At 33.1% G+C, this 57671-nt stretch carries 61 protein-coding genes (1 of these 61 running past the window's edge); 27 read left to right on the plus strand and 34 right to left on the minus strand.

Annotated elements, in window-relative coordinates; all coding sequences use genetic code 11:
• Positions 1-158: 158 nt before the first annotated feature.
• The 11 genes from RTX21_RS11330 to RTX21_RS11380 form a co-directional block, all read right to left on the minus strand.
• A complete protein-coding gene (locus RTX21_RS11330) occupies positions 159-1358 on the minus strand; it encodes an AAA family ATPase (protein WP_312767740.1) in 1200 nt (399 codons plus the stop codon).
• Positions 1358-2233 carry a hypothetical protein gene (locus tag RTX21_RS11335; RefSeq protein WP_312767742.1) on the minus strand — a complete coding sequence of 292 codons (876 nt, stop codon included), beginning with the start codon at positions 2231-2233 and terminating at the stop codon, positions 1358-1360. The genes RTX21_RS11330 and RTX21_RS11335 overlap by 1 nt, the downstream gene beginning before the upstream one ends.
• A gap of 182 nt (positions 2234-2415) precedes the next feature.
• Positions 2416-3288, minus strand: coding sequence for a hypothetical protein (locus tag RTX21_RS11340; protein ID WP_312767745.1), 873 nt, complete (start codon positions 3286-3288; stop codon positions 2416-2418).
• 76 nt (positions 3289-3364) lie between these two features.
• Positions 3365-3811 carry a lipocalin family protein gene (locus RTX21_RS11345; RefSeq protein ID WP_312767748.1) on the minus strand — a complete coding sequence of 149 codons (447 nt, stop codon included), beginning with the start codon at positions 3809-3811 and terminating at the stop codon, positions 3365-3367.
• 344 nt (positions 3812-4155) lie between these two features.
• Positions 4156-5235, minus strand: a complete 1080-nt coding sequence (locus RTX21_RS11350) for a BT4734/BF3469 family protein (RefSeq protein WP_312767751.1) — start codon at positions 5233-5235, stop codon at positions 4156-4158.
• On the minus strand, positions 5223-5513 hold the full coding sequence (locus tag RTX21_RS11355; protein WP_312767753.1) for a helix-turn-helix domain-containing protein: 291 nt from the start codon (positions 5511-5513) through the stop codon (positions 5223-5225). Before RTX21_RS11355 ends, RTX21_RS11350 begins: the two co-directional genes overlap by 13 nt.
• Before the next feature lie 102 nt (positions 5514-5615).
• Positions 5616-6815 carry a hypothetical protein gene (locus RTX21_RS11360; RefSeq protein ID WP_312767755.1) on the minus strand — a complete coding sequence of 400 codons (1200 nt, stop codon included), beginning with the start codon at positions 6813-6815 and terminating at the stop codon, positions 5616-5618.
• A 14-nt stretch (positions 6816-6829) separates the two neighbouring features.
• Positions 6830-7969, minus strand: coding sequence for a site-specific integrase (locus RTX21_RS11365; RefSeq protein WP_312767758.1), 1140 nt, complete (start codon positions 7967-7969; stop codon positions 6830-6832).
• 923 nt (positions 7970-8892) lie between these two features.
• The gene (locus RTX21_RS11370; protein ID WP_312767760.1) at positions 8893-9258 is read right to left on the minus strand and encodes a helix-turn-helix domain-containing protein; all 366 of its coding nucleotides are present in this window, start codon (positions 9256-9258) and stop codon (positions 8893-8895) included.
• Between the two features lie 260 nt (positions 9259-9518).
• Entirely contained in the window at positions 9519-10904 is a 1386-nt protein-coding gene (gene mnmE / locus RTX21_RS11375; protein WP_312767763.1) for a tRNA uridine-5-carboxymethylaminomethyl(34) synthesis GTPase MnmE, read from the minus strand.
• Between the two features lie 26 nt (positions 10905-10930).
• Entirely contained in the window at positions 10931-11314 is a 384-nt protein-coding gene (locus RTX21_RS11380) for a helix-turn-helix domain-containing protein (protein ID WP_312767765.1), read from the minus strand.
• Between the two features lie 117 nt (positions 11315-11431).
• Here RTX21_RS11380 and RTX21_RS11385 point away from each other — a divergent pair, with 117 nt between their 5' ends.
• Positions 11432-11872, plus strand: a complete 441-nt coding sequence (locus RTX21_RS11385) for an NAD(P)H-dependent oxidoreductase (protein WP_312767767.1) — start codon at positions 11432-11434, stop codon at positions 11870-11872.
• A gap of 158 nt (positions 11873-12030) precedes the next feature.
• On the opposite strand, the gene RTX21_RS11390 is transcribed toward RTX21_RS11385, so the two are convergent.
• The gene (locus tag RTX21_RS11390) at positions 12031-12567 is read right to left on the minus strand and encodes a hypothetical protein (protein ID WP_312767769.1); all 537 of its coding nucleotides are present in this window, start codon (positions 12565-12567) and stop codon (positions 12031-12033) included.
• 1 nt (position 12568) lies between these two features.
• Positions 12569-13738 carry a hypothetical protein gene (locus RTX21_RS11395; RefSeq protein ID WP_312767770.1) on the minus strand — a complete coding sequence of 390 codons (1170 nt, stop codon included), beginning with the start codon at positions 13736-13738 and terminating at the stop codon, positions 12569-12571.
• A gap of 243 nt (positions 13739-13981) precedes the next feature.
• Between RTX21_RS11395 and tyrS the strand changes: the two genes are divergently transcribed.
• Positions 13982-15274, plus strand: a complete 1293-nt coding sequence (gene tyrS / locus RTX21_RS11400) for a tyrosine--tRNA ligase (RefSeq protein WP_312767771.1) — start codon at positions 13982-13984, stop codon at positions 15272-15274.
• A 73-nt stretch (positions 15275-15347) separates the two neighbouring features.
• On the opposite strand, the gene RTX21_RS11405 is transcribed toward tyrS, so the two are convergent.
• On the minus strand, positions 15348-16298 hold the full coding sequence (locus RTX21_RS11405) for a 2-oxoglutarate and iron-dependent oxygenase domain-containing protein (RefSeq protein WP_312767772.1): 951 nt from the start codon (positions 16296-16298) through the stop codon (positions 15348-15350).
• Positions 16299-16401: 103 nt separating this feature from the next.
• Here RTX21_RS11405 and RTX21_RS11410 point away from each other — a divergent pair, with 103 nt between their 5' ends.
• Positions 16402-17040 carry an alpha/beta hydrolase-fold protein gene (locus RTX21_RS11410; RefSeq protein WP_312767773.1) on the plus strand — a complete coding sequence of 213 codons (639 nt, stop codon included), beginning with the start codon at positions 16402-16404 and terminating at the stop codon, positions 17038-17040.
• Between the two features lie 86 nt (positions 17041-17126).
• Here the strand turns inward: RTX21_RS11410 and RTX21_RS11415 are convergent, their stop codons facing one another.
• Complete coding sequence (locus RTX21_RS11415; protein ID WP_312767774.1) at positions 17127-18425, minus strand: Xaa-Pro aminopeptidase; 1299 nt, start codon at positions 18423-18425, stop codon at positions 17127-17129.
• Between the two features lie 179 nt (positions 18426-18604).
• On the opposite strand from RTX21_RS11415, the gene RTX21_RS11420 reads away from it, so the two are divergent.
• The 9 genes from RTX21_RS11420 (at position 18605) to RTX21_RS11460 (ending at position 27212) form a co-directional block, all read left to right on the plus strand.
• The gene (locus tag RTX21_RS11420) at positions 18605-19588 is read left to right on the plus strand and encodes an alpha/beta hydrolase (protein WP_312767776.1); all 984 of its coding nucleotides are present in this window, start codon (positions 18605-18607) and stop codon (positions 19586-19588) included.
• Positions 19589-19640: 52 nt separating this feature from the next.
• Positions 19641-20723: an alpha/beta hydrolase-fold protein gene (locus RTX21_RS11425; protein WP_312767780.1), complete on the plus strand. Its 1083-nt coding sequence runs from the start codon at positions 19641-19643 to the stop codon at positions 20721-20723.
• A gap of 34 nt (positions 20724-20757) precedes the next feature.
• Positions 20758-21117: a 30S ribosome-binding factor RbfA gene (gene rbfA, locus RTX21_RS11430; protein WP_089872644.1), complete on the plus strand. Its 360-nt coding sequence runs from the start codon at positions 20758-20760 to the stop codon at positions 21115-21117.
• 12 nt (positions 21118-21129) lie between these two features.
• Positions 21130-22329: an ABC transporter permease gene (locus tag RTX21_RS11435; RefSeq protein WP_312767786.1), complete on the plus strand. Its 1200-nt coding sequence runs from the start codon at positions 21130-21132 to the stop codon at positions 22327-22329.
• A gap of 221 nt (positions 22330-22550) precedes the next feature.
• Positions 22551-23687: an endonuclease gene (locus tag RTX21_RS11440; protein WP_312767787.1), complete on the plus strand. Its 1137-nt coding sequence runs from the start codon at positions 22551-22553 to the stop codon at positions 23685-23687.
• A 193-nt stretch (positions 23688-23880) separates the two neighbouring features.
• Entirely contained in the window at positions 23881-24957 is a 1077-nt protein-coding gene (locus tag RTX21_RS11445) for an endonuclease (protein WP_312767788.1), read from the plus strand.
• Between the two features lie 188 nt (positions 24958-25145).
• Positions 25146-26207 carry an endonuclease gene (locus RTX21_RS11450; RefSeq protein ID WP_312767789.1) on the plus strand — a complete coding sequence of 354 codons (1062 nt, stop codon included), beginning with the start codon at positions 25146-25148 and terminating at the stop codon, positions 26205-26207.
• Between the two features lie 85 nt (positions 26208-26292).
• On the plus strand, positions 26293-26961 hold the full coding sequence (locus RTX21_RS11455; protein WP_312767792.1) for a GDSL-type esterase/lipase family protein: 669 nt from the start codon (positions 26293-26295) through the stop codon (positions 26959-26961).
• A gap of 98 nt (positions 26962-27059) precedes the next feature.
• Positions 27060-27212, plus strand: a complete 153-nt coding sequence (locus RTX21_RS11460; RefSeq protein ID WP_312767794.1) for a hypothetical protein — start codon at positions 27060-27062, stop codon at positions 27210-27212.
• On the opposite strand, the gene RTX21_RS11465 is transcribed toward RTX21_RS11460, so the two are convergent.
• Complete coding sequence (locus tag RTX21_RS11465; protein WP_312767795.1) at positions 27205-27849, minus strand: DnaJ domain-containing protein; 645 nt, start codon at positions 27847-27849, stop codon at positions 27205-27207. The genes RTX21_RS11460 and RTX21_RS11465 overlap by 8 nt on opposite strands.
• Before the next feature lie 188 nt (positions 27850-28037).
• Positions 28038-28277, minus strand: coding sequence for a hypothetical protein (locus tag RTX21_RS11470; protein ID WP_312767796.1), 240 nt, complete (start codon positions 28275-28277; stop codon positions 28038-28040).
• A 283-nt stretch (positions 28278-28560) separates the two neighbouring features.
• Between RTX21_RS11470 and RTX21_RS11475 the strand changes: the two genes are divergently transcribed.
• Positions 28561-28977 carry a hypothetical protein gene (locus RTX21_RS11475; protein WP_312767797.1) on the plus strand — a complete coding sequence of 139 codons (417 nt, stop codon included), beginning with the start codon at positions 28561-28563 and terminating at the stop codon, positions 28975-28977.
• Positions 28978-29020: 43 nt separating this feature from the next.
• Here the strand turns inward: RTX21_RS11475 and RTX21_RS11480 are convergent, their stop codons facing one another.
• From RTX21_RS11480 to glgB, 9 genes are all read right to left on the minus strand, one after another.
• On the minus strand, positions 29021-29464 hold the full coding sequence (locus RTX21_RS11480) for an SRPBCC domain-containing protein (protein WP_312767799.1): 444 nt from the start codon (positions 29462-29464) through the stop codon (positions 29021-29023).
• Positions 29465-29472: 8 nt separating this feature from the next.
• On the minus strand, positions 29473-29910 hold the full coding sequence (locus tag RTX21_RS11485; protein ID WP_312767802.1) for a VOC family protein: 438 nt from the start codon (positions 29908-29910) through the stop codon (positions 29473-29475).
• Positions 29911-29956: 46 nt separating this feature from the next.
• Complete coding sequence (locus tag RTX21_RS11490) at positions 29957-30400, minus strand: SRPBCC domain-containing protein (RefSeq protein WP_312767803.1); 444 nt, start codon at positions 30398-30400, stop codon at positions 29957-29959.
• Between the two features lie 12 nt (positions 30401-30412).
• Positions 30413-31264 (minus strand): VOC family protein, encoded by an 852-nt coding sequence (locus tag RTX21_RS11495; protein ID WP_312767804.1) that lies wholly within the window; start codon positions 31262-31264, stop codon positions 30413-30415.
• Positions 31265-31396: 132 nt separating this feature from the next.
• On the minus strand, positions 31397-31810 hold the full coding sequence (locus tag RTX21_RS11500) for an SRPBCC family protein (protein WP_312767806.1): 414 nt from the start codon (positions 31808-31810) through the stop codon (positions 31397-31399).
• Positions 31811-31924: 114 nt separating this feature from the next.
• The gene (locus RTX21_RS11505; protein ID WP_312767807.1) at positions 31925-32692 is read right to left on the minus strand and encodes a DUF3108 domain-containing protein; all 768 of its coding nucleotides are present in this window, start codon (positions 32690-32692) and stop codon (positions 31925-31927) included.
• A gap of 96 nt (positions 32693-32788) precedes the next feature.
• On the minus strand, positions 32789-34057 hold the full coding sequence (locus tag RTX21_RS11510; RefSeq protein WP_312767809.1) for a glucose-1-phosphate adenylyltransferase: 1269 nt from the start codon (positions 34055-34057) through the stop codon (positions 32789-32791).
• Between the two features lie 107 nt (positions 34058-34164).
• Positions 34165-35571, minus strand: a complete 1407-nt coding sequence (locus RTX21_RS11515; protein WP_312767812.1) for a glycogen/starch synthase — start codon at positions 35569-35571, stop codon at positions 34165-34167.
• Positions 35572-35583: 12 nt separating this feature from the next.
• Positions 35584-37530, minus strand: a complete 1947-nt coding sequence (glgB, locus tag RTX21_RS11520; RefSeq protein ID WP_312767813.1) for a 1,4-alpha-glucan branching protein GlgB — start codon at positions 37528-37530, stop codon at positions 35584-35586.
• Between the two features lie 569 nt (positions 37531-38099).
• Here glgB and RTX21_RS11525 point away from each other — a divergent pair.
• Both RTX21_RS11525 and RTX21_RS11530 read left to right on the plus strand, forming a co-directional pair.
• Positions 38100-38189, plus strand: a complete 90-nt coding sequence (locus RTX21_RS11525; RefSeq protein WP_312767814.1) for a DUF5367 family protein — start codon at positions 38100-38102, stop codon at positions 38187-38189.
• A 114-nt stretch (positions 38190-38303) separates the two neighbouring features.
• Positions 38304-38924, plus strand: coding sequence for a hypothetical protein (locus RTX21_RS11530; protein WP_312767815.1), 621 nt, complete (start codon positions 38304-38306; stop codon positions 38922-38924).
• A 3-nt stretch (positions 38925-38927) separates the two neighbouring features.
• On the opposite strand, the gene RTX21_RS11535 is transcribed toward RTX21_RS11530, so the two are convergent.
• From RTX21_RS11535 to RTX21_RS11555, 5 genes are all read right to left on the minus strand, one after another.
• Entirely contained in the window at positions 38928-40406 is a 1479-nt protein-coding gene (locus RTX21_RS11535) for a lipopolysaccharide biosynthesis protein (RefSeq protein WP_312767816.1), read from the minus strand.
• 214 nt (positions 40407-40620) lie between these two features.
• Entirely contained in the window at positions 40621-40950 is a 330-nt protein-coding gene (locus RTX21_RS11540) for a hypothetical protein (RefSeq protein WP_312767817.1), read from the minus strand.
• 79 nt (positions 40951-41029) lie between these two features.
• Complete coding sequence (locus RTX21_RS11545; RefSeq protein ID WP_312767819.1) at positions 41030-41902, minus strand: sugar phosphate isomerase/epimerase; 873 nt, start codon at positions 41900-41902, stop codon at positions 41030-41032.
• A 215-nt stretch (positions 41903-42117) separates the two neighbouring features.
• On the minus strand, positions 42118-42849 hold the full coding sequence (locus RTX21_RS11550) for a hypothetical protein (RefSeq protein ID WP_312767821.1): 732 nt from the start codon (positions 42847-42849) through the stop codon (positions 42118-42120).
• Between the two features lie 5 nt (positions 42850-42854).
• Positions 42855-44840, minus strand: coding sequence for a hypothetical protein (locus tag RTX21_RS11555; RefSeq protein ID WP_312767824.1), 1986 nt, complete (start codon positions 44838-44840; stop codon positions 42855-42857).
• A 240-nt stretch (positions 44841-45080) separates the two neighbouring features.
• Between RTX21_RS11555 and RTX21_RS11560 the strand changes: the two genes are divergently transcribed.
• A complete protein-coding gene (locus tag RTX21_RS11560) occupies positions 45081-45875 on the plus strand; it encodes a helix-turn-helix transcriptional regulator (RefSeq protein WP_312767826.1) in 795 nt (264 codons plus the stop codon).
• A 75-nt stretch (positions 45876-45950) separates the two neighbouring features.
• Positions 45951-46484, plus strand: a complete 534-nt coding sequence (locus RTX21_RS11565; protein ID WP_312767829.1) for a glutathione peroxidase — start codon at positions 45951-45953, stop codon at positions 46482-46484.
• Positions 46485-46568: 84 nt separating this feature from the next.
• Here the strand turns inward: RTX21_RS11565 and gcvT are convergent, their stop codons facing one another.
• Positions 46569-47648 carry a glycine cleavage system aminomethyltransferase GcvT gene (gene gcvT, locus RTX21_RS11570; RefSeq protein WP_312767831.1) on the minus strand — a complete coding sequence of 360 codons (1080 nt, stop codon included), beginning with the start codon at positions 47646-47648 and terminating at the stop codon, positions 46569-46571.
• A 225-nt stretch (positions 47649-47873) separates the two neighbouring features.
• Here gcvT and RTX21_RS11575 point away from each other — a divergent pair, with 225 nt between their 5' ends.
• Complete coding sequence (locus RTX21_RS11575) at positions 47874-48206, plus strand: zinc ribbon domain-containing protein YjdM (RefSeq protein ID WP_120214027.1); 333 nt, start codon at positions 47874-47876, stop codon at positions 48204-48206.
• 294 nt (positions 48207-48500) lie between these two features.
• On the opposite strand, the gene RTX21_RS11580 is transcribed toward RTX21_RS11575, so the two are convergent.
• On the minus strand, positions 48501-49433 hold the full coding sequence (locus RTX21_RS11580; RefSeq protein WP_312767835.1) for an ABC transporter ATP-binding protein: 933 nt from the start codon (positions 49431-49433) through the stop codon (positions 48501-48503).
• A gap of 84 nt (positions 49434-49517) precedes the next feature.
• Here RTX21_RS11580 and RTX21_RS11585 point away from each other — a divergent pair, with 84 nt between their 5' ends.
• The 9 genes from RTX21_RS11585 to RTX21_RS11625 all read left to right on the plus strand — a co-directional run bounded on the left by RTX21_RS11585 (position 49518) and on the right by RTX21_RS11625 (position 56753).
• Positions 49518-50177 (plus strand): YceI family protein, encoded by a 660-nt coding sequence (locus tag RTX21_RS11585; RefSeq protein ID WP_312767837.1) that lies wholly within the window; start codon positions 49518-49520, stop codon positions 50175-50177.
• Between the two features lie 130 nt (positions 50178-50307).
• Positions 50308-51318 (plus strand): phenylalanine--tRNA ligase subunit alpha, encoded by a 1011-nt coding sequence (pheS, locus tag RTX21_RS11590; RefSeq protein WP_312767838.1) that lies wholly within the window; start codon positions 50308-50310, stop codon positions 51316-51318.
• 306 nt (positions 51319-51624) lie between these two features.
• Positions 51625-53265, plus strand: coding sequence for a HAMP domain-containing sensor histidine kinase (locus RTX21_RS11595; RefSeq protein WP_312767840.1), 1641 nt, complete (start codon positions 51625-51627; stop codon positions 53263-53265).
• Complete coding sequence (locus tag RTX21_RS11600; protein ID WP_312767842.1) at positions 53262-53900, plus strand: response regulator transcription factor; 639 nt, start codon at positions 53262-53264, stop codon at positions 53898-53900. The genes RTX21_RS11595 and RTX21_RS11600 overlap by 4 nt, the downstream gene beginning before the upstream one ends.
• 698 nt (positions 53901-54598) lie before the next feature.
• The gene (locus tag RTX21_RS11605) at positions 54599-55051 is read left to right on the plus strand and encodes a hypothetical protein (RefSeq protein ID WP_312767845.1); all 453 of its coding nucleotides are present in this window, start codon (positions 54599-54601) and stop codon (positions 55049-55051) included.
• A gap of 277 nt (positions 55052-55328) precedes the next feature.
• Positions 55329-55856 (plus strand): NADPH-dependent FMN reductase, encoded by a 528-nt coding sequence (locus RTX21_RS11610; RefSeq protein WP_312767847.1) that lies wholly within the window; start codon positions 55329-55331, stop codon positions 55854-55856.
• Positions 55856-56068: a (4Fe-4S)-binding protein gene (locus RTX21_RS11615; protein ID WP_312767849.1), complete on the plus strand. Its 213-nt coding sequence runs from the start codon at positions 55856-55858 to the stop codon at positions 56066-56068. Before RTX21_RS11610 ends, RTX21_RS11615 begins: the two co-directional genes overlap by 1 nt.
• A 3-nt stretch (positions 56069-56071) precedes the next feature.
• On the plus strand, positions 56072-56470 hold the full coding sequence (locus RTX21_RS11620) for an OsmC family protein (RefSeq protein WP_312767850.1): 399 nt from the start codon (positions 56072-56074) through the stop codon (positions 56468-56470).
• A gap of 1 nt (position 56471) precedes the next feature.
• Positions 56472-56753: a GNAT family N-acetyltransferase gene (locus RTX21_RS11625; protein WP_312767851.1), complete on the plus strand. Its 282-nt coding sequence runs from the start codon at positions 56472-56474 to the stop codon at positions 56751-56753.
• A 101-nt stretch (positions 56754-56854) separates the two neighbouring features.
• Here RTX21_RS11625 and RTX21_RS11630 read toward each other — a convergent pair whose 3' ends face one another.
• Positions 56855-57671, minus strand: the 3' portion of a protein-coding gene (locus RTX21_RS11630; RefSeq protein WP_312767853.1) for a DUF5916 domain-containing protein. It continues 1598 nt past the right edge of the window; 817 of the gene's 2415 nt are visible here — the last part of the coding sequence; its start codon lies off the right edge, out of view; its stop codon occupies positions 56855-56857.

Consider the following 57671-nt stretch of genomic DNA (forward strand, 5'->3'; position numbering starts at 1 on the left):
ACTCTTAAAGTTAAAGAGTATAAGAATCGTGTCCTAACAAAGTTAGCAACTCCAGTATTTTATTGTATTTTGTTTTGATGTTATTTGATAACTTTACTTCCCGATACAGAAAGTTTCTCTTTACTGTTTGTGGGTGTTTATAATCTTTTAGTATCCTTTTAGTAATTTATCTCCAAAGTTTCATCGGTATCTATAACTGTTTGGGTAATATATTCAACAAACCTATCCTTTATTTCTTTATTTAAATCACGCATATTTTTAAATTTCGAAACTTCTATCTTACTAACTAAATTATCGTGAGTATCATTCGGAAATTCTAAATTAAATTTCGTTTCAAATTTATTCATTATTTCCCCTAATCTATATCTAACAAATTTATCTTTATCATTATTAAACAATAAACTAAAATGTACTTTATAATTGAATCTTGAACGTAATTCTGGAGAAATAACCTTTTTAAAATTCTCTTTAGAGATATTTGAAGTAAAAATAATTGTGTAACCATTCAAATCAATTTCTTCCCCTTGAGAATTTGTCATTTTACCATTCTCAAGAACTTCCAAAAAATAATTGAATACAGCCGTATCTCCTTTTTCAAATTCATCAATTAGAATTAATCCAACATCAGATTCTTTCACTTTCTCAAATAATTCTCCTGTTTCACTTCCTATATATCCTCGAGGACTTCCAATTAAAGAGTTTAAAGCATCTTTACTACTATAATTTCCAAAATTAATCTTAGCAAGTTTGTTTTTACCTTTTAGGCATTTTTGGAGTACTCTTGCTATTTCGGTTTTACCAACTCCAGAATCTCCCAATACAAACAATGATAAAATTTTATGCTCACCTAAAGCATTGAATATATTGAACACATTCACTAATTTAAAAAAATCATCTTTAAATTTTTGATGTCCATATAATCTACCATTGAATTCATTCCAAAAGTTTTTTAAATCATCTCCTTTTAGATCAATAATTCTTTTCTTTACAAAGGATTTACTAACCCCGTTATTTGGTTTATTATCTTTCGGTAGTTCAATTTCTAATTCTTCAAATTCATCGATACAATATCTTAATTCATATGTTAAAACCTCTTCATATTTTAAATCCGCAATAAATATTGTTTCATCTGAAAAAAATGGTAATAGTTGTTCAAGTTGAAACGAAAGATTATCATTTTTAAAAGCAAATGTTAAAGAAGATACATCTATAATCTCACTTTGATAATCAAAATGTTCTAATATATCGTTAGAATTCAAATATTTAGTTATACTATTTATAATATAACCTTTATTAGTCATCATACTTTTATAAGTAGAAAATTCTTCTTTATGAAAAAATATAAGTTTCTTACCCATTATTTCACTTCTTGAGGAATATTAACATTTTGAACTATAGCTAACAAATCAATATAATGATAATCTTTTTCATCATCATTGGAAACAAACGGATAAAAATTCTGATTTACATTTGATTCAGTATATTGACTTTCCTGAATTTCATCATCAGTTGAATTAGTTGTATTCAGATTTTGTAAACTTCCAAGTTCCTGAAAAAATTGGAATGAATTTCTCAAAGTGTTGATTTTGATTTTACCTTTATACAATCCTACTAATGAAACTTTTCCTATAAATAAATCATCTACACTATATGAACTTTCAAATTCACTTTCAAAAGATAACGGTATTTTTACTAAAATCTCCTCAATACTATTTTTAATTTTACCTTTCATTTTATATGCATAATCCTTAAGCATAGAATTAAATAAATTGTTTATATCAAATCCTTCTGCTCCAGGTATAGCCATACCTTTAAAACCTCCATTAGAAAATAATTTTACCGTTCTCAATTCTGCATCATTTTCCAATGATAGATTAACATCATCCACGATTACCAATTCTCCCTCATCAGTGTTTTCAAAATCATTTATACTTTTACTCTTTTCGATTATCTCATTTAATATTATTGATTTTGTCGTTTTAATTTCAAATGTTTCTAAAACTTTTCTTGAATCAGAATTATTTGATTTTATACCTCCTTCAATCTCTCCACTAAATAATGTTAGAAATTTGGCTCCTAACTTAGTTTTAAGTTCTTTTTCATTACCTTTTTCAATTTGATTTTCAATTTCTCCTCCAATTGAGATTATGTTACTCAACATCATTTTTATCTCATAAACCTTTGCGAAATTGATATAATAGATGTTAAAGATTTTATTTAATTGGTTATTCATTATTATTAATTTTATATTCTTACAAATTTAACAAAAAAAAGTCCTCTTAACATAGAGGACTTATCAACAATCATCACAGAATCAATTGATTCTACAATTTTATTTTTCTTAAATGATTACAAACTCATATTTATATTAAAATTTGATTTTTGAAGATGTTCTACATTTAGAACAACTTAATTCTAATCCATCTTTTCAATGTAATTGAAATAAAATATTCCAGCAGTGGCTGTTCCTGTTGTTCCTGCTCCTCCTTCTATATAAGAGAATTTGATCTTTCTTCCTTCTACCAATAATTCTTTTAGTTTTTTGTAGTCCTTAAAACTTAAATCATATCTTCCTTTCCACCCCTCTTTAATTTTACCCCTGCTATTATACAAATTATCTGGTTCTAAACTAACAACAATATCTGTATTTTCAAAAGAATCCATATCACTATATAAATTATCAAATTCTTTAGAAGTTTTTGTTATGTGAATTTTATAATCATTATATCCATCTTCTGTAATTATCTTTTTTACTACACCATATAAAAAATAATATTTCTTAAATACATCTGAAGACATACCACCATCTTCATAGTAATTTTTATCTATCAACTTATTATAAGTATATTTTTGAAATTCAGTTAATTGATTCTGCTTATTAGAAGTTTTTCCATTTTCTGATTTCGATTCGATAGTGTTATTTTCTTCTGCTGTGGTTTCATTCTCTATTATTTTTCTAAATGTACAACCCGCATAATTTAATGTATTATCATCTATTATAGTAATTCCAGCTCCTGCGTTATTATTAAAATTGTTAGTATTGAGATAAATTATTCCATTATCTATTTCATAATCTACTCTTTGTTCAACACCCATTACATTGAAATAACATTTACCATCTCTGAACTCGAATCTTCCAATTATAGAACACCCCATCTCTCTTCCCATTTGAAAAATATTTCCTTTGTTCTCTTTGTTTGGTTCATATTCGTAAATTCCATCTAATGAGTTACTCTGTTTACACGAAAAAATTGTTAGTAGTGTGAAAAATAAAAATATTCTTATCATAGTTTAATACTTAAAATTAACATTCTCATTATTAATAACTACGACTAAAGCTTGTAATAATCTCATTTTCATATCTTTAATTTTTAGTGTATTCCAAATAATGTTCATCTGTTCCATTTCCATCTTCATCCCAACTATAGTTCAATTTTGGGGTAGTGAATTCTACATTATTCAAAATTTCTGTTTGTGGTCCATCTGTATTATCTACAAAATTTAATGTTATTTTGTGGTTAGAAGAATTATAAGTGTATTTACCATTATCCTCACCCTCCAAAATACAATTACCATTACTAAAATTATAATCTTTTCGTTCAAAGGTTCCATTAGTATTAAATTGAATGTATCCCTGTTTATCACAAGATGTTAGTGTTTGATTTACATTGTTAAGTTTCCAAACAGTTAAACTCCATTTGTTAAATAAATTGGGTTGTGTTTCAGTTGTAGTTTCATCATCGTTACTACTACTGCAGGAGAATATTATCAAAAAAGATAATGTGGTGATGATAGATTTTTTCGTTTTCATAGTTCAATTATTTAAGTTTCAATTTTATAATTTATCTCTCAACAATCCTTACGGAAAACCGTATTCTATGGTATAAAAACAAAAAAACAGGCTTGAGACGTTAATCTCTACCTGTCTTTGAGGGAGTCGAAGCCCTTATCCACAAAGTAAAGCAACGCTCAAGCCATAGACTTGAACATTTGCTAAACTTTTTCCTGTGGATATTAAATTTTCGACTTTTTCAAAGACAGAAAACAGTTCGCTAATGTTGAGTATTTTAAATTTTATTTATTCGATATTTTTCTTTTTAAATTATAATGTAAAGATATTATTTCATACGATAAACTCCAACTTTCAATGAGTGATTATTCCGTTTTGTAAATTAATTCTAAAGTTGTTTTCACTCCTAAGTTGAACATTTCTTTTTCTTTTTTGGTATTCAATCGATTCAGGGAAGTATTATAATTTTTAAAAAATGCAGAATCCAATTGTGAAGAATATTTTTCTAAAAAAGATATTTCTAATGAATCTCTAACTTCTTTTTTTTCAATTTTCACTTTAATATCTCTTAACATCTTTGGTCTCCATTTTCCAAACTCACCATTTTTATTGGAATAAGAATTCTCTAATATCAATTGAATTTCATATCCATTAAAATCTTCATCCTCAAAATTAATGATACAATAATCGATAACCATTTGTTTGTTCAACCCAGAACCAAAACAATTTTTTCCTAATAAATAGATATAGTTATTTCTGTTCTCTTTTATAAAATCTGATACTTTATTTGTAAAATCTATTGTGTACTCCATTTCCCTTATAAATTGAGTTTCAAAAATCTCTATTGATTCTTCTTCTGAAAAATTTTCCTCCGAATTTTCAAATTCAAAAATTTCAGAATTTTCATTGTGATAAATATCGGGATCGTAGGAGTAAAAACACAACCGATTAACATCACAAGTTGAATCGAATTTAACATTTAACTCTGATTCAAGATGTTTCATCAATTTTTTGTAGAGTTCTGTGTGTTTTCCTGAATCTTTGTTATCCGTTACCACAATAATTTTCATCCCGTTTCCTGATGGAGATCGAAACACTGTTCTAACTAATGGATTCTGTTTTAACTTATTAAAAATCTTCTGAAATTCCTCTTCACTTTTAATGTTATCAATATCAAAAATCATCCAACCGTGATAACTCAGTAAGTTTTCTTTACCTCTACCAACGTTTGAAAACCTACCTGCAATGATAAACGCAGGTAGTTCCATTTTAAGTTTGTTTGAAACATCTGATTTTCCATTGTTTAGAATTTCCGTTCTAATTTTTTCAATCTTACCTTTGATTCTGAAACCACTTCTGATTTTTTCGATGATTTCTTTTTCAGAAATCTCTACACTACTTTTAGTCAAAGAATTTTTATATTCGTTAAACATTAAATTTTCCATTTCTTAGAAATTTTAAAGTTCAACGTTGAGGCTTTCTCTCTGGATTTCTCCAAACTGCTTCTTGTTTTTGATAACAGATATTCATCCAAATCTGAGATTTCAAAGTATAGTTTGCCCTCATTTGGTCGGTATGATGGAAACACCCCCTTTCCAGCTTTTCTTCTTACAGTTATAACACTTAATCCTAAATAAAAGGCTGCTTCTTTTGTGGTTAGCATTCTTCTTTCAAAAAGGAATTTAACCTCTTCTCTTTGTAAAAAATTAATTTTCTTTGACATAATTATAATGAATTTTATTTATGCCAAAGAAAAATTAGTTTAAGTCGGGGTTAAATCTCTTTAAGTGGTGTGTTTCGGGGTTAAATTATAACTGACAATCAATTATTTATAAAAAACTTTGAAAATTTCATTAATTTTTTCAGTTGATTTTCTGTGATTTTTTTCAAATCTGGTTAGATAATCGGAAAATGAATCTTCAATTTTGTTAGAAAGTGTGTTATCGGGGAAATCGAAATACCATTTTAGTAGTTCTTTTATTTCTACTTTATACGTTACAAAATCGGGCTCTACAACTTCGTTTATCAAACTAAGTAATGATTGCCAATCATATCTTTTGTATGTTGTAGATGAACGATTATTTTCCAACTTCCAAATTATCCTACTCTTTACCTTTGTAGTTGGTTGTTCAGAAAAAATATCTTTGAAATTATCAAATGAAATATTTTCTATAATATTTTTTTCAATCAGTTCACTTCTTAGCTTATCTAAATTTTCTGTTGTAAAAAAATGTGTTTTCCTAAATGTACATCCTTTCAACACAGGATTTCCTTTACCTCCTTTCTCTTCTGATTTCATTTTTACTTCTGAAATAAAATCTTCATTCTTTAATTTTTGGTTTAGGAATTTTTCATATTCTAAGTAACCCAACATAGGTGATAATAAGTAAGCTAATACAATAATCTTATTAGTAGTAAGATAACCATCATACAAATCTGTAAGTAGATTCTGATTCAGACGAAAACCATCCACAAATTTTTGCGTGAAAAATTGTTCGTTGGAAATTAAATCATTGATTCGATTTTTTGTTTGGTTCAATTCTGTGTTGATTAATTTTTTTCTCAACTGACCATTATCCAACAAATTTGTTTTAAGAGTTTCAAAAGTGAAATATTTTATTTTGGAGTTTACTGTATTTTCATTAAACCATTTTAGTAGACAGTTAAAGTATAAATTATCTTCTACATCATTAATTGGTTCAATTGAAAATGGTATCCTGAATTTTTTATTTTTAACTTTTTTTATATAGGATAAATCAGTATTTATTAATCCTAAATCCTCATCAATCCAAAATTGTAGTTTTTCTTCATATGATTTAATATCACAAAATTTTTCTTCTAATGATATTATTTCTTTCCTACTATAATGAGGAAGAACATTCCTAACTTCTTTCAATCTTTCTTTAATTTCTGAGAAATTAATTTTATCGTTGTTCTCATTAAGAATATCTCTCTTTTGGTATTCTTTATAAGATAACTCTTCGAAATAAGAATTTTGGGAATGTTCTCCAATCATATCATTCATAGATAAAGTTTTATCTACAAATATAAATCAGGAATTTTAGATACAGCATCTATCTTCTTTTTATCAATCACTTTCGTATAGATTTCTGTTGTTTTCACATGTCGGTGTCCTAATAATTTACTAACTGTGTAAATATCGGTACCCATAGTTAATTGCAAGGTAGCAAAAGTATGTCGTGAACTGTGGTAAGTGATGTGTTTATCGATTCCTGCTTCCTTTACCCATTTATGTAATTTTTTATTGTGGTAGGCACTATAAGTTAAAGTTTCAAACAATGGAACATCATCATCTTTTTTCTCTCCAAGAAGTTTTACAGCCTGCTCATTTATCGGTAGATTTTCAACTCCCTTTGTTTTCTGTTGTGTATATTTTAAAATCCAACCATTTTCAGAATCATAAAATAAATCTTTCCATTTCAAATTCTCAACATCACAAAACCTTACGCCCGTTAAACAACTGAAAATAAAAGCATCTTTCATTATTGGTACTTCACATTCAGTTTTCACTAATTTTTTTAACTCATCCAAAGTGAGATATTCTCTATTGGTTTCTTTCTCCTTTATTGTTTTTACTCTCACAACAGGATTCTCAGAAATCATTTTATTTCTATGAGCCTCTTTCAATGCGGTTCTTACTTTATTAAAGTATGATAACGCCGTATTTTGTGATAATCTACCTCCCTTATTAGATATTTTTTCTTTCAAAAGATATTCCTTAAAATTCTCCAAGAATGTTTCATCTATTTTGGAAATCTGAACATCTATTCCTTTACAAAAAATAGTTAGATGTTTCAACGTACTATACCAATTTCCGTGAGTTCCCTTTGAATCATATTTCTTTTCAACCAATTCATTAAAATAATTCAGAAATCCAATCTTACCACTTGAACTACTTACAAATCCGTGTTTCCTCGAATTAAATTCTAATACTTTTTCAGCTTTTATAGATTCTGCAAGTTGTAATGTTTCTTTGTTGTGATCTTTCTCTATAATCGTTTTTGGTTTATCATAGATATAAAGTTTCAAAAACTCATAACTTCTTTTTTGAGTTGAACTATCGTGGAACATCAAAAACAAACTATTCATTTTCACACGTCCTTTTTCAATACTTTTTTTACTAAGTTTCCCCTCTCTGACTTTTAAATAAACTTTCATTTTTCTTAGGTTTTGTTACTAATTGTGGTGTAACATTCCCCCTAACTCACTTCGGAGACAACAGTAAACGTGTGGTATTAACCTAATTACATTGTTTCAAAATTTCTCAGTTTACTTTCTCTATGAGAAACTAACCCACTCCTACAGTGGTTGAATCGTATCACTTTGTATTGATTCATTACCTAATATTTCAAAAAAAAATCCAAACATTTCTGTTTGGATTCTCTTTACCTCATTAAAAACTTCGACTCCCTCAATTGTAAAGTGGTGCAAAGTCCTTCCTTTTATTTTGAAAAAACAACTACTGTTTTTAAAAAAGTTCTACATCTTAAATTTTTCATCATAATAAATTCAGCGATTGTGATATTAAAATCATTCTAATATCGATTTCCGTTTGTTCTATAATATCATTTGATACTATCATCAACGTAAAAATTTGAAAATCAACTACAAAATATCAAACCTCACAGCAGAAATCTCCTCTTCGGTTTGAAATTTCCTCCTTAATTTTCGTTCCTCTTTTGATATTTTCTGATTTTTCGTTTGATTTACTTTATTTCTCCTCTTAATTTACTACCGTTTTAACTGATTTTACTCTACTACTAAATATCTTACTACTTTTCTTTACTACTACTACTTAAAATATCCTCTTTATAAATATCCTCTTATATTATATATAATATATATACTTATATAATATATTCATATTCAATGGTATATAAATATAGAATCATCAACAAAATTTAACAAAATGGAAATAAGAAACAACTTCTATTCAGAAAACAACACTCAAAACACCATTATCGTTTTTAAAGAAGTTACAACAATTTTAATTCTTAAATCTGTATTGTTCCATTGAAAATTGTTTAAAACCGATTTTTGGATTTAATACAACGGAAATTTTGAATGTTTGATGATTAATCTCAACGGAAATTATTTAATTCTGATTTCAAAAGAAAATGTTTCTTACCAACACGGATTGTTTTTAAATCTCCGTTTTTAATCAGTTTTCTGATTGTAGATTCAGAGATATTCATCAACAAACAAACTTCTTTTATAGTAAGATATGTTTTCTTCTGAACATCTTCAATAGAAACCACTTTAAGTTGTTTGAGTTTTATCTCCGTTTGAAATTCTTCTTTTGATTTTTGGAGTTTCTCCTCCTTTACTTTTTTCTTATAATCCTTTTGATTACATCTGTGACTACAATACTTTGTAGAGAATGTTTTAGCGATGAATTTCTCTTTGCAGAAGATACAAATCTTCTCAATCCTAATGTTACTGCTCATTTGATACTTTCCGATTTTCTGTATGTTAATAATCTCTCTCAGTATTTAGCGGTATTTGCGTGTATCTACGATTATTTACCGTTTAAATTTCCCTTAGAGTATCCTAAAATTCATTTTTTTAGAGATTAAAAACAACGGAGTATCACAATTAGTGGTATAAAAGATGTCAACAAATGTCAGAAAATGTCACTTACCACTTTCTGTTTTTCCTTTATTAATGCAGGTTGTATAGTTGTATTATAGTGCTTGGAAATCAGCGATTACTTCCCGATACAAAACTTAGAAAAAATATTTCCCAAAACTTCATCATTACTAAATTCACCTGAAATTTCACCAAGATATTCCAAAGCATTCCGAAGTTCATAAGCCAGCAATTCAGTGGTAATTTGTAAGCTTACTGCTTCATCTACTTGTTTAACTGAATTAAGAGACTTTTGTAAAGCTTCGTAATGACGTTGGTTGGTAATCACTACATTCCCCTCTTCGGATTTTAAATGTTCTACATAAGATGATAATTCGTTTTTCAAATCCTGAATATTTTGATTCTCAACAGCCGAAATTTTTATAAAATCAAAATCAGTGGAGATTTCGTTTCTGAATATCTGCTCTAACTTTTCATATTGAGTTGGAATAACCTCATCAATTTTTGTAGCACAAATAATCAGTTTCAAATCTTCTCTTAATAGAGATTTTATCATTTCAATGTCTTCAGAAAAGTCTTCAGTTCCCGCATCTGCCAGGTAAACTAAAATCTCAGCGTTTTGCACTTTTTCCTTAGCTTTTTTTACTCCAATCGCTTCAATTTCATCAGATGTTTCTCGTAAACCAGCTGTGTCTATTAATCGGAAAGCATGACCTTTGATATGAAGGATTTCTTCAATTATATCTCGCGTTGTTCCTGCGATATTGCTCACAATCGCTCTTTCTTCTTTCAAAAGTGCGTTCAAGAGTGTAGATTTTCCAGCATTTGGTTTTCCGATGATAGCCACCGCAGTTCCATTTTTAATGGCATTCCCGTATTGGAAGCTTTCAATTAATGAATTTAGTTTTTCTTCAATTTTATACAGCAAAGACTTAAGTGCAGTTCTATCAGCAAACTCAACATCCTCTTCTGCAAAATCAAGTTCCAACTCAATTAAAGATGTGAAATTCAACAAATCATTTCTTAAGAATGAAATCTCATTAGAAATACCTCCTTTTAATTGATTCAAGGCTACTTTTCTGGAAGCTTCATTTTCAGATGCAATTAGGTCGGCGATGGATTCAGCTTGTGACAGATCGATTCTGCCATTCATAAACGCACGCATCGTAAACTCTCCCGCTTTTGCCATTCTCGCACCATTATTAATCAGAGCTTCAAGAATTTTTTTACCGATGTAAGGTGAACCGTGGAAAGAGATTTCTACGGAATTCTCAGTTGTAAATGTCTTGGGAGCATGGAAAACAGACACCATAACTTCATCAATCGTCTCATTTTCATCTTTGATAAAACCATAATGAACTGTGTGAGATTCAACTTTCTCCAGATTTTTCCCTTCAAAAATTCTATTGACGATCTCGAAAGATCCATTTCCGGAAACTCTGATAATTCCAATTGCTCCGATCCCGTTAGCTGTTGCCAGTGCACAAATAGTATCCTGATTCATTTTGCAAAAATAATGTTTGAGAAGATTTAATTGATTTTATTTGTTGATTTTTTTCTGTTTTCCAGGATTTGGGGCAAATTTGTTTTTGCCCAGTCTGTGATATTGGAGATCAGGGGATAAAAATCTTCGCCCAATTCCGTTAATCTATATTCGACTTTTGGCGGAACAACAGGATAGATCTTTCTTGTAATGAGTCCATCGGCTTCCAAAGATTTAAGAGTTTGGGTCAACATTTTTTGAGAAATATCACCAATGAGTTTGTTGATTTCATTAAATCTTAAAACTTCATTTTCTTTCAATAACAACAGAATCAAAATTGACCATTTTTCTCCTATCCTATCCAAAACTAATCTTATCGGACAGTTTCCGTTATTAAAATATTTACTTTTTTCAATTTTTAATTCACTCATTTTCAGCAATAGTTACTTTTAAGTTCGTTAATTTCTACCAAGTCTGTTCTTGTTTGGAAATTACAAAGATAATACTCTTGCTCTCCAAAAGAGAGTAACTTTCTAATATACACTAAAATGAATAGCATATTAATTATCTTAGCGCACCCAAATTACAGTGCTTCTATTGCAAACAGAGCGTTATTACAAAATATTTCCAATGAAGAAAATATTACGATCCATAACATCTACGAAGCTTATCCGGACGGTAAAATTGACATTGTGAAAGAACAGGATCTAATCTCAAAACATTCCAGAGTGATTTTCCAGTTCCCTACTTATTGGTTCAATATACCTGGATTTTTGAAAACATGGATTGATGAAGTTTTCACTTTTGGCTGGGCATATGGACCAGATGGAAATGCATTGGTAGAAAAAGAATTTGGAATTGCGACCACGACAGGCGGTGTCAAAGAATCGTATTTGCCAAATGGGGAAAAAGGATTTACTGTGGAAGAATACCTCACTCCGATCAGCGGTTCTATAAATATACTGGAGCAAAATATATTGGTCACATAAGCTTAAATGACATACACAATCTTAAAGAAGAAGACATAAAAGCTACTCAGGAACTTTACAAAAATTTGATTTTCAATTAAAGATCAAATAATTATAATAAATAAACCCGTTGGATTTACAAACGGGTTTATTTTATTTTTTAGACATAATTTAAAGGGTCAATAACTCCAAAAGCTCCATTGTATACCATTATACACAGCCAACGTTTTGATTCCCCCATTGTTCACCAATGCCATAGTTCCTGGCGCTGGGTTTATTATGTTTTGATACGAAGGGACTATTGGTAATACCATAGCCTTGTTTGTAGATTCCAGAACCAGTACGCCATCAGTTGATGAAGTATTATCACCAATGATAACCTTTGCAGTAGAATTTTCTTTTGCAGGAGGCTGAATCGTCAAATAAGAAGAAACATCTGCAGATTGCACACTTAGATCCACCCAAGTAGTACCAGTGTAATATTTTACTTTTGCATCCGTAGGTATAGATGCATCCAAAATAATACTTCCAGCAGCCGTTATTGCAGACTTATCCGTAACATATGGAAGAATAAGTCCTCTGTTCCCTGTATTTGGAAATTCCATTAGTACAGAAGTTTTATCAGATGCTGTTCCTGCGCTATTTCCAAAGATCACTTGTGAAGATACCTTACTTATAGCAAGCACAAACAATAATACCACCAAATTCTTTTTCATTTTAAGGACAAGTTTTTCTATTATAACATTTCCAACCGATCGTTGAATTCACATAAATTTTCAGACAATTCTCTGTCGTATCATATACCATCATCCCTTCTACTGGATTTGTAATATTGGCTAGTCCCGCCGTCGATACTCTTGTTGGGACAAAAGGTTTTTTATTAGACTCCAAAGCCAGATAACCTCCCTTTCTTACCATTGGCCAATTATCACTTTCAGAACCTGCTCTTCCCAGCGTTGTTATCCCGGTTTGTGTGCTCAAAGCGGTTCCATTTGTTACGGCACTTTCCAAGCAATAAAGCGACATCGAGTTGGTACTGTAAGCAGAGAATGCAACATCACTATCACCCGACAAGACCTGTATAAATTTTACTGCACTTGTATAATTGGTAGATGTAATTCCGAAGTCGCTCAATTTAAAAGTCAAAACCCTTACATCTCTTGTTGTATTAGAAAATCCATTTGGAGTATAATACATATGAGGACAGGAACCTGCGGAGTAAAAATTCCAAAGTGCTAATCCAGAAGGTGTGACAGAGGAAAAATTGACCTGCTTTTCTACACCGATCGTTTTTCCATTTAGATCCGTGAATTTAAAAATATCATAGGTGGAACTCGGCGCTCCTACCTGTGTAACAATAATATCCGGTATATCGTCATTGATACAGTTAGGATTGATATCAGCCAAAACATTGACATAAAATGCCAATTCTTGTTTTGGAATATTAAAAACAGCTGTACCCAAATTCAGTCCGTGCTCACCATCTCTCAAATAATAACCCAAAGGGACATCACAGCTAAGAGAAGGCGCAACCGCCTGAGTCTGCTCTACTCCATTGATGTACCTCGGTGTCCCAACAAGAAAATTGGCTGCAGTACTGGAAACAGAAAACGAAGTTGGAAATGCTCTGTAATTTTCAAATACAGGGCTTATACCATGAGAAGTAAGTGCTACATCGTTAACACCGGTTGCATAAGTTACATTATTTACAGTTAAGCCGATCAGATTATTATTATCTCTGGAGGTAACATACCCTGTGTTCGCCTGAGAAACCCAATAACCATTGTAATCACCATAAATTGCGGAAGGCCTTACCTGACCAAATAATAAACAACAAGTGAAAAAAGCGAGACAATCATAAACATTTGCATTAAAAATCCTATTCATTTGAGAAATATTTTATAAATCTATTTCATCATTGTGTGTATTGGCCTGCAAATATATAAAAAAAACATCAATCAAACACCGATTAAACACATTCTAATTCACTAAAATATAATTATGTTTTAAATCATTAAAAAAATAATCAATTATTAATGAATTAAATTAAAAAATCATTATAGATGATTTTTGACATTGAAAAGCAATTACGAATAGTAATCATTATATTTGCACGAAATTTTTAAGACAATGAATGCATTTATCGAAGAGCTAAAATGGCGCGGACTTTTTTCTGACATGACGCCGGGAACGGAAGATCAACTGAATAAAGAAATGACAAAAGCTTACATCGGGTTTGACCCAACAGCAGATTCTTTGCATATCGGAAGCCTTATCCAGATCAAGATCCTGGCTCATTTTCAACAGCACGGCCATCAGCCGATAGCACTGGTTGGTGGAGCGACAGGAATGATCGGCGACCCTTCCGGCAAATCTGCTGAACGTAATCTTTTGAGCGAGGAAACTCTACTCTATTACGTCGATTGTCTGAAAAATCAATTATCCAGATTCTTAAAATTTGATGGTAATGGAGACAACAAAGCAATTCTTGTCAACAATTACGACTGGATGAAGAATTTTACTTTCCTTGACTTTGCAAAAAACATCGGAAAGCACATCACTGTTAATTATATGATGGCAAAAGATTCGGTGAAAAAACGTTTCTCAGGAGATTCTGGTGTAGACGGAATGAGCTTTACAGAGTTCACTTACCAACTTTTACAAGGTTACGATTACCTTCATCTTTATCAGAATGAAGGCGTTAAACTTCAAATGGGAGGTTCTGACCAATGGGGAAACATCACGACCGGAACAGAATTGATCAGAAGAAAAGCACAAGGAGAAGCATACGCTTTAACCGTTCCTTTGATAACAAAGGCAGATGGCTCCAAATTCGGAAAATCTGAAAGTGGTGAGAATTATTGGCTGGATGCTAAGAAAACTTCACCTTACAAATTCTACCAATTCTGGTTGAATGCAACCGATTCTGATGCAGAAAGATTTATCAAGTTCTATACGTTCCTTCCAAAAGAAGAAATCGAAGCTTTGATTGATGAGCACAACGGTAATCCGGGAGAAAGAAAACTTCAGAAAAAATTAGCCGAAGAAGTAACAGTTTGGGTACACGGAGAAAAAGAATACGAAAAGGCTTTGACTGCAACTAAGATACTTTTTGGGAGATCTACTGCGGAAGATTTTGCCAATCTGGACGAAGATACTTTCTTGGAAATTTTTGATGGTGTTCCGCAAACTGAAATTTCAAAAACCGAAGTATTAGGACAAAACATTGTTGATCTTCTTTCTAATTCGGGTTTTTTAAATTCGAAAAGCGAGGCCACAAGAGAATTAAAAGGAAATGCGATCTCAGTAAACAAAACTAAAGTTGATGACCAATACTCTGCATCAGAAAATAATTTGATTGATGGAAAGTTTCTCCTTCTTCAAAAAGGAAAGAAAAACTATTTTATTGTAAAAGCTATTTAAACCTACTCTTAAATAAATTATAAAAAAATACCGTTGAGCTCTCAACGGTATTTTTTTTAAAATATAATCTCGATTAGATTTTTATCAAACCTAATTCAATCAGTCTTTCTCGTAAAAATTCTCCAGCTGTTGCATCAGGATATAATTTCGGGTTATTTTCATCGACACAATTTTCAAGTGCATTAAGAGGCATGTTGCTCACCGGATGCATAAAGAATGGAATCGAATATCTCGAAGTTCCCCACAATTCTCTTGGCGGATTGACCACTCTGTGAATCGTCGATTTCAATTTATTGTTCGTGTGTCTTGACAACATATCGCCAACGTTAATCATCAACTCATCCGGTTCTGCAATTGCATCAATCCATTCACCTTTGTGGTTCTGAACCTGAAGTCCTTTTCCTTGTGAACCCATCAAAAGTGTGATTAAGTTGATATCTCCGTGAGCAGCAGCTCTTACCGCATCATTCGGTTCTTCAGTAATTGGCGGATAATAAATTGGTCTTAGGATAGAATTTCCTTCCGCAATTTTATCATCAAAATAAAACTCATCCAGATCAAGATACAAAGCCAAAGCTCTTAAGACATATTTCCCAGTCTTTTCAAGCATCTGATAGGTTTCCTTACCAACTTCATTGAACTTTGGAAGTTCGTCAACGATTACGTTGTCAGGATATTCGTTTTTGTATTTTGAGTCATCCGAAACGTACTGTCCGAAATGCCAAAATTCTTTCAAATCTCCTTTTTTAAAGCCTTTTGCGGTTTCTTTACCAAAACCAACATAACCTCTTTGTCCTCCGATTCCGGGAATCTCGTACTTTAGTTTGGTTTCTGTTGGAAGTTGAAAGAAGTTTTTGACTTCTCCATAAAGATTGTCTACGAGTTGGTCATCCAGGAAATGTCCTTTCAGGGCTACAAAACCAATTTCTTCGTAAGCTTTTCCGATTTCATTTACAAATTTCTGTTTGCGTTCCGGGTTGTCCGAAAGGAAATCACGCAGGTCTACACTAGGTATTTTATCCATTTTAGAAATTTTTCGTGGTGCTAAAATACGCTTTTTATAGCAACACAAAACTTATAGATAAAAACTATTCAAAATTCTGATTTCCGTTAATTATCTTTGCAAAATGGATTTACAATACCTCGTAAGAGAACCTCAAAATATCACATCAGAAACGCCCGTTTTGTTTTTGCTTCACGGTTATGGAAGTAATGAAGAAGACCTTTTCAGTTTTGTTCCAACTTTACCGGAAGATTGGTTGGTTATCAGTTTCCGAGCACCTAATAATTCCAATTATGGAGGCTACGCTTGGTTTGATATTGATTTCAATAATGCTGAAAACTTTGTGGACGAAAATGAAGCTAATGAAGCGGTAAAATTGGTTTTGGAAAACATTATGACCGTTACCAACAGATATGGATTGACGGATAACAAGACGCACCTTTGCGGTTTCAGCCAAGGCGCGATGATTGCTTATTCTTTAGCGCTACAATATCCAGATTTGTTCTCGAAAATAGCTTGTCTAAGTTCTTATCCGGAAGAAAAACTTTTAAAAAATATTGTGAAAGAAAAAAAGAAATTAGAAAATCTACGTTTCTTTATTTCTCACGGGACAGACGACGCTGTGATTCCTTTGGAATGGGGACGAAAAGCAGCTGACCTTTTATATGATTTGAGCGCTTATTTTTCTTTCAGAGAGTATATGTCAGGACACGGCGTGAATCAGAAAAACTATCTTGACTTGATGGAATTTTTCAAGAAATAAAATAAAAATCCCAAACAAAATTAATGTTCGGGATTTCTTATATTGAATTTTAAAGTTGAATTATTCTAAACTCTAATTTCTAATATTTAAGAATTCATCAAGTCTTCAATCTCTTCCGCAGTAATCGGAATATTCGCCATCATATTAAATGGTTTTCCGGACGACTGAATCACATAATCATCTTCAATTCTAATTCCAAAACCTTCTGCCGGAATATAAAAACCAGGTTCGTTGGTGAACACCATATTCTCTACAAAATCATCGGTTAAGATTCCGTAATCGTGCGTATCCAATCCCATATGATGAGACGTTCCGTGCATCATAAATTTCTTGTAAGCCGGCCATTTTGGGTCTTCGTTTTGGACATCAGCTTTATCAATTAATCCTAACTGAAGCAATTCGGAAGTATAAACTTCGCCCATTTCTTTATGGAATCTATACCAGTTATTCCCCGCCACCAATCGGTCTTCAGCCTCAATTTTACATCTCAAAACTGAGTTGTAAATTTCCTTTTGTCTTTCAGAATATTTCCCGCTTACTGGAATTGTTCTGGTCAAATCGCTGGAGTAATTTGCATATTCTGCACCAACATCCAAAAGAATCAAATCGCCTTCTTTACACTGCATATTATTCGCGATGTAATGAAGAACATTTGCATTATTTCCACTTGCAATAATCGGCGTGTAGGCAAAACCTTTGCTTCTGTTTCTTACAAATTCGTGAATTAACTCCGCTTCGATTTCGTATTCCCAAACGTTTGGCTTGATGAAGTTCAACAATCTTCTGATTCCTTTTTCAGTAATATTACAAGCATTCTGAATCAAGGCTAATTCTTCCGGTTCTTTGATGCTTCTCAAACGCTGAAGAATCGGATTGCTCCTTTTATAATTGTGCATCGGAAAATCCGACTGTATTTTTTTGATGAAACGGTCTTCTCTCAGTTCCGTTTCTACAGCATTTCTGTAATGCTCGTTCTTATTCAGATAAACATTTTCTGCTTCGTACATTAGATTTTTGAAGACTTTATCAAAATCACTCAACCAATAAACCGTTTTGATTCCGGAAGTTTCAAAAGCTTGATTTTTATCTAATTTTTCACCTTCCCAAACCGCAATATGGTCGTTGGTTTCTCTTAAAAATAATATCTCACGATTTTCTTCCAAAAAAGCATCAGGAAAAATCACCAAAATACTTTCTTCCTGGTCTACTCCACTCAAATAAAAAATATCGCGATGTTGCTGAAAAGGCATCGTAGAATCTGCACTGATGGGATAAATATCGTTGGAGTTGAAAACGGCTAAAGATTTTGGTAACAATTGTTCTGCAAACTTCTTTCTGTTTTTCACAAAAAGAGAACTTGGAATCTGTTCGTATTTTGTTGTCATTATAAAATGGATTTTTATTACAATTTCTTATCAAAATAAGAAATCAATTAAAGTGACCCAAATTTACAAAACATAGTTTATGCAAAGGAGAAACTAATCTTTAATTTTTTCATAAAATCAAAAATTAACATAAGATAATTCTTAATTATCTCTATATTTGGGATGCAAATGACCTTTGAATGAAGACCAGACATTATATACTACTTGTTTTTTCACTTTTTATCCTTAGTATTCTAAGCTATAAAATCAGCAGACATAAAGACAAAAAAAAAGATGTTCAGCTTCCCAATATTTCTGCTAATTACAATCTCCATCAAGACATTACATATAAAAAAACATCAGAGAACAAAGATCTGAAACTGGATATCTACCAACCTAAGAATATCAACAAAAAATCACCTGTCGTAATATATATTCATGGTGGAGCTTGGGTAAGAAGTGATAAAAATATCATCAGACAGAATTTCAGACAATATGTACTTTCCGATTTGGTTGCGAATAATTACACCGTAATCAGTATCAATTTTACATCTTTAGATAAAAAAACACATCTGGAAAAACCACTACAGGACTGCCAAGACGTTCTTAATTGGATCAAGGAAAATGCGGAAACCTACCAATTAGATTTAAACAATGTTGGGATCTGGGGCGCTTCTTCCGGTGCTCATCTAGGTTTGCTCACATCGTACAGACAAGACCAAAATACGTCTCTAAATCTAAAATATTTTGTTAATTTTTATGGACTAACTAATCTGAACGAATTATTCAAAACCGACGCAAATCCGGCAGCATTGGAAATTTTCAAACTGTACTCTCGCGATAAATACAGACTTCGACATGCAAAAATACAAGAATTAACGGGCTACAATATAGATAAATATAAGAAAAAAGCCATCCAAGCGTGTAGTATTTACTCTCCTTTGAACTATGTGACAAGGCAGACAATACCAACATTGATCTTTCATGGGACCGGAGATGATATTGTAGATATCTCGCAATCGCAATTGTTGGTAAATGCATTGGAGAAAAACAAAGTTTATCACCAATATTTTGTTTTGGATAATGCGAAACATACTTTCAGTAATATCAATTTGAATCAAGCTAAAGATGTTGCAAAAAAAACTTTGGAATTCATAAAGTCACAGACAAAATATGTGGACTAAATGCTTTAATTTTTTTCTCTTCAGAAAATCTATATTTTTATTTTCAGTTTTAATGACTGTAGTTTTGAATGCTCAGATTACTTTTAAAATCGTAGAACTTCCTAAGAAAACAACTCAAAATCCGAAGTTCTATTTGGCTTCTAACCTTAACAATTGGAATCCGAATGATAGTCAATTCGAGTTCAAAAAAGATTCGGAAGATTCATTTATATTAATAATTCCTAATCCTTCTCAGAAAATAGAATACAAAATAACGCAAGGCAATTGGGAAACCGCGGAGGATTCTCCAAACAGAATTTTTGAAATTTCTAATTCATCAAAAACCATCGAGTTAAAGATCCAAAACTGGACACAACCAAAAGAGAAAAAACATACCGCAACTTCTAATGTCAAAATATTAAGTGAGAATTTTAAAATTCCTCAACTTAATACCACAAGAAAAATCTGGATATACCTTCCACCCGATTATGAGAAATCCAATAAAAGATATCCTGTGATTTATATGCACGATGGGCAGAATCTTTTTGATGAATTCACGAGTTTTTCCGGAGAATGGGATGTTGACGAAACCTTGAACCAAATCTTTTCAGAAACAGGACAGTCTGCCATCGTTATCGGAATTGATAATGGCGGAGAAACCCGACTGGCAGAATATTCGCCTTGGAATAATGAAAAATACAAGACCAAAGGCGAAGGCGATTTGTATATAGAATTTCTTACAAAAACTTTGAAACCTTATATCGATAAAACTTACAGGACTCAGAAACAAGCTTCTAAAACTTTGATCATTGGCAGTTCGATGGGCGGTTTGATTTCGCTTTATGCTTCAGTGAAATATCCGGCTGTTTTTGGAAAAGCCGGAATCTTCAGTCCTGCATTTTGGTTTGTTTCTATGGATTTGAAAACTTATCTCAATAAAAATCAGAGCAATCTCAAAAATTCAAAATTCTATTTTGTAGCCGGAAAAAATGAAGATGAAACGATGGTTCCGGAAATAGAAGCTGTAAATGAGTCATTATTAAAGAAATCCGTTCCGGAAAAAAATATCGTTATGAAAATAGATGAGGACGGAACGCATTCTGAAAATTATTGGAAACGGGAATTGAAGCAAGCTTTGATTTGGCTCTTAAATTAGAAAATCCAAACAAAAACACTAAATTTGCAAACTTATGGAAAGCAACAGACAAAGAAAAGTAGCGCAAATTATTCAGGAAGACATGGCAGAGATCTTCCGCAAACAAGCATCAGAAAGCAAACAAAGTTTTTTGGTATCGGTTTCTGATGTGAAAGTAACTGCCGATCTAAGTATCGCAAAAATATATTTGAGTATTTTCCCTGCAGAACTTAGAAAACCGATCATGAAGGAAATCAACACCAACAATGCTTTTTACCGAAATTACATAGGACAAAAAATGGCAAAACAGGTGCGTATCATTCCTCAGTTGGCATTCTACATAGACACAAGCCTGGACGATGTGGAACGTATAGAAAGGGAACTGAAGGGTGAAGGCGACAATCCAATTCTATAATTCTCCACACTATTGAAAATTGCTTTTTACATAGCATCCCGATATCTGATCTCTAAAAAAGGAAGTACAGCAGTAACCTTCATTACTTGGCTGGCGGCTTTTGCAATGGTAGCTGCTGTGGCAGCAATGTTTATCATAGTTTCAGTTTTCTCTGGTCTGGAAGAACTGAATAAGGATATGATTGCCAACTTACATGCTGACCTTACAATAAAAAGCAAGACAGGAAAAATCCTGCCTGACATTAATAAAATTCAAAACTCATTAAAGAAAAATTCAGAAATTGTCCATTTTTCCAAACTTATAGAGGAAAAGGTTTATCTGAGTTACAAAAACAATGGAGAGATTGCCTATCTGAGAGGTGTTGACTCTGCTTACACAAGCGTGAATCCCATCCATGAAAGTATCTATTACGGAAAATACCCCGATTTCAAATACAGCAATGAAGTGATCATGGAAAATAGTCTGGACAACAGACTTTCCCTTCCCGTAAACTCAAGTCAGGATTTTGCAACGATATTAATGCCCAAACCTGGGAAAGGCATCATACAGCAGGAAAACGACATCTTCAACAAAAAAGATATCTTCGTGAGCGGAATTTTTCCAGGAAACGACCAATTGGACAATTACATAATTGCTCCTATAGAACTGTCACAGCAACTTCTAGGACTTCCAAGATCAGCTTGCTACCAGATCGCGATTAAACTGAAAAATCCGAATAATGCTGAGAGTGTTAAAACTAATCTATCAAAAGAATTAGGGGACAAAGTCATCATCAATACAAAATCTGAGGAAAATGCGGCATTTTGGAAAATGATCAACACAGAAAAACTGATGATCTATCTGATTTTCAGTTTGGTTATTTTCATCACAACTTTTAATTTGGCCGGAGCTATAACGATTTTGCAATTAGATAAAAAAGAGCAGGCCAAATCATTGATCGCATTAGGCTTTAATAAACCCAACCTTCGGATGATCTATTTCTTCACAGGACTTTTAATCGTTTTTTTCGGGATCATTGCCGGGCTTGTGATAGGTTCTACTCTTTCTATAATGCAAATTTACACAGGCTTTTTCCGTGCAAGCGAAACCTTGCCTTTCCCTATCAAGATAGAACTGATCAATTACATCATCGTTTCCGGAGTTGCATTATTTTTTGGCTTATCTATATCCTGGATCTTTTCAAAGGTCAACAAAAGATATCTTCAGCATTAATCTATCTTCAATAACACATAAATAAAAGAGAACCAAATATTGATTAGTTCTCTTTTGTATTATTGAATGAATTCATTCAATACGACTTTCAGGTTAAAATAAATTTAAGTGGAAAAATATTTAACATAGATTTATGTCAACTTAAATTTTACTTAAAAAGCACTGATTATTAACGTTTTAAAATAATTATAAATTAATTTTGCGGTCCTAATTGATTTGAAATGAAAAATAAGATCTTTCTACTATTCTTTGCTATTGCAAATATTGCGAATGCTCAGGCACCAACTAATTACTACAGTTCAGCAAATGGGCTGACTGGCTATGCATTAAAATCCAAACTTGCAGAAATCATAACTGCCGGAGCAAAAGATATGGGCTATGGAAGTGGAACTGGTGGATTGTGGTTGGGATACAAGACTACCGATATCGATAAATATTACGAAAATGACGGAACCATCATCGATATGTATTCTGAAAATCCGGCAGCCAATACTCCGGGCGTAAGCAATGATCCTTATGAATTCAAGTGGGGGCAAGTCTCTGTCGGGGGAAATCAATGTGGTAACTACTCAGGAGAAGGCAGCTGCTACAACAGGGAACACTCTTTGCCAAAAACATACTTCGGAGGAATAGATGCAGTGCCAATGTCGCATGACATACATTTCGTTGTTCCGACAGATGGTTATACCAACTCAAAAAGAGGAGATTATCCTTATGGCGAAGTTTCTACAGCAACATGGACATCCAAAAACGGCACAAAAGTAGGTCCAAGCAAAGTTCCCGGTTACAGCGGTTCTGTTTTCGAGCCCATCAACGAGTTCAAAGGTGATTTTGCGAGAATGGCTTTATACTTCGTAACCAGATATGAAGATAAACTAACGTCTTTTAGTCAATACCAAACAGCATCCAGCCCTTTGGACGGTTCTAAAAACAGAGGCTTACAATTGTGGTATCTGAACCTGATGTTGAAATGGAGTGAACAAGACCCTGTTTCCCAAAAAGAAATTGATAGAAACAATGCAGCTTATGCATTCCAAGGAAACAGAAATCCTTTCATCGATCATCCTGAATGGATAACAGAAATTTGGGGTTCTTCTCCTCTTGCTGTGGATGACGCCTCTTTTTCCAAAAATCTTACAATTGTCCCCAATCCTGTTAAAGGTAATATTATTAATATAAATGGAGACAAAGATTTAAAGAAATTCACAAAAGCATTCATCTATAACATGGTTGGACAAAATGTCCAAACCATCAACAATCCTTTTCAGAATGGGAATACGATCATACTGAATAATTTAACAAAAGGAGTTTATATTTTAAAAACCGGAGAATTAAACACCAAATTTATAGTTGACTAATTTTTATCACAAAAATTATTAAAAAGACAGATAATATTTCTGCCTTTTTAACTTTGACAACAATATTGCTCTTTTTTTAAATTATTAACAGATAAATATTAGAAATTTAATATTTAAGATACTATATTGTTGAAAAAAATTTCATTTTTTTACAAAAAATATTTTATATCTTTAGCGCCCTTAATTTTTTGAAATGAAAAAATGTATCTTTATTCTTTGTGTTGGAATGTTTGGAATGGTGAGTGCCCAAGAGCCATCCGGATATTACAGTACTGCAACCGGATTGACCGGATTTGCTCTAAAAACCAAACTTGGAGAGATTATCACAAGTGGATATGTCACAAAAAGCTATGATGCTCTTTACACAGGATATCCTACAACAGACACTGACAATTTCTATGAAAAAGACGGATCAGTTTTGGACATCTACTCGGAAAACCCAACAGGAACAGACCCCTACAATTACCAACATGGTGTGAAAAAATGTGGGAACTATTCTGTAGAAGGTGATTGTTACAACAGAGAACACTCGATTCCACAAAGTCTTTTCAATGAAGCAAGTCCAATGGTTTCGGACATCCAACATATCCTTCCTACAGATGGGAAAGTAAATGGTATGAGAAGTAACTATCCGTATGGGAAAGTAAATAACCCAACCTGGACTTCTAAAAACGGCTCGAAGGTAGGACCAAATGCTTCTTCCGGTTATTCAGGAACTGTTTTTGAGCCGATCAACGAGTTCAAAGGTGATGTTGCAAGAGTTCTTTTATATTTTGTAACGAGATATCAGACAAGACTTTCTAGCTTTTCAAGTGGAAACATCCTTAACACAAGTAATGTAAATAAAGGGCTTACAGATTGGGAACTCAATCTAATGTTGCAATGGAATCAACAAGACCCGGTTTCAGAAAGAGAAATAGCAAGAAACAACGCTGCCTATACTTACCAAAAAAACAGAAATCCGTTCATCGATCACCCAGAATGGGTAACAGAGATCTGGGGAGCTGCACCATTGGCTGTAGATGATGCTTCTTTTTCCAAAAACCTGAATATTGCGCCAAATCCTGTAAAAGGAAACGTGATCAATGTGACAGGTGATAAGGACCTGAAACAATTCAAAAAAGCATTTATCTACAATATGGTAGGACAAAATGTTCAAACGATCGAAAATCCTTTCCAAAATGGAAATACAATTACGCTGAAGAATTTGCCAAAAGGAATTTATATCCTGAAAACAGGAGAATTAAACACCAAATTCATTGTAGAATAATTAACGATAATCTCATAATTACAAAGACAGAAAATATTTCTGTCTTTTTTATTTTATTATAATTTTATCCTTATCTTTTAAAATAGCGCAATGAAAAACACTGAGTCAATTAAGAATCATAACTATAATGTTAATATTTAAAAACATTGATTTTAATTTAATATATTTGTCGCCCTTAATTTTTTGAAATGAAAAAATCTATTTTTTTATTATGCATTGGTTTTTATGGCATTATGAATGCCCAAATACCTACCGGTTATTATGATGGAACCACCGGTCTTACAGGAGCAGCCCTTAAAACCAAACTAAGTCAGATCGTAACCAGCGGTCATCAGGACAAAGGGTATGGTTGGACTGTATTTGCATCATCCGACAGAGACAAATATTACGAAAATGACAATTCGGTTTTAGATGTCTATTCAGAAAACCCGACAGGACCAGACCCTTATAAATATTCCATTGGAACCAATCAATGTGGAAGTTATAGTGGTGAAGGTTCTTGTTATAATAGAGAGCATTCGATTCCAAAATCCACTTTCGACGACAAAACCCCAATGCACAATGACTATCATCACCTTTTACCTACCGATGGTTATGTAAATGGGAAGAGAAGTAATTATCCATATGGAGAAGTCGGTTCAGCGAGTTGGACCTCCAAAAACGGTTCAAAGCTAGGAACAAGCAAGCTTAATGGATATTCTGGAACAGTGTTTGAACCTATCGATGAGTTTAAAGGAGATATTGCTCGTATTTATTTTTACTTTGCTACAAGATACCAATCACAAATCACAACTTTCTCTTATGATATGTATGACGGATCGACTTTCAAAGTTTTTGCAGAACCTTTCTTAAGTATGTTATTAAAATGGCATCAGCAAGATCCAGTTTCTCAGAAAGAAATAGATAGAAATGCCGCAGTTTATGCTTATCAAGGAAACAGAAACCCTTTTATAGATCATCCAGAATACATTGCTCAAATTTGGGGAACCGTAATGGCTGTGGATGACGCTTCTTTTTCTAAAAATCTTACAATTGCTCCAAACCCAGTGAAAGGAAATACAATCCAGGTAACCGGAGATAAAGATCTGAAACAATTCAAGAAAGCGTTTATCTATAACACGGTTGGCCAAAATGTTCAAACAATAGACAATCCTTTCCAAAATGGAAATACAATAACTCTGAAAAACCTTCCAAAAGGGGTGTACATTTTGAAAACAGGAGAATTGAACACGAAATTTATCGTTGATTAATTTTCTTAAACAAGTATAAAAACAAGAAACAGTTGCCGAAAGCAGCTGTTTTTTTGTACCTTGAAATTCTAAAAAAATTTTAAAAATGAAATATAACAAAAACATTTTCAAAAAGCTTTTTTTCTTGGCATTGATTCTCAACTCTCTCTTATTTTTCGCTCAGGATAAACCTTATTGGAAAGAAATTCAGGAGTTTAAAAGACTCGACCAAACCAAAGGAATCCCGAAGAAACTAATTCTATTTTTAGGAAGTTCCTCATTCACCTATTGGAAAGATGTGAATGACTATTTCCCAAACAAAAACATTGTTAATCGTGCATTCGGAGGGTCAAGATTATTGGATCTCAACAATTATTCTGAGGAACTTCTGGCTCCTTATGATCCTAAACAAATTGTGATCTACTGTGGCGAAAATGACATTGCTACAGATAATCCCACTCCAGCGGAGGTTTTGGAAAGATTCAAAATATTCTTTGGAAAGATTCGTCAAAAATATCCGAAAGTTCCGGTCGCCTATATTTCAATTAAATATTCTCCTAGTCGCGAGCAATTCTGGCCTCAAATGAAAGAACTTAATGAATCTATCGGAGCTTATCTGAAAACTCAAAAAAGAGCAAAATATATTGACATCACCAAAGTAATGAACGATGAAAATGGAAAAGTAAGAACCGATATTTTCAAAGAAGATATGCTACACATGAAACCGGAAGGTTATCGACTTTGGGCGAAAGTAATGGCGCGTTATTTAAAATAAACTTTTTGAAACATGAATTAATTCCTTAGTTGTTAAATAATTAAGGAATTTTTTATTTTTAATTTGTATTTAGTCTAAATTACTTTATATTTGCAGCTATGATCTCAACAGTTATAGCTTTCAAGATTGCGCCTTTAGCTCCAGCTTACAGAAACGATGAAATGATGTATTGCGACAAGAAAAAATGTTGCAAAAAATTCAAGAAAGGGAAACGTTGTAAAAAATGCCCAGGAAGACTGAAAATCAGCTAAACATAAGCCAGATAACCATAGCAGCCAATGCTAAAAATATAAGAACAGAAACCAGTCTTTTAGATTGGCTTTCTTTTTTTTGTGGCTTTTGGAACGTGTCAGAAGGATTATTTAATGACTCTTTTTCTTCAGAATTTAGCTCTGATTCTGCTAATTCTGAGATTGTAATTCCCTGAACAATGGTTTTGTGAAGAACAGTATTCGTAGCGTGAAGTAGAATTTGAAATTTCCCTTGGGAGTCAAACTCTTTAATTCGAATCGTCCTTTCGCCATTCGGTTTTTCTAATCCGAAAGGAATTATTTTCACTAAATCAGCATCGTAAGTATTCCAATAAACAGTGATTTCCTCTCCCACTTTTGCTCGGATTTTACTAGCAGAAAAATTTTTGATTTTCGGTGGAAGGATACTTTTCACATTTCTCTGTTGACTGGAAAGATTCTGGTCGTACAATTTTCTTCTTTCCGCATCCATCAAGGTTTCATAAGCTTCCTTGATTTCCTTGAATCTTTCCGAAAAGAATTCGTCATTCTCATTTTTATCAGGATGGTATTTCAGAGACAATTTCCTGTACGCTTTTTTGATGTCTTCAGAAGAAGCATTTTGAGGAATTCCGAGAAAGTAGTAGTAATCTTTCACAAAGCAAATCTAACAATTTCATTTATCTTTAAAAAACTGAATTTTAATTCTCGAAGATTTTAGCAAATCGAACAGATTTTAATAAAGCCAACTGCAAAATCTGTGTAATTTGCGAGAAACAAAAGCATAAAAAAACGGAAAGCTCTCACTTCCCGTTTTTCTAACAATTTTATTTAATTTTCTAAAAATTATTCTGCAGTTCTTGGTTTGCAGCATCCTCTACCGAATTGCGTTCTCACTTTCTCTTTCAAAGAGTTGTATTCTTCGTCATTCATCGTTCTGATTCTGTCTGCAAAACCGAACGGTGTTCTTTCTTTCACATCATACTCGTCGAGGATTCCTCTTACGAATGCTTTTCTTTTTTGTGCTTTTTTGGCGATAATTGCGATAGCTGCTAGACCTGCGATTGCTAAAATTCCTTTTTTCATTTTTTTAAAGTTTTACGTTTTACATTTAGGAAGACGCAGTCCTAAATCTTTTACTTTAAATAATTTTGGGACGCCTTTATACGCCTGTAGTTTATCTTGAGCGAGGTCGAAGGGTTCACGCTTTTTTCTGTCATTGCGAACGAAGTGAAGCAATCTGTTGAACTTTTATACAATCGCAATGACAGAAAAAGAGCTCCGTTCAAGCCGGGGCGCGCTTCGCATAATAGAAACATTTGTCTTCAATTAAAAATATTTCATTATTTTAGAATTGTAAAAGACAAATATGTTAGACTTAAATAACCCACGTACAGAAATAATATTTAAAGCTTCTAGTTATACTGATAAACTAAAAAATTATTGTGGAAAATATACTATTGAAAACTTTGAAAATAGAAAAAAAATTTTCTTAGATATGTTGGTTATTTGTGACGAATTTGAAAAATTTTACAATACGAATTATTCTAAAATGCAATGGGGTGTAAAGGTTATACTTGAGACGATTACAATTGAAATTGAAAAATTAAGTACATTAAATAATCCTGTACAAGAAGGAAACTGTAATGTATGTGGCAATAAGTTATTCATTTACAAATCTCAAATCAAAGAGTTTGGAATATTTTATTATTGTCACAATTGTCCAAAAACAATAATTGAAAACATTAATGAACTTGAAACTATTACAGGAGCAATTTTTATATAAAAAAGTAAAATAAAAAAAGCCTTGCAATCGCAAAGCTTCAATTTTAATTAGTCTTCATATAGTCGAAAGCACCTTTCCTCAGATGGATTCCATATTCCAGCCACGCTTTCATACAAGCTAGAAAATTCGCCCAGCCTTCGGTTTGACCGATCGCCCACATTATTCCTTTTTCATCACTGGTGTGCCCTTCTTCCGTAATTTTTATCACTGTGTTATTTTCAGACAGCTGCTGCAACCCAATTGTCACAATAGATTTTGGGTCCCAGACAAAAACAATTTTTTTATTGGGAACTATTTCTTTCGTTGTCAACGGATATGAACCATCAAATTCTGGGAAAGACCAGAATATTTCCTTGTCGGTCTCCATTCTTCCGGAACCTTTGGAAATGAAATAATTTTGCATTATTTCCGGATTGATAATCGCTTCAAAAACTTCTGAAATAGGCTTCTGAACCCCGATAGATGCTTTTGCAGTTACTTTTTCCATAAAGTTATTTATCCTTCGTAACCAGAGTCTTTGCTATAGTTGACCATCCAACAAACACCGTATTTGTCTTTGAAGCTCCCAAAATAGTCGCCCCAAAATTGGTCTTCCATAGGCATTTCTATTTCTCCATCCGCGGAAAGTCCATTGAAAATTCGGTCCGCTTCTTCTCTGCTTTCTGGGAAAATAGAAATATAATTTCCGTTTCCTTGATTGAGCTTATGTCCCATAGACGGGACAATGTCCGAAGCCATCAAAAGGTCTTTTCCAATTGGTAACGCAATGTGCATTACTCGGTTTTTTTCATCTTCGGAAAGGTGTTCTGTTCCGGGAGCATTTCCCATTTTCATTACACCGCCTACGAATTCGCCGCCGAAAACGGATTGATAAAATTTGAAAGCTTCTTCTGCTGTACCATCAAAATTGAGGTATGAATTTAATTTTGGCATTTTTTAATTTTTTTGAAGTTTATTTATTACATTTCATCCATGAGTTTTAATTATTTTCAGAAATATTTTTTATCACTTCCAATCCTTTTTTGAATCCGTTATCAAACATTTCTTTGAATTCGTCATTAGAATCCACTTCAACTTTCAGGATTGTTTTTCCATTATTCTCATCAAGGAAATAAGCTTCCAGGCTTCCGTTCCAGGCCTTTACTTTTTCAGAATCCACATCTTCTACGCCATTATGGAGTTCTCCAAGATGCTTAAAAATCAAATATTTTGGTTCCTCGATACGTTCTATGGTGCTTACCATTCCGTTTTTCTTACTAGAATCTGTAAAATATGTTTTACCACCAACTTGCCAATCGGTTACCATATTGGAGTCTGGGCTGAAATAATATGTCCACTGAGAATAAGTTTTCTCATTCCATAAAATGTCCCAAACTTTTTCTGCTGTTGCATTAATCTCGATTTGATATTTTAATTTTTCCATATCTTTTTGATTTTAATTGTAATAAGCGTCTTCGATATCTTTGATGATGATTTTCTTCATTTTCATCATTGCACCAAAAGCTTTTTGCGCTTTTTCAACTTCGTGCGTGTTAGTCAATTCAATCAATCTATGAGGAACAATCTGCCAACTGAATCCATATTTGTCTTTCAACCAGCCACACATACTTTCCTCACCTTCTTTCGTGAATTCATTCCAATAATAATCGGTTTCGTCTTGGTCTTTGGTCATTATCGTTATAGAAGTTCCTTCAGTAAATTGAGCTTTATGGTCGTGTGAACTGTCCATCGCCATCATCACATAATCATTGATGATAAACTGAGAATGCGCGACATTTCCAACCACATCTCCTTGTCCCTCTTCATATTCCATAATGCCTTCTATTTCAGAATCTGGAAAAATGGTTGTGTAATAATTCAGAGCTTCTTTACATTTTCCAGCATTTTTACCTGTAAACATCATTACTGGAGAAATCTTTTGCTTTGCTTTCTCTGCTGCGAAATATAACTGCCAGGAAATACCATATTGGTCTTCTACCCAAGCATATTTTTCGCTCCAGGGATAAGAATCCAATTCCATCATCACTTTTCCTTTTTCAGCAAGTCTGTGATAATAACTTTCCACTTCTTCAGCAGAATCGCACATTACCATCAAGGATAAAGTAAGGTTAGGTTTGAACATTGGACCGGCATTCAGGAACATTATTTTCTGACTTTCGATTTCTATATTGATGACCATCGGCGTATTGACCGTAATCTGAGAATTTCTGAAAACAGAAGTATAAAATTCTGCGGCTTCTGCTCCGTTTTGGTTGAACCAAAAACAGGGAAATATGTTGTTGTTCATTTTTTAGATGTTAGAAGTTAGAGTTTAGAAATTAGATAAATATTGAAACTTTTTAAGGGTATAAACCACAAAAGTCACGATAGTTTTTCTTTATTTTTAAGACTAAAAAAGCCTTGACGAAAACTTTAAAATTTAAATGCTTTCTGCATATGCTTTAAAATTATCTAAAATAGCCTGCCAGCCATCTTTTTGGAATTCTAGCGGATTTTGATTTTCCGGGTCGAATTTTTCTGTGACTTTTGTTTTATCATCTGATAATTTTTCGAAAATTATTTCAACCTCCCTTCCATCTTCCATATGATATTGAATCAATTGATTTTCTTTAACCTCATCATAAATCCCAACAAAATCGAAACCGAAGCTTCCGTCTTTGGCCTGCATTCTTACTTCCAGTTTACCTCCAACAGTCAAATCATTTTTTGCTGAAGGACATTCCCAACTTTCATGGGCAAAATTCCATTTTACAATATGTTCCGGATTATTGAATATGTTCCAAACCTCATTGATTGGTTTATTGATTTCTGCAGTTACTGTTAATTTACTCATTTGAATTTCTTTTATTTCAAAGTTAATTTTATTTTCAAATGGTTAACTTGCCTTAAGACAATATTTGCTCATTAAACAAAAAAATCACTCATAAAAGAGTGATTTTCAGCAGATTTATTTTTTAAAGTTCAATGGATATTTCACATTGGTGTAACCATCAATACTTGCTTTGAGCGATCCAACCGCAAGTTCCGCTTTTATGAGAACAGGAACCCTATTCTGGTCATTGGAGACCCACATTGTAACACCTTCTTTTTCTTTAAAAACTCTTCCACTAATCACGGAGGGAATAATTTTAAGACAATTGATCTTACCAAATTTGGTCGAGAGATTCTCCGTTCCTACAACTCTTATCTGAAAAGGAAACAACTCGTCATCAATCCAGACACTCATTTTAAGTACACTTCCTACTTTCAAATTTTCAGAAGATTGACTTCTCAAATAATAAAAACAAGACAACATATCCTGAATATCATTCGGAACCTTTATTGTTTTTGCTGGTCTGTCTGTATGTTTTTTATCAACTAAAACCAATGTATTATTCGCAGGGTTGAAAGTACTTTGCAAATGTTGGGTATAACTTCCTTCAGAAACATTTCTTACATAGAAAAGAGGTTCTTTATTCTCATTAATATAACTTTCGTAAACATCTTCTACCTTGAAGAAGGCTTTAGCTGCACCACTTGTTCTCCCGACACCTCTAACATAGAAAGCGGGCTGACCTTTATAGGAAGTCTTCGTAGTTGATAAAGTTGCATTACCAGCCGTAATAAAACCATAGTGGATCCTATAGCTCAAAACCTCGCCAGCATTGACGTTATCAAACTGAGCAGAAGCCGTTGCAAAAAAGAAAATACTGATAACAAAAAGAATATTCTTCATTAATTGTTGTTTATAAATAATCTAAGACAAATTATTTGCCAAATTTAAAAAATAAAACCCTCCGTCTCCGAAGGGCTTGTAAAGTATGTATTGAAATTACATAATATTAGTTCCATCTGGGATGACCGCATTTTTCTTCACCACCACAATTCCGTCTTTGATGGAATGTGTGTCGTAATCGCCGTCCGGATGATGTTTCCCTCCAATGATCCTTACGTTGTTGCCGATATAACAGTTTTTGTCAAGAATTGCTTTATCGATATAACAATACTTTCCTATTCCCATACTTGTTTTTCCTTCCAACTCATTTTGAGCAACTTCCTGAGCAGTTTGATAATAATCGGCTCCCATAACGTATGAATTTACAATGGTTGTTCCTCTGTCCACTCTAGTTCTGTTTCCGATGATGCAATTCTCTATTTTATCTGCCAAAATGATACAACCGTCTCCGAAAATGGTTTTACTGACATAGGAACCATTGACCTTTGAAGGTGGAAGCATTCTCGCTCTCGTGTAAATGGGATTGGAACTAAATAAATTGAACTGAGGCAAATCCTGAGCTAAATCCAAATTAGCTTCATAAAAAGACTCAATTGTTCCGATATCTGTCCAATAACCATCATATTGATAACTTAGAACATTCAAATTTCCGATAGAAGCCGGAATAAAATCTTTACCAAAATCGTCACCTTCGTGTTCTGAAAATAATTTTCTTAATACATTTTTAGTAAAAACATAGATTCCCATTGATGCTAGATACTCTTTGCCTTGAGCTTTACTTTCTTCACTGGTTTCAGATTTCCAATCCGCCAAAACGTCCAAACTTGGTTTCTCTGTAAAAGCTGTGATATTACCTTCTTCATCAGATTTCATAATTCCAAAACCTGTCGCATCTTTCGCATTAACAGGAATAGTAGCGATAGTAATATCTCCGCCTTGTTCTTTATGAAAATTGATCATCTTCTGAAAATCCATCTGATAAAGCTGGTCTCCGGAAAGAATCAGGATGTATTCGTATTCATATTTTTCCAAATGCTTCATCGTTTGGCGAACAGCATCTGCCGTTCCCTGATACCAATTCTCGTTCTCAACATTTTGTTCCGCTGCCAAAATATCCACAAAACCTTTGCTGAAAATATCAAAATGATAAGAATTCTTGATATGCGAATTCAGTGAAGCCGAATTGTACTGAGTCAGAACCAAAATCCTGTTAAGTCCCGAGTTAAGACAATTCGAAATCGGGATATCTACCAAACGGTATTTTCCTGCAATAGGAACTGCTGGTTTGGACCTTGTATAAGTCAATGGAAACAATCTCGTTCCTCTTCCGCCTCCCAAAACTATGGAGATTACGCTTTCTTTCATAAAATGTGCTGGTTATATATTATTTCTGTTATTTATTATAAAGCTAAGAAATCCCGCCAAATATTAAGCCAATGTTAACGAAAATATTTACTTATTTAAAATCTGAATCAATAATTATACATTTCCAAATAGTTCTTAGCCGATTTTTCCCAAGAGAAATCAAATGACATATTACTATAGATCAATCCTTTCATCAAATCTTTCTGACTGTAAATATGCAACGCCCTTTTAATTGCAAACACCGCATCATCTGCTCCAGCATTGGTAAAATTAAGTCCGCTTCCTCCAGTCGAAATATCCTGAACTGTATCTCGCAATCCACCTGTATATCTTACGATTGGAACAGTTCCATATCGCATAGAATACATTTGATTCAGTCCACAAGGTTCCACTCGGCTTGGCATCAACAAGAAATCTGCCGAAGCATAAATCTGATGTGACAAATATTCTTTATAACCCAAATCCAGTGCAAAATTCACATTGAATTTATACTGTAGCTCTTTCAATCTATTTTCGATATTCTGGTTTCCCGAACCTAGGATTACCAAATTCAAAGAACCATTGGTTTCCTGAATACTTTTCTCAACAATGTCCGGTAAAAGATCTGCGCCTTTTTCGCCAGCAAAACGTCCTATGAACCCGAAAAGCGGAAGATTTGGATTAAGTCCATATTCGGCACAAATCACTTTTTTATTTTCCCATTTACCCTCTTCTGCATAATCTTTGTTATAATTGAACTTCAGCATATCGTCGGTCTGAGGGTCCCAAACTTCGGTATCGATTCCATTAATGATTCCGAAAGCTTTTCTTCTTTCCTGATTGATCAATGGCTCAAGGCCCTGAAAACTATAAAATAATTCTTCCAAATAACCGCCAGAAACTGCATTGAAAGCATTAGTACTTTTTATCATCGCTGCCATTGGATTAATTCTTCCGCTCCAATCTAAAAGGCCTGATCTTTGTCCTTCAAAATGTGGCAAAAAACTGGACATTTGCCAATCCATACTTCCCTGATACTCGCCATTATGAATTGTCCCAATCGTTTTGACACCTTTCAGAAAATTAAATTCGTAACAATGCTCAATCATAAAAGGAACCAATCCTGTATGATAATCGTGGCAATGCAAAATATCGGGACGAATCTTCATCGCACTCAGCCAATGTAAAACACCGTGCTGAAAAGCAATAAATTGCTGACTCTCGTCCCAATAACCATACACATTTTCTCTATCCAACAATCCCGGAATCTTGACCAAATAAAGGTCGAATCCCAAAACATTACTTTTTTCCTTGAAAACCTGAACCTGATACATATGGAACGACTGATGTATGAAACCATCAAACACAATCTCAAAATCGTGGTTGTAGAAAAACGGTTTGTTATACCAAGGCATTATCACGCTGGCATCCAGACCCATTTTATTTTGATATTTAGGCAAAGCTCCTACCACATCCGCCAGTCCACCGACTTTTGCGACAGGATAACATTCCATAGAAAGGTGAAATATTTTCATATATTTCTTAGTTTATTTTTTTTGTTTCAAGAAATCTGCAGTCCTGGATTTCTTTATTAATTTACTCTGTTTCAATACTACGCCTGATAACGGTGGTAATTTTATTATTATTGAGTTTTTTCTATTATTCCAACCATCATCTAATCTTTGAGAAATAACAGCTTCTACTCCGCTTCCACTGTATTTTTCTTCATCAGAATTTAAAATGATTTTCCAATCTGTATTTTCATCAACACCAATTCTGTAATCGAAACTGTTGGGTGTCAGATTCAGAATGGTCATCAGAACTTCTTTCTCGTTTTTACTTTTCCTCAGATAAACAAAAATCGAGTTATCTCTGTCGTCGCCATCAACCCATTCGTAACCATAAGGGGAAAACTGCAATTCATATAGAGCAGGATGCGTTTTGTATAAGAAATTTAAATCCCGAACAAATTCCTGAAGATTCTCATGAACAGGATACTGAAGCAAGTGCCAGTCGAGAGAGCTTGTGAAATTCCATTCGTGGGTTTGGGCAAATTCATCACCCATAAAAAGCAATTTCGCTCCCGGATTTGTGAACATATAAACATACATTGCGCGGAGATTAGCAAACTTCTGCCATTCGTCACCAGGCATTTTGTAAATCAGACTGCTTTTTCCGTGCACAACCTCATCGTGAGACAACGGCATCATATAATTTTCATTATACATATAGGTGCTCGTAAACGTGATTTTGTTGTGATGATATTTTCTATTGATCGGGTCTTCCTTGAAATAATCCAATGTATCGTGCATCCAGCCCATCATCCATTTCATTCCAAAACCAATTCCGTCATCATGGACAGGTTTGGTTAATTTTGGAAAATCAGAACTTTCTTCTGCAATGGTCTGAACATCTGGAAATTCTTTATAAACTGCTGTATTGAAATCCTGTAAAAATTGTTTCGCTTCCAAGTTGACGTTGCCACCGTAGATATTAGGTTCCCATTCACCGTCGTTTCTGGAGTAATCTAGGTGAAGCATTGATGTCACTGCATCTACCCGCAATCCATCAGCGTGATAACGATCAAGCCAAAAAATTGCATTTGAAATTAGAAATGATTTAACTTCCGGCCTTCCGTAATTGAAAATATAAGATTTCCAGTCTGGATGGAAACCTTTTCTCGGGTCTTCGTGTTCATACAAAAACGAACCATCAAAACGATGTAATCCATTGGCATCTCCCGGAAAATGAGATGGAACCCAATCTAAGAAAACACCGATATTATTTTTATGAAGTTCAGAAATCAAGTACATCAATTCCTGCGGCCCTCCGAATCTTGAAGTCGCCGCATAAAATCCCGTAATCTGATAACCCCAACTCGGGTCGTAAGGATATTCCATAATGGGCATAAATTCTACGTGCGTAAAATTCATTGCTTTGAGATATGGAACTAATTTATCAGCTATTTCACCATAACTAAGAAAACGTTCAGGATTTCCAGGGTCACGCATCCACGAACCGAGATGAATTTCGTAAACGGAAATCGGAGATTCGAGGCTGTTGTATCGCCAACGCTTTTCCATCCAATCTTTGTCCTGCCACTCGTACCAAGTAGTACAAACTGCAGAACCTGCCTGCAATGCATTTTCAAAACAAAGTCCGTACGGGTCAGCTTTTTCCAACAAAATCCCCTCAGTTGTTCTGATTCCGTATTTGTAAACTTCTCCAAAATCTAAGTCCGGAATAAAGCCTTCCCAAATCCCGGATTGGTCCCAGCGTCCCGCCAGCTTATGCGAAAAAGAGTTCCATTGATTAAAATTTCCCATTACGGAAACTTCCGTTGCCGTAGGTGCCCAAACAGCAAAATAAACACCGAAAACACCATCTACCTCGATTTTGTGCGAGCCGAACTTTTCGTAAAGCCTTGTGTGTTTTCCCGAACGGAAAAGGTAAATATCAAAATCGGAAAATAAAGAATAGGGCTGAACCGACATAGGTTTGAATTATAAATTACAGATGATAAATTATAAATGTTTTAAAAACTTATTTCTTAAATCTTTTCAACCTCATCATAGTTGATTAGTACCTTACCAAGATAACGAAATTAATCGTTACGCAACAAATAACATTTTGTTAATTAGTATTAAAATTCCATACACAAGCAGTCTATGAAATTGAAAAGACATTTTCACTTCATTACATTGAAAATTTCTTTCCTCAAAATATAGAGAATATTGAACTTAACCGTATTCCAATACGTAAATTTGGGAGTACAAAAAGTATTCTTCTAAAATAAACTTAAATCAGATAATTATGATGAATTACAAAGCAGCAAGTTTCATAATAAGTTTTTCCATTTGGTGAATAGCAACAATAGCATTTAGACTTTTTGGACAATATTTCTTTATTACAAAGAATGTTTTTGTTTTAGCAGCATTATACTTGATCTTAATTCCCATTTTAGGGCTTATTAAATACAAATTGAGGAAGCAACCCATTCTACAGTAATTATGGTCTTGCCTGGAATGATTGCAGATACATTCTGTATTCAGTTTTTTCGTTGATGTTCCCCAATCTACCTCCTAATGATGTTATTACATTTAGTTCTTGGTTAATGTGGGCATACTCGATTGTTCTGATTTTGGATCATTAAAAAAGGTAAAAAAGTTTAGTAAATAAATTGAAGATTTACGCTAAAATCTAATTATAGAGAAATCTTGAGATATGTTTTGGAAAGAATTTTGCTCCACATTTCCAAATCATGCTTATGAAAGTTTTGTATTTTTCACTTCTATTTTTAGGATTAACATCTTGTGCTACAAAAAAGTACACGAAAGCCAATCTTCTTCCCGAAGATATAAAATCTGCTACAGAAGAAGTTCATGATACTTCAAAAAATCATAAAAAGCTTCTACATAAAAAGGAAATGACCTTTACTAAGAATGGTCGTATCAAATACTCGAAAACATTCGATTCCAATGGAAATCTTTTGCAGGAAACGGAAAAGAAATTATGGTTTACAGTAGAAAGATATCCCGACAAAGATCCTTATTACTGCAAGACCCGCTGGAAACCTAATCAGCGAGAGCGAATCAGCTGTTACACCAAGAAGCAATATAAACAGAACGAAAGTATCTATCATTATAACAAAAATGGTAGTATCGATAAAATTGTAGATAACTTTGAGAATTTCAACACGAGTCAATTTCATTATTCTAATAACGAGCTTTCCAAGATTGTGATTACTGGAAAAGATCACAAAATCATTGATGAATTATCAATCAATTGTATAGAAAAAGACGAGAAAGGAACTTGTTTAAAAGAGACCAGAGTTTCTAATAAAACTGGTAAAAAGCAAGAGATACTGATTTCTCCGAGATATGATTAATTTCTAGAATTTGAACAAACTCTTTATAAAACCTTTGTTAAGATATTTGTCTAACGGATAAATTTTCAAGAAATAATTCCCAATGAAAAGCAACACCAAAACCACTGCAGGCTTATAGAAAAGATTGAGGATATTCAGTTTGAAATCTGGAAGAAAAATGGCGACGTTGATAGAAATACAACCTAAAATCATTGCATAGATCATCTCGATTCCCAAAGGAAAAACTTTGAATTTAATATAATTGAAAACGATTTTGATAATATTAAATAACGACAGAGAAATCGCATAGGCAATCGCAATTCCTAATATTCCCAAGTCTGTATGTTTCAGGAAAAGCATATTGGTTGTGATGGTCAAAACTGCCAAAATCAGCATCACCACAATATTGAATTTATAATATCTCGACAACGAAATAATATGTCCGTTAAAACCTGTTGCCAAATCGAACAACATCGCAAATCCCAACACCCAAACAATCGGCTCAGAGGAACGCAAATCTTCTCCATTCTTCATAAAATCCGCTAAATAAGGGAATCCAACCACAATGCAACAAAATAGGACCAAGCCGAGAAAAAACAAACTGAGCGAAGTTTTCTTGTGGAATCTGTCCAACTCGTTGTAATCTCCGTTCACCAAAACCTTATTAATAATCGGTGCTGAAAGATTGAACAATCCCATTTGTGGAACGACAATTAGCGAAATAATGGAGTAAATATTATTATAAATCCCGTTTTCCTGAAAACTGATGAATTCGCCAATCATATAACTGTCGATTTTGATTGCAATATAATTTCCGATATTCCCCAAAAATCCGAACAAACTGTACGTTAAAATCTCACGATAAAGATTGTCTTTTTTGAAATAGCCTAAATCAAAATCGAATTTGACCTTTTCCAATCTATTCGTGTAAAGTCCGTAACCAAACAACGAAATGACGAACATCATAAAGAAAAATCCATAAGCAGATTTCTCTGCAAATCCCATAAAAAAGAACAGACAAAATGCGCCAAGATTGGCCAACTTCGGAACAAAATTCTCGAATATATTAGGAACTACTACTCTTTTATAATTGGTCAAAAACTTATTGAAAACAGATGATAAGGCCAAAACCAAAGCCAACGGCAAAATTAAATTTTTCATTTTCCAAACTTCTAATTTTTTGAAATCCGGAAACAAATAAGCGATGAGAAAAAATCCACCTACAACAATTAAAAAATTAATAACAACTGCCAACAAAGACAAGCTCAACATATTGTGATGTTTTCCATCTGCATTCACTTTCGCAAAGAATTTGACGTTGGAAAAACTCAATCCAAAAACAATGATTGGAACTATTATCTCAGCAGTTGGCAAGATGTAGCGGAGTTTTCCGTAAAACTCCATATCGTAAGGAAAAATAAAAATAGCCGAAAAAGTCCCAAGCAAAAAGCCGAGATAGCCAATTATCGAATATTTTACACCTTGTCTTGCTACGACGCTCATAGATTGATTGTTGGTTAATGGTTGTTGGTTAATAGTTTTTAGTTTTCCTTTGTCAGACTAAGGCCCTCGAAGTCTTTTTAGAATTAAATTTCCATAATCTCAGCTTCTCGGCAAAAATATAATATCATTGATATAATCTTTATAATTCTTCACATTATCCGGATTCTGTTGATTCAAGAATTCTTGCGTGAGAATCCTTGGTTGCAAAGTTTTCCTATCCAAATAATTGACGGAATAGCCACAATCTGCAATCTCGGAAATCAAAGTCCAGAGATTCTCTTGATGATGACGCTGTTCTATCTCGACCATTAGAATTGGTTTGAATTTTTCGATTGTTTTTCTTGCACCCCGCAAAATTAGCTCCTACATCCATAAAAACTGAATCTTTGGTCAAAACTTCTTTAATCGAAAGAAACTCGGGTTCTACTTTTCTTTGCAAAATATTTTGAACAGTCAAATCTTTCAGTTTTTTGAAAAATCTGCTTTTGTAATAAGTCGGCGAAATGTACTGGAGATTCTCTGCCAGCTTACTGTAAACACTCATCGATTTTTGCCATAAAGAAAAGAACGGCAAAGAAAAGGCATTTATTTTACAAATCATAAAATTTTGTTAAAATATAATCTTATCGTTGTTGGAAAAATCGATTCTTGTCAATATAATTTTTACTGATTTTAATACTTTCAAAAATATCTTTATCGCTGGAATCTTGTTCTAAGAACCAATATTTCAAACCAGCTTTATCTTTGGCTTCGAAGATTGTTTTAAAGTCAATTGTTCCGTTACCAATCTCAGCAAAATCTTTACTTCCTGCTTTCATATCTTTTACATGCCACAGCGGAAATCTTTTTGGGTATTTTTCGAAATAATCTAAAGGATTGAAACCAGCTTTTGCAATCCAATAAAGGTCGAGTTCCATTTTGACCAAATTAGAATCTGTATTATCTAAAATAAAATCATAAACTGTTTTATCTTCGAATTTCTCAAATTCAAAATCGTGGTTGTGATAAGCAAAATCAATTCCTGCTCTGTTTGTTACTTCGCCAGATTGATTGAGCAATTCCGGAAGTTTTTTATAATGTTCTAAAGTCCTTTCTTCCTCGAAAAGATAAGAGCAAACCATATATTTTGCACCAATAAAATGCAAGTCTTCAACCGATTGCTCCCAATTATTCAAAAGTGTTCCTTTGCTATTATGAACAATTCCGGTTGTGTGATGTGAACTAATAACTTCTAAACCAACATTTTTCAGAATCGATAGGAATTCTGTTCTGGATTTTCCGAAGAATTTCCCGTCATAGCCGTATATTTCCAATTGCATGAAACCTAATTTAGCCAGGATTTCCAAGGATTTTTCCAAATTCTTCGCAATAACATCCCGAATAGTGTAAAGTTGAATGGCCAAAGGTTTTTTATTATTCATAAGATTTGAAGCTCCGCAAGCATATAAACCCAAAAATCCCAAACCGGATAAGCTTATAAAATCTTTTCTATTCATTATTGATTTTCGATGGTTTAAAGGTATCTATATTTTTTTGAATTGCCGTAACGAAAAAACCTGCCGGGAAATGGCAGACTTTGAGAGAAAAATTAGGAATAGTGAGTCTGGTTAAATATTGTGAACACAAAGTGCACAAAGATTTTCATTTTTTAATTTTTTACTATATCGAAAGTATTTTAAAGTATACAAACGTAACTCGCCAATGCTAATATTCATCTTCTACAGCCGTTGTTGCGTTTGAGTTCTTCCGGGGAAAGTTCGCTTTTGTGCTTTGCGCCATATTTTCTTAAAAGTTGATAGTAACCTTTAAGAACTGATTCTGTCGCTGAACCTTTGTTTTTTTCCATTTCATTTTTAATGTAATCTAGTGGAGTCCTGCCGTCTCCTTGGTCAATTCTGTTTAACGGAACTCTCCAATCAATTACTGCTTTCCTTAAAAATGCACCGCAAGAATTATAAACTGCTGCTTTCAGAAAATTTCCTTTAGAAACACTAAAAGAGAGACTGTCGCAATACAATTCATCACCATAACGAACAAAAACATCGTGGATTTTTTTGTTGATTTCCTCTCTTGATTCTTTGGTTGGGTTCGCACAAACGATGGAATCCATATCCCGTTCAAATTTATAATCGTAATCACTGTTTGGGTCTGTATCGTCTCTTCGAGATTGAATGGAATCACACAAAACCGAACGTCTTGATAATTTCGGGCAATCTTCTATAATTGGCAATTCATTATTTTGTATAGAATCTGAAGATATTCTCGCATTTTGTTCGTTTGCGATTACTGAATCTTCTACAATTTTTTCAGAAACAAAAACGTCTTCTTCATTACTCACAAAATAAACGATATTATCTTTTGCAGGAGAAAAGGTCTTTTGGTTTTGTGCGTTCGCAGTTATACAACAAAAGAATATTGTGAAAAGGACAAGAAGTTTTTTCATTTTTATTATGGGATATAATTGTTGCGAATGACCTTCATATTGTCTCTCACTCCTTTTGTAAGATTGAATGTCAAAGATAAAAATCCTCCTGCTCTATATTCTTTTGCTTTAAAATCATCTCCATTATTTTGACTAATCGGATAATTCCCATTTATTTCATAACCTTTTTTCAAAATATCTACTTCTTTCATTACAATTCCTGCTGTAATTACAAATCTTTCATATTTACCAACAATAACACTTGGTCCGACATAAAAACTATTAAGTTGTACCTTATCATCTTTAAGGTCAACTCCCATTCCTACGCTCGCTCCAAATGTTATATAATGTGTGCTTCTATAACTAGCCGTAAACATGCCTATTATAGACGGAGAATAAGTTTGTTTGGATTTTTGATAAATATGAGTTCGTTTTTCTGTTCCAACAACAGCACCTTCTGAATTCTTTATATCAACATCAACCGGCGAGAATTCATAATTTTTCACATTCGGGAACCAAGCTCCGGATAATCCGATTCCTAAATCAAAACGAGTTCCTCCATAAGTAAATTCTCTGTGTTTGAATTTTCGTTCCTGATACAATTCTTCTACGCTGTTGTTGCTTCTTTTTTTTATGTCAATATCAAAAATAACAATATCATTCATTGGCTGTACTGGATTTGAAATCACAGTATAAGTTTCTTCCTTCTCCAACAGCAGAATTACTTGTTTCACATAAGTGATCATTTTATCCAGATTATCCGCTTTGAAATTTTCATTCATCTTATCTGCGAGTGATTTCAAGCCATCAACATAAGCGTACAACTTGGTTTTGCCTCCATCATTGAGAACATCATCCAAACCAGGATTATATTTTGCATAATTATAAAGTTTTTGAAGGTCATTATATTTGCTCTCAAATTCTACAATATCAGATTGTATCAAGTAGATTTCCGAACTTATTCCTTGTAGTTTTTCTTTATACAATGAATTGTACATTTTGGAAGTCAGTCTCGGATTTTGTGAAATGCTTATTGTCTCCTTGTAAGAAGATACAATTTTCAAAGATTTTTTATAAGTACTTTCCACCAATCCGTAAGTATTGATGAATTTTTCGCTATCGGCTGCAAATTTTTTAAGTGATAAATCTTTTATCGTATTAAAAATAGCTAAGCTATCTGTTTTGTTTTTTAATTGACTTTCTAGTTTTTGAATGCCAATACCCGCTATTTTTGCGACAATCGATGTACTGTCTTTCTTTAGTGTTTCATTCTGAGTAATTTTCTCTTGTCTGTCTGTTTTTAGTTTAGTTATTTCTTGGTTAAGTTTGACTTTTTCTTCCTCGGTTGCTATATTAATCTGAGTATTGATTGTTTGAATTTTACCATCAATTTCTTTTATCTCTCCATTAATCTTTATAATATCTATACTATCTTTTTTCTTATTTTCCTTCAATAAAGTCAATTTTTGCGTTCGACCTTTCAAAGAATCTTCTATCACTGTTTTTTGTTTCAATAATACTTCTAATTTTGAAATATTGTTAACCTCATTAATGACTTTTGTTTTTGCTTGATTAACATTTTCTTTTTTTTCTTTGGCCATTACTTCTACCTTATCAGAAACATCTTCACTTGTAATAGTACTATTGCCATTTGCAATTTTTGAAGTTGCCGTATGATTATTTTTCTGCGTATCTGTAGAAATACTTTTAGCCTCAGCAAGCAAGGCCGACAATTCTGTTGTAAAACTTGCGGCCAAAGTAGAATCCTTACATCGTATTTTGGCATCATATGCCAAGTTGTTAATATTGTCTATCTTAAAAACAACAGGATTATCTACTTTCAGTTGGTTATTGTTTTTCTTAAACTCCCCGGTTTGGAAATCATATTCAACTTCATAAGTATTGGTTCTATTAAAATTTACACGTCTATTAACATTAGACTCTACATTTTGTTTAGACTTGCATCCAATCAATACAATAGCCACAATAATGATTAATAATTTTGTTCTCATAGTTTTTATTTTTAGGTTATTGTTATAATCTTAAAATCTCAAACTAAGTTTATTATCAAATAATTTGAATGCCTTTTAAGCACTGATTTTCAACAAATTGATAACAAATCCTGAATTAGAGAAATTTTTCATGGTTATTAGTTTTTAAGCAAATATAAATTTTACATCAGATACAAGTAAATACCTCAAAAAAGGTATTTTAAATAAGAATATTTATTAATTTTATAAAAAACTAATCATATGAATGAAAATTATCAAATCAGCTCCAAGAAAAGACATCCATTATTGAAAGTTTGGAACGCCTATCCTCAATCTTTAAGTAATACCGCTAAAAGTATTTCTTCTCCACCACCAATTGAACAAATTATAGGTGAAATGTTTGCTATGGGAGACTTTTATTATTATGCTATCAATATTCCTGACAGCACCATTATAAGTCCTCATATTAATATGCTTAAAATCCATGGATTAAATAGATTTCCAAAATATCTTAAAGAAATTATTGATTTAATTCATCCCGATGACCTCGATTTTGTGATGGAAGCAGAGAAAATAACAATAGAAAAAATGCAGGAAATCGGCTGGGAACATCAACAGAATTTAAAATGCAGTTATTGTTTTCGTATGAGAACCCACAAAGGAAACTACGAAATGTTTCATCATCAATCTCTACATATAGCCAAAAGCGAAGACGGAAGATTATTGCAGGCCGTTAACATCCATACTAATATTCAGCACATCACTCAAGCCAATTCTTATATTGTTCTCGTTGTAGGAATTGGAAACCGAAGTGATTTTCATCAAATCCACTATAAAAAACAAACTGATAAGCAACTACCCCAAAATGCACTTACAAAAAGAGAAATAGAAATACTGTCATTACTAGCTTTGGGCAACTCTGCCAAGCAAATTTCCAGCATGCTGGACCTTTCTTATCACACAATCACAACACATCGCAGAAATATTTTTCAGAAAACAGATTGTACAAAAATATCAGAATTGATAAAAAAATCTCTGGAGTGGGGACTCATTTGAGATTATCATAATTCATAACTGATAATTAACCATAAATTCCCAAACTTGTTTTAAATTTGAATTTAAATTATCTTTATGAAATATTTACTAGTTATTATGTTATCACTATTCGGATTTTCAAAAAACAAGGCACAGGCAAAATCGATTCATAGTTTCAAAGTGGAAGCTTTGGACGGTTCTACAATTGATTTTTCTAAATTCAAAGGCAAAAAAATATTGGTTGTCAACACCGCTTCCGAATGCGGATTTACGCCTCAATACGCTGATTTGGAAAAACTTTACGAACAGTACAAAAACAAATTGGTTGTTGTAGGTTTTCCAGCCAATAATTTTGGAGGACAGGAACCTGGAGCCAATCACGAAATTGCAACTTTCTGCCAAAGAAATTATGGCGTTCAGTTTCCAATGGCGGCGAAGATTTCTGTAAAAGGAGACGACATCGCGCCGATTTACAAATTTCTGACAGACAAAAAAGAAAATGGTGTAAAAAACACGAAAATTCTTTGGAACTTCACCAAGATTCTTTTGGATGAAAATGGAAAAATCATTGATAGTTTTGTCAGCACAACCAATCCAATGAGCGAAAGTATTACGAAGTATTTGAAATAGATTTACAATTCCAAATAAAAATAAAAGCGTTCAATATTTGAACGCTTTTATTTTATCTATCAGTCTATTAGCTATTAACTGAATTTAAACAAAAGGCAATTTCACTATTTTCGCAGGAATATCTTTATTTCTGATTCTGATAAAGATTTCTGAACCTAATTTGAAGTTTGGTTTATCAACATAAGCTAAACCTAATCCGATCTTTTTCATTGGTGACATTGTTCCGGAAGTAACTTTTCCGATAATATTTCCTTCTGCATCCACCACTTCATAATCGTGTCTTGGAATGGCTTTTTCCTGCATTTCGAAACCGACTAATTTTCTGGAAACACCTTTAGCCTTTTGATTTTCCAGAAATGTTTTGTTCACAAAATCTTTATCGAATTTTGTAATCCAACCCAAACCAGCTTCAAGTGGAGACGTTGTATCATCGATATCATTACCGTAAAGACAAAAACCTTTTTCCAGTCTCAAAGTATCTCTGGAAGCCAATCCGCAAGGAATCATCCCGAATTCTTTTCCGGCTTCTGTCAACGCATCCCAAATCTGTTCTGCGTCTTCATTCTTGAAGTAGATTTCGAATCCACCACTACCTGTATAACCTGTATTCGAAATAATCACATCCGAAAAACCAGCCACAGAGCCTATTGTGAAATGATAATATGGAATAGATGACAAATCTGTCTCAGTCAATTTCTGAAGAATTTCGGTTGCTTTTGGACCTTGAATCGCAATCAATGACATCTCATCGGAAGCATTCGTCATTTTGGCCCCGAATTTCTCATTGTATTTTGCAATGTGATTCCAGTCTTTATCAATATTGGAAGCATTAACGACTACAAAATATTTTTCATCTTCAATTTTATAAACAATCAAATCATCTACAATTCCGCCAGTTTCATTCGGAAGACAAGAATATTGCGCTTTCCCGTTTTCCAAAGCATCAACATTGTTAGACGTCACAAACTGCAACAAGTCTTTTGCAGAAGGACCTTCGATGAAAAACTGTCCCATATGTGAGACATCGAAAATTCCCGCTTTTTCGCGGACAGCAAAATGTTCTTCTGTAACTCCTGAATATTGAACAGGCATTTCGAATCCTGCAAACGGAACGATTTTCGCACCCAAAGAAACGTGTTTATCGTATAAAGCGGTTTTTTTCATCTATAAATTTTATTTTTTTAATGGTTAGATGGAACACCACAGGTGTCTCATTTTTAAAAGGAAGATTTATTTTAGTTGCGCACAAATATAAAGAAGATTTTAGATAATATATATGCTAGATAATAGACTTTAAAATTAACTGATAAATGTTGGTTGAAGTTCATTCGCAATTTGGTTATCTTTGCAGTTCAACTCTACACCTTGAACATTAAACTTTAATCAATTATGAGCGACACAATTCTTTGTCCAAAATGCCAATCCGAGTTCACTTACGAACAAGATAATCTGCAAGTTTGTTCCCAATGTTTCCACGAGTGGGATCCGAAGGAAGTTTCATCTGAAGGAAAAATTTTTGATTCGCTTGGGAAAGAATTACAAAACGGAGACTCTGTAATTGTGATTAAAGATCTACCTGTAAAAGGTGCTCCAAAACCAGTAAAAGCTGGAACTAAGGTTAAAAACATCCGTCTTCGTCCGGATTCTGACCATAATATCGATTGCAAAATTGATGGTTTTGGCTCTATGGCTTTGAAGTCTGAATTTGTGAAAAAGGCTTAAAAATTCTATAAATAAAACACTTCGACTCCGCTCAGTGTGACAATTTTAAATACTAAATGTCAGGCTGAGCGGAGTCGAAACTTTTTAGATATTTAAAAAAGGAAAGATTCGGCAGGGTAATCTTTCAAAGACTTTGATTGCTGAATGCTAATTTCAGTCCTTTGAGGCAGAAAGAGAATTAACCAAAAATTTCCTTACGTTTTCTTATAGCAAAAATAATAAATATTTATTATTCAACAAACTGAAAATGTATAAGTTATCAATATTTTATCAACAAATTTGAAAATATTTGGATTAAAATTCTAAAAAGACAGTTCCTGAAATACAATTTGGAGTATAAATCACAATCGATTTATCATTAATCTTAAGTTTATTTCTGTAATATGAACCAGCAAAAAGACTTTCCAAAACAATCGCTTCTACTCCATTTTCAGAAACTTTTATCTGATGTGGAAAATAATGTGTCTTTGAAAGATTATAATAAGTTTTTTCCTCTCCCGTAAAAATATTGACTTCTCCCAAAAGCTTCGCAACATAATCGTTGTAAGGATTTTCATAAGTTTCTTTCGGCGAATCATTTTGAATCAATCGTCCTTGTTGCAAAACCACAATTTTATCAGCCCAAGGCAAGACTTCTTCCAGATCATGAGTCGAAATAAGAAGGCTCATATTGTTCTGCCTCACATAATTGAACAACTTATCTCGTAATTCAAACTTACGAGAAAAATCGAGATTACTAAAAGGTTCGTCCAACAAAAGCATTTTTGGAAGAATCGCTAAAGCTCTTGCAATTGCGACACGTTGTTGTTGTCCTCCACTAAGGTTCTTTGGGATAACTTTAGAAAACTCTGTCAATCCGACAACATCTAATAATTCATCGACTTTTTCCTTCTTTGATTTGAGATTGATATTAGAAATGAATTTTCCAACATTGTCGTAAACAGTTCCATAAGGCATCAAATCGTAATTCTGAGCCACAAACTTCATTTGTGCTTCTCCGGGAACAAGATTTCCTTTTGGACCGAATAACTTCTGGCCTTCAAAGATAATTTCACCACTTTGCCAATCCATCAAACCATAAATCAAACTTAACAAAGTAGATTTTCCACAGCCACTTTCGCCCGCCAAAGCGATAATTTGACCTTCATCTACATTGAGATTCAAGTTTTGGAATAATGATTTATCGGTCTGATAATTGAAATATAGGTTTTTAACTTCTAAAAGCATTTTGTAAAATTAGTAGTTTGAAGTCGTGATAATTTTATTATTTTAGCAAAAACACAAAATTAGTTATAATTTAAAAGATTTAAAATGAAAAAGACAACTTTAATAGCCTCATTTTTATTGATTTCTGCTTCGGTTTTTATCATTTCTTGCGGAAAAGACAAACCTGTAACCAGCGAAAGCAATGAGGTGTTAACAAAAAATGAAGGTCAAATCTATGTGGTAGATACCCTTAACAGTAAAGCAGAATGGAAAGGTTTTAAAGTTGTAAAATCGGATAATACGAGCCATATCGGAACTCTGAAATTCGAAAGTGGCGAAGTGACAGTGAAAGATAACAAGCTAGAGAGCGGTCAGTTTGTGATTGACATGAACTCTATTGCTAACGAAGATCTGAAGGAAGAAGATGGAAACGGAAAACTAATCGGACACCTGAAAAGTTCTGATTTTTTTGATACAGAAAAATTCCCAACGGCTTCTTTTGAAATTACAAAAATTTCAGAGGCGCCTGCCGGAGGAGATTACAATACAATCCTTGACGGAAATCTGACTTTGAAAGGAATTACAAAACCAGCTACTTTCAGTGCTAATGTAAAATTAAAAGATGGCGAACTGAGCATTGCAACGGAACCCAGAGACATCAATCGAGATGAATTTGGAATCAAATTTCAAATACCTGCCGCTGAAGGTCTGATCAAAAACGAAATCAATGTTCAGATGAAAGTGAAAGCTATCGAAAAGAAATAATAAAGATTCAATAGACAAAACTTGGGACTCAGGATTAAAAATTGAAATCTGCTTTTAGAAATGGCAGATTTTTTTATGGAATTTTTGGTTTAAAAATCGTATTTTTGCAATCTATTTTTTATAAAGAATAATGCTAGAGAAAATTGATGACCTATTGTTAGAAGTACAAAACTTCCAGTCTTCTACAAAGGATGAGATAGAACAGTTCCGCTTAAAATTCAATGGAAAAAAAGGAATCATGAATGATTTCTACGATGCGTTGAAACAAATTCCTAATGAGCAAAAGAAAGATTTTGGACAAAAGATCAACATCTTAAGAAATACCGTGAATGAAAAGCTTGAGGAATTAAAAACATCTTCCGAAAGCAAAATCATCCTTGAAAAAGAAGACCTCACAAGACCTGCTTTTCCTTTGGAATTAGGTTCTCGTCATCCAATCAATTTAGTTAAAAATAAAATCATAGATATCTTCAAATCCATCGGTTTTGCTGTTGCAGACGGACCAGAGATCGAGGATGACTGGCATAACTTCACTGCATTAAACTTACCAGAATACCATCCGGCGAGAGACATGCAGGATACGTTTTTCATCGAACAGAATCCTGATGTTTTGTTGAGAACGCATACATCTTCCGTGCAAATCAGACATATGGAAAACAACGAGCCACCGATGAGGATTTTGTCTCCAGGTAGAGTTTTCCGTAACGAGGCGGTTTCTTCCCGTTCACATTGTATATTCCACCAGATCGAAGGTTTGTATATTGATGAGAATGTGAGTTTTGCTGACCTTAAACAAACAATTCAATTCTTTACGACTGAGCTTTTCGGAAAATCGAAAATCAGGATGAGACCTTCCTACTTCCCTTTCACAGAGCCAAGTGCGGAAGTAGATGTTTATTGGGGATTGAATTCTGAAACCGATTACAGAATTACCAAAGGAACAGGTTGGCTGGAAATTATGGGTTGTGGAATGGTAGATCCTGCAGTTCTCAAAAACGTCAATATCGATTCTGATAAATTCTCCGGGTATGCTTTTGGGATGGGAATCGAGAGAATTGTAATGCTACTTTATCAAATGAGCGACATCAGAATGTTCTTTGAAAATGATATCAGAATGCTTGAGCAATTCAAAACATTATAATAAACTATACGTTGCATAATAAAATCAAGTCCTGTAAATTAATTTGCAGGATTTTTTTAATAAATTTATTCATTAGTCTTAAATATTTTTTAATTCTGATAAAAAATATTTTTATAATGTCATATTTTTATAATATTATTTAAATTTGTACATTATGATTATCATTTATTAAGAAAACGATAGGTCGACAACAAAAACATAAATAACACAAGCATGAAATTGAAGAAGAATTCTCCACGACCTTTGAGCTTCCGACTGAGAAAAATTGTTCATTATTTTCTTATTATTTGTATCCTGTTAATACAGATGATCATAGGTTGTTTTTTCTATAACGAGTTCAAGAATAAAAAAAATCTGAAATTTATAGAAAATCAATTGAATGAAATCCATTCCATAGAGAACCTGACAGATGATTCCAAGAAAGAACTGGTAAATTCTCAGGATTACTTCCAAAAATATCTTATTACCAATGATCGAAAATATTTGGAATATTATTTTCAATCTGTTGATAAACTCACTAAAAACCTGGACAGCATCAACAGCTATAAAAATTCAAGATTAGAAAACGTTGTCCTGCCTCAGAAACAAGATTCCTCGGAATTCAGAAAACTAAAACTATTGGCAGATTCAACCTATCAATTTTCTTTCAGATCGAGTTTTAAAATTCGGGAAAACAATGCTCCAACCCTTAAAAAATTTGACCTCAACAATTATAATTACGAGAAGTTCAATATAGAGACAAAAACTGTTTCTGACAGCGTGAAAAAGAAGGGGTTATTTGGCAGACTTGGTGATGCAATTGCCGGAAAAGTTGACGTACAAAAAGAAAACACCATCATTACAATTAAAAACGGGGGACAGACCACAGGTGAAAAGATAAAGTCAGATATGGACAGCATCATGAGAACGATCAATAACCACTACACCAAAGAGGTCCAAAGGGTACAGGTCAACATTACCAATAATAAAAATCATAATGAAAAATTTTTCAAGACCTTCAACAATCTCCTGATATATAGCAATGACCTGATGAACATCTATGGGATGGCCATCAAGGATTCTAAGTCGGAACTTGAAAAGGAATATGAAAAACAAACTTCCAAAGGCAATCATATCAGAAACTATCTGGTTCTGGGAGCAATGATTCTGATGTTTATTGTCTCGATATTGATCATGTTCCTGACAAGAATTGCTTTCATATATGAAAAAAGGCTGAAAGTTGCTAATGACCAGATCAAAGAAAACCTTAATTTCAAGAACCGGATTCTTGGAATGCTAAGTCATGAACTACGTTCACCATTAAAGATCATTGGACTATTTATCAATAGGATCAACAAGAAAACAAATGATGATAGTATAAAAGAATATCTTAGATCTATAAGCTTCACCAATAATACATTATTGATGCAAGCCAATCAAATCCTTGAATACACAAAGAATCAGCATGTCGAGAATAAATTGATACCAACGGTTTTCAACCTTAAAAATGAAATTAGTTCCATATTAAATTCTATCGAACCTTATATTGAGACCAGAAACAATAAGTTTATCATCAATGAGAGAATAGATTCAAATATTATAGTCTATTCCGATAACACAAAGATCAATCAGATCTTCATGAACATTCTCGGAAATGCGAATAAATTTACCGAAAATGGAAAGATTACCGTTAACATATCGACCAAAACCGTAGATGAAAATACAATTTCATTAAACACAGAGATCATCGATACAGGTGCAGGAATTTCAGAATCCGACCTGAAGAATATATTCGAACCATACTATCAAGGCGTTTTATCAGAAGATGTTGAAAATCTAGGTGCTGGACTCGGGCTTAGCCTGTGTAAAGAAATTGTAGAGCTATATTCCGGAAATATTTCAGTATCAAGCGAATTGGCCAAAGGAACTACAGTAAATTTTTCTATTAATTTAAATATTAATAAATGAATTTAGATAAGAAGACCACCTTTCTACTTGCAGATGACCACAGCCTTATCAGACAAGGCGTCGTATTTGTTTTGGAAGAAATTGGTTTGGATTCTGATATTTTTCATGCATCCAATTTAGCACAAATTTTAAATCAAGTTACAACAAATCCAATAGATATTGCAATAATTGACGCTCATTTTCCCGATGGAAATAGCCTAAGTATTCTGGAGCAGATCAAAACGATCAGACCGGAAATCAAGATCCTTATATTTTCAGGAATTGATGAAAATACCCAATCATTAAAGTATATAAATGCTGGCGCAAATGGTTTCCTCAGCAAGCTGAACGAAGAAGATGAGGTAAGAAACGCCATTCTAAAGATATATCATGAAGGGAAATACATCTCTCCTGTAACACAAGCATTATTGATGAATTCTTTCCGCAATCGCAATCTGATAAATCCTTTGTTCAGTTTAACAGAAAGAGAGTTGCAAATTGCGGAAATGTATGCTGAAGGGTTAGGAAACCTCGAGATAGCCAACAAACTAGACATCAAACAAAATACTGTGAGCACTCTCAAAAAAAGAATATTCGAGAAGCTTGAAATCGACAATATTGTAGAACTTATAGAGTTGATCAAAAATCATTATTAAGCTATAATTTCTATTGATATAAGTATTATATTCTTTAATCCCAAATAATAAAGGTTGATTTTTATAATCAATCTTTTTTGTAGATAAATATCTACAAACTCATCGATATATATCTAAATACTTTATAGCAGCACTATATCCATATGTTGGTAAATTTGTACCAACAAAAAAAGCTATTAATTATAATTGTTAGAAAAAACGAAAATTGGGTTCTAAAAACACAAATGATGAATTACTAATTATCGAAGATTCTAAAAACACAAATGATGAAATTTCAAGTATAATTAAAAAAATTATACTAAAAGCACAAAAACACATTTATAGACACAGATGATGAAAATCAAATATCTTTTTACGGAGCCCACAAAGGCTCTGTAAGAGATATCAAAAAAACACAAATTAGAAGATTCTAAAAACGCAAATGATGAAATCATAAATATATTTTACAAACTTTTTGCAAAATATATTAAAAACGCAAAAACACATTTTATAAACACAATTGATGAAAGCCAAGTGCTTTTTTACAGAGCTGAATAGGCTCTGTAAAAAACGCTTAAAAACATAGTGAACATACATTTTAGAAACACAAAAACAGGTTTCAAAAAATTATAGATTCTTTAAACACAATTATGAAATCTAAGGTATCACACTGCAGAGCTTTTTAGGCTCTGCAAGAGATACTAAAAACAACTTAAGCAATGAAAATAAATAACCGAAAATCAATTGCAATGGTGATGTATGGCTTTCTTTTTATTATCATTTTGGATCTTTTGTTGCTATTGTTTGCGAAAAAAATTTTCGCTATTGGTGACATGACCCTATATAGCGTAGTTGTAGCTGTCCTTATAGCATGTATTTGGAGATTAGTGACACTTAAGAGTTTTTCTGTAGAGGTTTCTGAACAGATCATTTCTGTGAAATATGGGCATCCTCTATCTCAGATTCGTAGACCTGTTTTAGAAGTACCTTTAAATAAAGTAGTCACTATAAAGACAGAAAAGGCAATCCTACATCATATAATGGTGATAGTGATTAACACAAAAAGGGGAATAAGGAGTTTCTACTATAAGATAGGCAATCTTCCTTCTAATGAAGCAGAAAAATTCGAAAAAATAAAAGACCTGATTATAAAACATAAGGTCGAATCCTAAGAAACACCAAAAAACAGATAATTATTTAATTTAACCTTGATTGATCCTGTGAATTAATTTTCACGGGATCTTTCATTTTAAAAAACAGATCAACGAAAATATCCTACATCAATTCCCAGTGATCTTGGTTTGCTTAATTTTGAATCAAATAATTATTAACTTTAAAGAAATAAAATATGTTTTCCCATTCGTCAAAAAAACATCCGGAATGGAAAAATATTGTGGATGAAAAATTTGGAGGTTACTATCAATTTTAATTATTTAAAATCATCAAACTATGAAAATATTTGCATTTGCAGGAAGCAACTCTTCAACTTCCATCAACAAACAACTGGTAAAATTTGTTTTAAAAAGTTTTCCAAAAGAAGATATTAATCTGATTGACCTAAATGATTATCTGATGCCTGTTTTTTCTGTTGATCTGGAAAAAAATGGATTCCCGGAAGAAGCGTACAAATTCTTAAAAAACATTGAAGAGTCTGATGTCATTATCTGTTCTTTGGCAGAAAACAACCGTTCTTACAGCACAGCTTTCAAGAATATTTTTGATTGGGCTTCGAGAATCAATGTGAAAGTTTTTCAAAATAAACCAATGTTCCTGATGACGACTTCTCCAGGCGGTTATGGTGGCGGAAATGTAATGGCTGAAGCTTCAAAATTCTTTCCTGCATTTGGTGCAGATATCAAAGAAACATTTTCTCTCCCAAAGTTTTATGAGAATTTTGATTCAGATAATGGGGTTATAGAGCCTCAACTTCTAAGTGAACTTAATTCTAAAATCGAAAATTTTAAAAATCAAATCTAATGGAAACTCACGAATATAACGCAGGCGAAATTACTATTATTTGGAAACCAAAAGTCTGCATCCACGCTGCTGTTTGCGTAAAAATGTTGCCGAAAGTCTATAACCCGAAAGACAGACCTTGGATAAAACCGGAAAATGCAACAGCCGAAGAATTGAAAAATCAAATCAACAACTGTCCTTCCGGCGCATTGAGCTATAAATTAAATTCTTAAAAAATGGGAGTAACAGTCAGAGCAAGCCTGGGAACAGAAAAATATTACACGGAAGTCATTGCCGGAGAAAACAAAATCATCACAGATGAGCCAATTGACAAAGGTGGCGGAAACAAGGGATTCAATCCATTTGAGATTTTGGCAACTTCGCTCGCAAGTTGCACCGCAGCAACTCTCAGAATGTATATTGACCGAAAAGGCTGGGAAATCCCCATGATCAATGTAGAGGTAGATTTGGAGAACTATCCACAGACGAAAACGGCACAATTTTGTAGGATCATAGATTTTGGAGCAACTGAAGTAAGTGAAGATATCAAAGACAAGCTTTTCAAAATTGCTGATGCCTGTCCAATCCATAAAATATTGACCAACGATATAGACATATTAACCAAACTCAAATAAAATGCTAGAAGTAATACAAAACAACGGAGAGAAACATGGCGAATTCGTCGCACTTTTTGATGGTAAACAGGCAGGACTCATGACATACACCTGGGCTGGAGCAGATAAATTGATCATCGATCATACAGAGGTGGAACCTGCTTATAATGGAAAAGGGGTTGGAAAAGAAATGGTATATCAGGCTGTAGCATTCGCGAGAGAAAATAACATCAAAATCATTCCTCTTTGCCCTTTTGCAAAAGCTACTTTTCAGAAAAATGAGGATATCAGAGATGTTCTTTAATTATAAATGATTAATGATAAATTATCAATGATATAAAAAAACTCCATTTCAACAGTGAAATGGAGTTTTTATCTTGTCTTGATTCTTCTTGATTTAAAACATTAAAACCAATTTTTCATTCGGTTATAATCTAAGAAATAGGTGACCCTAAGTGAAAAATTGTTGACCATTGGAGCATTGAAAAGCTCATCAAAATTATTCTTGAACCGCATTCTGGAAATCTCAAGATAATTACTTGTCGCATTCCTGAAAAGCAAGGTCAACTGGCTTCCCGGTGCAAACCACCAGGAATAACGCAGATCCACGTTCCAGGAATTATAAGTTCCATTGAGATTAGGATTATAGTTTGTATTGGAATCTAAACTTCCATCGTTGTTAAGTGCATAGAACTGTTTGTAAGTTACATCTGAAAAATAGTGTCTGAAAGCCAGTGACAAGGTCATCGTCTCATTAAAGTTATATTTGCCTGTTATCGCATTCTCATAGGTATTTCTCTGTCTTCTTCCCATATAGATATTGCTCGCATCTTTGCCCGAATAACCAATTTCGTTATTACTAAAAACAGGATTGAACTGCCAGATCAAATTAAGTTTATCAGAAGCCCGATAACGCAGATATAATGATGGAACAATATAATTTCTCCCTTTTTGGTCATAGGCATAATAGTCAACCGTGATGTTATATTGAAGTTTTTTCCTGCTGTCACTTTCAAACCAAAGCCAACTGTCAAAATATCCGGGGACATTCAGATATCTTCCAAAAGTTCTTGGTTCATAGATATCTTTCTCTCCATAAGGTGTGAGCTCTACTCCACCTCCGAAGCTTTGGAATTTTTTATTTGTAAATGAATTATTATGGTTAAATACTAATCTCTGGTTAAGGAATGGGTCTAACCTGTGATAATAATTCAGATTGAAA

The organism is Epilithonimonas sp., from assembly GCF_032054305.1.
In the GTDB taxonomy this organism is placed as follows: domain Bacteria; phylum Bacteroidota; class Bacteroidia; order Flavobacteriales; family Weeksellaceae; genus Epilithonimonas.

Bases quoted from the DNA above. Each gene is read 5' to 3' on its own strand.
- RTX21_RS11500 (WP_312767806.1), bottom strand. From the start codon at position 31,810: ATGAGTAAATTAACAGTAACTGCAGAAATCAATAAACCAATCAATGAG.
- RTX21_RS11515 (WP_312767812.1), bottom strand. From the start codon at position 35,571: ATGAAAATATTTCACCTTTCTATGGAATGTTATCCTGTCGCAAAAGTC.
- RTX21_RS11610 (WP_312767847.1), top strand. From the start codon at position 55,329: ATGAAAATATTTGCATTTGCAGGAAGCAACTCTTCAACTTCCATCAAC.
- rbfA (WP_089872644.1), top strand. From the start codon at position 20,758: ATGGAAAGCAACAGACAAAGAAAAGTAGCGCAAATTATTCAGGAAGAC.
- RTX21_RS11625 (WP_312767851.1), top strand. From the start codon at position 56,472: ATGCTAGAAGTAATACAAAACAACGGAGAGAAACATGGCGAATTCGTC.
- RTX21_RS11555 (WP_312767824.1), bottom strand. From the start codon at position 44,840: ATGAGAACAAAATTATTAATCATTATTGTGGCTATTGTATTGATTGGA.
- RTX21_RS11450 (WP_312767789.1), top strand. From the start codon at position 25,146: ATGAAAAAATCTATTTTTTTATTATGCATTGGTTTTTATGGCATTATG.
- RTX21_RS11565 (WP_312767829.1), top strand. From the start codon at position 45,951: ATGAAATATTTACTAGTTATTATGTTATCACTATTCGGATTTTCAAAA.
- RTX21_RS11600 (WP_312767842.1), top strand. From the start codon at position 53,262: ATGAATTTAGATAAGAAGACCACCTTTCTACTTGCAGATGACCACAGC.
- RTX21_RS11480 (WP_312767799.1), bottom strand. From the start codon at position 29,464: ATGGAAAAAGTAACTGCAAAAGCATCTATCGGGGTTCAGAAGCCTATT.
- RTX21_RS11335 (WP_312767742.1), bottom strand. From the start codon at position 2,233: ATGAATAACCAATTAAATAAAATCTTTAACATCTATTATATCAATTTC.
- RTX21_RS11560 (WP_312767826.1), top strand. From the start codon at position 45,081: ATGAATGAAAATTATCAAATCAGCTCCAAGAAAAGACATCCATTATTG.
- RTX21_RS11575 (WP_120214027.1), top strand. From the start codon at position 47,874: ATGAGCGACACAATTCTTTGTCCAAAATGCCAATCCGAGTTCACTTAC.
- RTX21_RS11505 (WP_312767807.1), bottom strand. From the start codon at position 32,692: ATGAAGAATATTCTTTTTGTTATCAGTATTTTCTTTTTTGCAACGGCT.
- RTX21_RS11485 (WP_312767802.1), bottom strand. From the start codon at position 29,910: ATGCCAAAATTAAATTCATACCTCAATTTTGATGGTACAGCAGAAGAA.
- RTX21_RS11385 (WP_312767767.1), top strand. From the start codon at position 11,432: ATGAATAGCATATTAATTATCTTAGCGCACCCAAATTACAGTGCTTCT.
- tyrS (WP_312767771.1), top strand. From the start codon at position 13,982: ATGAATGCATTTATCGAAGAGCTAAAATGGCGCGGACTTTTTTCTGAC.
- pheS (WP_312767838.1), top strand. From the start codon at position 50,308: ATGCTAGAGAAAATTGATGACCTATTGTTAGAAGTACAAAACTTCCAG.
- RTX21_RS11440 (WP_312767787.1), top strand. From the start codon at position 22,551: ATGAAAAATAAGATCTTTCTACTATTCTTTGCTATTGCAAATATTGCG.
- RTX21_RS11475 (WP_312767797.1), top strand. From the start codon at position 28,561: ATGTTAGACTTAAATAACCCACGTACAGAAATAATATTTAAAGCTTCT.
- gcvT (WP_312767831.1), bottom strand. From the start codon at position 47,648: ATGAAAAAAACCGCTTTATACGATAAACACGTTTCTTTGGGTGCGAAA.
- RTX21_RS11390 (WP_312767769.1), bottom strand. From the start codon at position 12,567: ATGAAAAAGAATTTGGTGGTATTATTGTTTGTGCTTGCTATAAGTAAG.
- RTX21_RS11615 (WP_312767849.1), top strand. From the start codon at position 55,856: ATGGAAACTCACGAATATAACGCAGGCGAAATTACTATTATTTGGAAA.
- RTX21_RS11580 (WP_312767835.1), bottom strand. From the start codon at position 49,433: ATGCTTTTAGAAGTTAAAAACCTATATTTCAATTATCAGACCGATAAA.
- RTX21_RS11365 (WP_312767758.1), bottom strand. From the start codon at position 7,969: ATGAAAGTTTATTTAAAAGTCAGAGAGGGGAAACTTAGTAAAAAAAGT.
- RTX21_RS11510 (WP_312767809.1), bottom strand. From the start codon at position 34,057: ATGAAAGAAAGCGTAATCTCCATAGTTTTGGGAGGCGGAAGAGGAACG.
- RTX21_RS11380 (WP_312767765.1), bottom strand. From the start codon at position 11,314: ATGAGTGAATTAAAAATTGAAAAAAGTAAATATTTTAATAACGGAAAC.
- RTX21_RS11445 (WP_312767788.1), top strand. From the start codon at position 23,881: ATGAAAAAATGTATCTTTATTCTTTGTGTTGGAATGTTTGGAATGGTG.
- RTX21_RS11355 (WP_312767753.1), bottom strand. From the start codon at position 5,513: ATGTCAAAGAAAATTAATTTTTTACAAAGAGAAGAGGTTAAATTCCTT.
- glgB (WP_312767813.1), bottom strand. From the start codon at position 37,530: ATGTCGGTTCAGCCCTATTCTTTATTTTCCGATTTTGATATTTACCTT.
- RTX21_RS11360 (WP_312767755.1), bottom strand. From the start codon at position 6,815: ATGAATGATATGATTGGAGAACATTCCCAAAATTCTTATTTCGAAGAG.
- RTX21_RS11535 (WP_312767816.1), bottom strand. From the start codon at position 40,406: ATGAGCGTCGTAGCAAGACAAGGTGTAAAATATTCGATAATTGGCTAT.
- RTX21_RS11525 (WP_312767814.1), top strand. From the start codon at position 38,100: ATGTTCCCCAATCTACCTCCTAATGATGTTATTACATTTAGTTCTTGG.
- RTX21_RS11350 (WP_312767751.1), bottom strand. From the start codon at position 5,235: ATGGAAAATTTAATGTTTAACGAATATAAAAATTCTTTGACTAAAAGT.
- RTX21_RS11470 (WP_312767796.1), bottom strand. From the start codon at position 28,277: ATGAAAAAAGGAATTTTAGCAATCGCAGGTCTAGCAGCTATCGCAATT.
- RTX21_RS11455 (WP_312767792.1), top strand. From the start codon at position 26,293: ATGAAATATAACAAAAACATTTTCAAAAAGCTTTTTTTCTTGGCATTG.
- RTX21_RS11495 (WP_312767804.1), bottom strand. From the start codon at position 31,264: ATGAACAACAACATATTTCCCTGTTTTTGGTTCAACCAAAACGGAGCA.
- RTX21_RS11345 (WP_312767748.1), bottom strand. From the start codon at position 3,811: ATGAAAACGAAAAAATCTATCATCACCACATTATCTTTTTTGATAATA.
- RTX21_RS11405 (WP_312767772.1), bottom strand. From the start codon at position 16,298: ATGGATAAAATACCTAGTGTAGACCTGCGTGATTTCCTTTCGGACAAC.
- RTX21_RS11460 (WP_312767794.1), top strand. From the start codon at position 27,060: ATGATCTCAACAGTTATAGCTTTCAAGATTGCGCCTTTAGCTCCAGCT.
- RTX21_RS11550 (WP_312767821.1), bottom strand. From the start codon at position 42,849: ATGAAAAAACTTCTTGTCCTTTTCACAATATTCTTTTGTTGTATAACT.
- RTX21_RS11545 (WP_312767819.1), bottom strand. From the start codon at position 41,902: ATGAATAGAAAAGATTTTATAAGCTTATCCGGTTTGGGATTTTTGGGT.
- RTX21_RS11370 (WP_312767760.1), bottom strand. From the start codon at position 9,258: ATGAGCAGTAACATTAGGATTGAGAAGATTTGTATCTTCTGCAAAGAG.
- RTX21_RS11395 (WP_312767770.1), bottom strand. From the start codon at position 13,738: ATGAATAGGATTTTTAATGCAAATGTTTATGATTGTCTCGCTTTTTTC.
- RTX21_RS11620 (WP_312767850.1), top strand. From the start codon at position 56,072: ATGGGAGTAACAGTCAGAGCAAGCCTGGGAACAGAAAAATATTACACG.
- RTX21_RS11540 (WP_312767817.1), bottom strand. From the start codon at position 40,950: ATGAGTGTTTACAGTAAGCTGGCAGAGAATCTCCAGTACATTTCGCCG.
- RTX21_RS11585 (WP_312767837.1), top strand. From the start codon at position 49,518: ATGAAAAAGACAACTTTAATAGCCTCATTTTTATTGATTTCTGCTTCG.
- RTX21_RS11420 (WP_312767776.1), top strand. From the start codon at position 18,605: ATGAAGACCAGACATTATATACTACTTGTTTTTTCACTTTTTATCCTT.
- RTX21_RS11340 (WP_312767745.1), bottom strand. From the start codon at position 3,288: ATGATAAGAATATTTTTATTTTTCACACTACTAACAATTTTTTCGTGT.
- RTX21_RS11330 (WP_312767740.1), bottom strand. From the start codon at position 1,358: ATGGGTAAGAAACTTATATTTTTTCATAAAGAAGAATTTTCTACTTAT.
- mnmE (WP_312767763.1), bottom strand. From the start codon at position 10,904: ATGAATCAGGATACTATTTGTGCACTGGCAACAGCTAACGGGATCGGA.
- RTX21_RS11605 (WP_312767845.1), top strand. From the start codon at position 54,599: ATGAAAATAAATAACCGAAAATCAATTGCAATGGTGATGTATGGCTTT.
- RTX21_RS11595 (WP_312767840.1), top strand. From the start codon at position 51,625: ATGATCATAGGTTGTTTTTTCTATAACGAGTTCAAGAATAAAAAAAAT.
- RTX21_RS11415 (WP_312767774.1), bottom strand. From the start codon at position 18,425: ATGACAACAAAATACGAACAGATTCCAAGTTCTCTTTTTGTGAAAAAC.
- RTX21_RS11490 (WP_312767803.1), bottom strand. From the start codon at position 30,400: ATGGAAAAATTAAAATATCAAATCGAGATTAATGCAACAGCAGAAAAA.
- RTX21_RS11530 (WP_312767815.1), top strand. From the start codon at position 38,304: ATGAAAGTTTTGTATTTTTCACTTCTATTTTTAGGATTAACATCTTGT.
- RTX21_RS11410 (WP_312767773.1), top strand. From the start codon at position 16,402: ATGGATTTACAATACCTCGTAAGAGAACCTCAAAATATCACATCAGAA.
- RTX21_RS11425 (WP_312767780.1), top strand. From the start codon at position 19,641: ATGACTGTAGTTTTGAATGCTCAGATTACTTTTAAAATCGTAGAACTT.